General features: G+C 65.4%; 49 protein-coding genes, 9 pseudogenes and 1 riboswitch (2 of these 59 running past the window's edge). Of the genes and pseudogenes, 21 read left to right on the top strand and 37 right to left on the bottom strand.

The features are described from left to right. From ACSKB9_RS39650 to hutI, 12 genes and pseudogenes are all read right to left on the bottom strand, one after another. Nucleotides 1-124, bottom strand: a pseudogene (locus ACSKB9_RS39650) (aliphatic amidase); it reaches 913 nt to the left of the window's first position. Nucleotides 125-157: 33 nt separating this feature from the next. After that, a complete protein-coding gene (gene urtE, locus ACSKB9_RS39645; RefSeq protein WP_050386944.1) occupies nt 158-850 on the bottom strand; it encodes an urea ABC transporter ATP-binding subunit UrtE in 693 nt (230 codons plus the stop codon). Beyond that, nucleotides 843-1596, bottom strand: a pseudogene (urtD, locus tag ACSKB9_RS39640) (urea ABC transporter ATP-binding protein UrtD). Before urtD (ACSKB9_RS39640) ends, urtE (ACSKB9_RS39645) begins: the two are co-directional and overlap by 8 nt. Beyond that, nucleotides 1593-2516: an urea ABC transporter permease subunit UrtC gene (urtC, locus tag ACSKB9_RS39635; RefSeq protein WP_438079718.1), complete on the bottom strand. Its 924-nt coding sequence runs from the start codon at nt 2514-2516 to the stop codon at nt 1593-1595. The pseudogene urtD (ACSKB9_RS39640) and the gene urtC (ACSKB9_RS39635) overlap by 4 nt, the downstream one beginning before the upstream one ends. Before the next feature lie 14 nt (nt 2517-2530). Next, nucleotides 2531-2731: a hypothetical protein gene (locus ACSKB9_RS39630; RefSeq protein ID WP_438079717.1), complete on the bottom strand. Its 201-nt coding sequence runs from the start codon at nt 2729-2731 to the stop codon at nt 2531-2533. Nucleotides 2732-2747: 16 nt separating this feature from the next. Then, entirely contained in the window at nt 2748-3617 is an 870-nt protein-coding gene (gene urtB / locus ACSKB9_RS39625; RefSeq protein ID WP_057015920.1) for an urea ABC transporter permease subunit UrtB, read from the bottom strand. A gap of 129 nt (nt 3618-3746) precedes the next feature. Then, a complete protein-coding gene (locus tag ACSKB9_RS39620; RefSeq protein WP_438079716.1) occupies nt 3747-4997 on the bottom strand; it encodes a transporter substrate-binding domain-containing protein in 1251 nt (416 codons plus the stop codon). Between the two features lie 127 nt (nt 4998-5124). Then, nucleotides 5125-5766 carry an ANTAR domain-containing response regulator gene (locus tag ACSKB9_RS39615; protein WP_016845707.1) on the bottom strand — a complete coding sequence of 214 codons (642 nt, stop codon included), beginning with the start codon at nt 5764-5766 and terminating at the stop codon, nt 5125-5127. Further along, nucleotides 5763-6917, bottom strand: a complete 1155-nt coding sequence (locus ACSKB9_RS39610; protein ID WP_438079715.1) for a transporter substrate-binding domain-containing protein — start codon at nt 6915-6917, stop codon at nt 5763-5765. Before ACSKB9_RS39610 ends, ACSKB9_RS39615 begins: the two co-directional genes overlap by 4 nt. Nucleotides 6918-7280: 363 nt before the next feature. Then, entirely contained in the window at nt 7281-8948 is a 1668-nt protein-coding gene (gene hutU, locus ACSKB9_RS39605) for a urocanate hydratase (RefSeq protein WP_438079714.1), read from the bottom strand. Nucleotides 8949-8974: 26 nt separating this feature from the next. Then, nucleotides 8975-10534: a histidine ammonia-lyase gene (gene hutH / locus ACSKB9_RS39600; protein WP_438079713.1), complete on the bottom strand. Its 1560-nt coding sequence runs from the start codon at nt 10532-10534 to the stop codon at nt 8975-8977. Next, entirely contained in the window at nt 10531-11745 is a 1215-nt protein-coding gene (hutI, locus tag ACSKB9_RS39595; protein ID WP_438079712.1) for an imidazolonepropionase, read from the bottom strand. Before hutI ends, hutH begins: the two co-directional genes overlap by 4 nt. A gap of 85 nt (nt 11746-11830) precedes the next feature. Here hutI and ACSKB9_RS39590 point away from each other — a divergent pair, with 85 nt between their 5' ends. The 5 genes and pseudogenes from ACSKB9_RS39590 to ACSKB9_RS39570 all read left to right on the top strand — a co-directional run bounded on the left by ACSKB9_RS39590 (nt 11831) and on the right by ACSKB9_RS39570 (nt 16643). Then, nucleotides 11831-13189 carry a formimidoylglutamate deiminase gene (locus ACSKB9_RS39590; RefSeq protein WP_438079711.1) on the top strand — a complete coding sequence of 453 codons (1359 nt, stop codon included), beginning with the start codon at nt 11831-11833 and terminating at the stop codon, nt 13187-13189. Next, nucleotides 13186-13929, top strand: a complete 744-nt coding sequence (hutC, locus tag ACSKB9_RS39585) for a histidine utilization repressor (RefSeq protein ID WP_438079710.1) — start codon at nt 13186-13188, stop codon at nt 13927-13929. Before ACSKB9_RS39590 ends, hutC begins: the two co-directional genes overlap by 4 nt. Nucleotides 13930-14063: 134 nt before the next feature. Continuing rightward, nucleotides 14064-15008, top strand: coding sequence for an ABC transporter substrate-binding protein (locus ACSKB9_RS39580; protein WP_438079709.1), 945 nt, complete (start codon nt 14064-14066; stop codon nt 15006-15008). A gap of 78 nt (nt 15009-15086) precedes the next feature. Further along, a pseudogene (locus tag ACSKB9_RS39575) lies at nt 15087-15861 on the top strand (ABC transporter permease). Continuing rightward, nucleotides 15858-16643 (top strand): ABC transporter ATP-binding protein, encoded by a 786-nt coding sequence (locus ACSKB9_RS39570; RefSeq protein WP_438079708.1) that lies wholly within the window; start codon nt 15858-15860, stop codon nt 16641-16643. The pseudogene ACSKB9_RS39575 and the gene ACSKB9_RS39570 overlap by 4 nt, the downstream one beginning before the upstream one ends. 141 nt (nt 16644-16784) lie before the next feature. Here ACSKB9_RS39570 and ACSKB9_RS39565 read toward each other — a convergent pair whose 3' ends face one another. The 7 genes and pseudogenes from ACSKB9_RS39565 to urtA all read right to left on the bottom strand — a co-directional run bounded on the left by ACSKB9_RS39565 (nt 16785) and on the right by urtA (nt 23477). Further along, nucleotides 16785-17132 (bottom strand): FmdB family zinc ribbon protein, encoded by a 348-nt coding sequence (locus ACSKB9_RS39565; RefSeq protein ID WP_438079707.1) that lies wholly within the window; start codon nt 17130-17132, stop codon nt 16785-16787. A gap of 101 nt (nt 17133-17233) precedes the next feature. Continuing rightward, entirely contained in the window at nt 17234-18463 is a 1230-nt protein-coding gene (gene fmdA / locus ACSKB9_RS39560) for a formamidase (protein WP_438079706.1), read from the bottom strand. Nucleotides 18464-18491: 28 nt separating this feature from the next. Next, the gene (gene urtE / locus ACSKB9_RS39555) at nt 18492-19181 is read right to left on the bottom strand and encodes an urea ABC transporter ATP-binding subunit UrtE (RefSeq protein ID WP_283062388.1); all 690 of its coding nucleotides are present in this window, start codon (nt 19179-19181) and stop codon (nt 18492-18494) included. Nucleotides 19182-19193: 12 nt separating this feature from the next. Further along, nucleotides 19194-19949: an urea ABC transporter ATP-binding protein UrtD gene (urtD, locus tag ACSKB9_RS39550; RefSeq protein WP_438079705.1), complete on the bottom strand. Its 756-nt coding sequence runs from the start codon at nt 19947-19949 to the stop codon at nt 19194-19196. 12 nt (nt 19950-19961) lie between these two features. Continuing rightward, nucleotides 19962-21098, bottom strand: a complete 1137-nt coding sequence (urtC, locus tag ACSKB9_RS39545; protein WP_438079704.1) for an urea ABC transporter permease subunit UrtC — start codon at nt 21096-21098, stop codon at nt 19962-19964. 17 nt (nt 21099-21115) lie between these two features. After that, nucleotides 21116-22043, bottom strand: a pseudogene (urtB, locus tag ACSKB9_RS39540) (urea ABC transporter permease subunit UrtB). Between the two features lie 171 nt (nt 22044-22214). Continuing rightward, nucleotides 22215-23477 carry an urea ABC transporter substrate-binding protein gene (urtA, locus tag ACSKB9_RS39535; protein ID WP_092079983.1) on the bottom strand — a complete coding sequence of 421 codons (1263 nt, stop codon included), beginning with the start codon at nt 23475-23477 and terminating at the stop codon, nt 22215-22217. Between the two features lie 169 nt (nt 23478-23646). On the opposite strand from urtA, the gene ACSKB9_RS39530 reads away from it, so the two are divergent. From ACSKB9_RS39530 to ACSKB9_RS39515, 4 genes and pseudogenes are all read left to right on the top strand, one after another. After that, on the top strand, nt 23647-27015 hold the full coding sequence (locus ACSKB9_RS39530; RefSeq protein ID WP_092080147.1) for a hybrid sensor histidine kinase/response regulator: 3369 nt from the start codon (nt 23647-23649) through the stop codon (nt 27013-27015). Then, nucleotides 27005-27931 (top strand): response regulator, encoded by a 927-nt coding sequence (locus tag ACSKB9_RS39525; RefSeq protein WP_438079703.1) that lies wholly within the window; start codon nt 27005-27007, stop codon nt 27929-27931. The genes ACSKB9_RS39530 and ACSKB9_RS39525 overlap by 11 nt, the downstream gene beginning before the upstream one ends. A gap of 99 nt (nt 27932-28030) precedes the next feature. Then, a pseudogene (locus ACSKB9_RS39520) lies at nt 28031-28838 on the top strand (LysR family transcriptional regulator). A gap of 164 nt (nt 28839-29002) precedes the next feature. Continuing rightward, nucleotides 29003-29674: a peroxiredoxin-like family protein gene (locus ACSKB9_RS39515; RefSeq protein WP_431016997.1), complete on the top strand. Its 672-nt coding sequence runs from the start codon at nt 29003-29005 to the stop codon at nt 29672-29674. A gap of 54 nt (nt 29675-29728) precedes the next feature. Here ACSKB9_RS39515 and ACSKB9_RS39510 read toward each other — a convergent pair whose 3' ends face one another. Further along, a complete protein-coding gene (locus ACSKB9_RS39510; RefSeq protein WP_438079702.1) occupies nt 29729-30724 on the bottom strand; it encodes an AraC family transcriptional regulator in 996 nt (331 codons plus the stop codon). A gap of 130 nt (nt 30725-30854) precedes the next feature. Here ACSKB9_RS39510 and ACSKB9_RS39505 point away from each other — a divergent pair, with 130 nt between their 5' ends. Then, nucleotides 30855-31391 carry a carboxymuconolactone decarboxylase family protein gene (locus ACSKB9_RS39505; protein WP_438079701.1) on the top strand — a complete coding sequence of 179 codons (537 nt, stop codon included), beginning with the start codon at nt 30855-30857 and terminating at the stop codon, nt 31389-31391. 36 nt (nt 31392-31427) lie between these two features. Beyond that, entirely contained in the window at nt 31428-31934 is a 507-nt protein-coding gene (locus ACSKB9_RS39500) for a YkgB family protein (RefSeq protein WP_438079700.1), read from the top strand. A 572-nt stretch (nt 31935-32506) separates the two neighbouring features. Here ACSKB9_RS39500 and cobF read toward each other — a convergent pair. The 6 genes from cobF to cbiE are packed head-to-tail and all read right to left on the bottom strand — an operon-like array spanning nt 32507 to nt 37636. Next, nucleotides 32507-33256 carry a precorrin-6A synthase (deacetylating) gene (gene cobF / locus ACSKB9_RS39495; protein ID WP_438079699.1) on the bottom strand — a complete coding sequence of 250 codons (750 nt, stop codon included), beginning with the start codon at nt 33254-33256 and terminating at the stop codon, nt 32507-32509. Nucleotides 33257-33263: 7 nt separating this feature from the next. Then, on the bottom strand, nt 33264-33992 hold the full coding sequence (gene cobA / locus ACSKB9_RS39490) for a uroporphyrinogen-III C-methyltransferase (protein WP_438079698.1): 729 nt from the start codon (nt 33990-33992) through the stop codon (nt 33264-33266). Further along, complete coding sequence (locus ACSKB9_RS39485) at nt 33989-35299, bottom strand: cobyrinate a,c-diamide synthase (protein WP_438079697.1); 1311 nt, start codon at nt 35297-35299, stop codon at nt 33989-33991. Before ACSKB9_RS39485 ends, cobA begins: the two co-directional genes overlap by 4 nt. Then, complete coding sequence (gene cobM, locus ACSKB9_RS39480; RefSeq protein ID WP_438079696.1) at nt 35296-36093, bottom strand: precorrin-4 C(11)-methyltransferase; 798 nt, start codon at nt 36091-36093, stop codon at nt 35296-35298. The genes ACSKB9_RS39485 and cobM overlap by 4 nt, the downstream gene beginning before the upstream one ends. Continuing rightward, on the bottom strand, nt 36090-36458 hold the full coding sequence (locus ACSKB9_RS39475; RefSeq protein ID WP_438079695.1) for a cobalamin biosynthesis protein: 369 nt from the start codon (nt 36456-36458) through the stop codon (nt 36090-36092). The genes cobM and ACSKB9_RS39475 overlap by 4 nt, the downstream gene beginning before the upstream one ends. Further along, nucleotides 36455-37636, bottom strand: coding sequence for a precorrin-6y C5,15-methyltransferase (decarboxylating) subunit CbiE (gene cbiE / locus ACSKB9_RS39470; RefSeq protein ID WP_438079694.1), 1182 nt, complete (start codon nt 37634-37636; stop codon nt 36455-36457). The genes ACSKB9_RS39475 and cbiE overlap by 4 nt, the downstream gene beginning before the upstream one ends. Here cbiE and ACSKB9_RS39465 point away from each other — a divergent pair. Then, entirely contained in the window at nt 37635-38384 is a 750-nt protein-coding gene (locus ACSKB9_RS39465) for a cobalt-precorrin-6A reductase (protein ID WP_438079693.1), read from the top strand. The two genes, cbiE and ACSKB9_RS39465, sit on opposite strands and share 2 nt — an antisense overlap. Here the strand turns inward: ACSKB9_RS39465 and cobJ are convergent. From cobJ to ACSKB9_RS39430, 7 genes and pseudogenes are all read right to left on the bottom strand, one after another. Next, nucleotides 38360-39096 (bottom strand): annotated as a pseudogene (cobJ, locus tag ACSKB9_RS39460) (precorrin-3B C(17)-methyltransferase). The gene ACSKB9_RS39465 and the pseudogene cobJ overlap by 25 nt on opposite strands. Continuing rightward, a pseudogene (locus ACSKB9_RS39455) lies at nt 39093-39823 on the bottom strand (precorrin-2 C(20)-methyltransferase). The pseudogenes cobJ and ACSKB9_RS39455 overlap by 4 nt, the downstream one beginning before the upstream one ends. A gap of 2 nt (nt 39824-39825) precedes the next feature. Further along, complete coding sequence (locus ACSKB9_RS39450) at nt 39826-40455, bottom strand: precorrin-8X methylmutase (protein WP_438079692.1); 630 nt, start codon at nt 40453-40455, stop codon at nt 39826-39828. Next, nucleotides 40455-41570 carry a precorrin-3B synthase gene (cobG, locus tag ACSKB9_RS39445; RefSeq protein WP_438080600.1) on the bottom strand — a complete coding sequence of 372 codons (1116 nt, stop codon included), beginning with the start codon at nt 41568-41570 and terminating at the stop codon, nt 40455-40457. Before cobG ends, ACSKB9_RS39450 begins: the two co-directional genes overlap by 1 nt. A gap of 44 nt (nt 41571-41614) precedes the next feature. Beyond that, a pseudogene (gene cobN, locus ACSKB9_RS39440) lies at nt 41615-44864 on the bottom strand (cobaltochelatase subunit CobN). Next, the gene (cobW, locus tag ACSKB9_RS39435) at nt 44864-45898 is read right to left on the bottom strand and encodes a cobalamin biosynthesis protein CobW (RefSeq protein ID WP_438079691.1); all 1035 of its coding nucleotides are present in this window, start codon (nt 45896-45898) and stop codon (nt 44864-44866) included. Before cobW ends, cobN begins: the two are co-directional and overlap by 1 nt. Further along, nucleotides 45895-46269, bottom strand: a complete 375-nt coding sequence (locus ACSKB9_RS39430) for a DUF1636 family protein (RefSeq protein WP_438079690.1) — start codon at nt 46267-46269, stop codon at nt 45895-45897. The genes cobW and ACSKB9_RS39430 overlap by 4 nt, the downstream gene beginning before the upstream one ends. A 94-nt stretch (nt 46270-46363) precedes the next feature. After that, nucleotides 46364-46575, bottom strand: a riboswitch (cobalamin riboswitch). A gap of 36 nt (nt 46576-46611) precedes the next feature. Between ACSKB9_RS39430 and cobO the strand changes: the two genes are divergently transcribed. Beyond that, nucleotides 46612-47265 carry a cob(I)yrinic acid a,c-diamide adenosyltransferase gene (gene cobO, locus ACSKB9_RS39425; protein WP_438079689.1) on the top strand — a complete coding sequence of 218 codons (654 nt, stop codon included), beginning with the start codon at nt 46612-46614 and terminating at the stop codon, nt 47263-47265. 11 nt (nt 47266-47276) lie between these two features. Beyond that, entirely contained in the window at nt 47277-48725 is a 1449-nt protein-coding gene (locus ACSKB9_RS39420; protein ID WP_438079688.1) for a cobyric acid synthase, read from the top strand. Between the two features lie 180 nt (nt 48726-48905). Here the strand turns inward: ACSKB9_RS39420 and cobD are convergent. Then, nucleotides 48906-49872 (bottom strand): annotated as a pseudogene (gene cobD / locus ACSKB9_RS39415) (threonine-phosphate decarboxylase CobD). Nucleotides 49873-49883: 11 nt separating this feature from the next. After that, complete coding sequence (gene cbiB, locus ACSKB9_RS39410; protein WP_438080598.1) at nt 49884-50807, bottom strand: adenosylcobinamide-phosphate synthase CbiB; 924 nt, start codon at nt 50805-50807, stop codon at nt 49884-49886. Nucleotides 50808-50974: 167 nt separating this feature from the next. Between cbiB and cobU the strand changes: the two genes are divergently transcribed. The 5 genes from cobU to ACSKB9_RS39385 are packed head-to-tail and all read left to right on the top strand — an operon-like array spanning nt 50975 to nt 53431. Next, on the top strand, nt 50975-51478 hold the full coding sequence (gene cobU, locus ACSKB9_RS39405) for a bifunctional adenosylcobinamide kinase/adenosylcobinamide-phosphate guanylyltransferase (RefSeq protein ID WP_438079687.1): 504 nt from the start codon (nt 50975-50977) through the stop codon (nt 51476-51478). 32 nt (nt 51479-51510) lie between these two features. Then, nucleotides 51511-52143 (top strand): 5,6-dimethylbenzimidazole synthase, encoded by a 633-nt coding sequence (gene bluB / locus ACSKB9_RS39400; protein WP_438080596.1) that lies wholly within the window; start codon nt 51511-51513, stop codon nt 52141-52143. Beyond that, complete coding sequence (locus ACSKB9_RS39395; RefSeq protein ID WP_438079686.1) at nt 52121-52465, top strand: hypothetical protein; 345 nt, start codon at nt 52121-52123, stop codon at nt 52463-52465. Before bluB ends, ACSKB9_RS39395 begins: the two co-directional genes overlap by 23 nt. Next, nucleotides 52462-52674 carry a CbtB domain-containing protein gene (locus ACSKB9_RS39390; protein WP_057015885.1) on the top strand — a complete coding sequence of 71 codons (213 nt, stop codon included), beginning with the start codon at nt 52462-52464 and terminating at the stop codon, nt 52672-52674. The genes ACSKB9_RS39395 and ACSKB9_RS39390 overlap by 4 nt, the downstream gene beginning before the upstream one ends. A 10-nt stretch (nt 52675-52684) precedes the next feature. Then, nucleotides 52685-53431, top strand: coding sequence for a CbtA family protein (locus ACSKB9_RS39385; protein ID WP_438079685.1), 747 nt, complete (start codon nt 52685-52687; stop codon nt 53429-53431). Here the strand turns inward: ACSKB9_RS39385 and ACSKB9_RS39380 are convergent. Beyond that, nucleotides 53414-54241 carry a dienelactone hydrolase family protein gene (locus ACSKB9_RS39380; protein WP_438079684.1) on the bottom strand — a complete coding sequence of 276 codons (828 nt, stop codon included), beginning with the start codon at nt 54239-54241 and terminating at the stop codon, nt 53414-53416. The genes ACSKB9_RS39385 and ACSKB9_RS39380 overlap by 18 nt on opposite strands. Nucleotides 54242-54345: 104 nt before the next feature. On the opposite strand from ACSKB9_RS39380, the gene ACSKB9_RS39375 reads away from it, so the two are divergent. Continuing rightward, nucleotides 54346-55272: a GlxA family transcriptional regulator gene (locus ACSKB9_RS39375; RefSeq protein WP_438079683.1), complete on the top strand. Its 927-nt coding sequence runs from the start codon at nt 54346-54348 to the stop codon at nt 55270-55272. Nucleotides 55273-55304: 32 nt separating this feature from the next. Here the strand turns inward: ACSKB9_RS39375 and ACSKB9_RS39370 are convergent, their stop codons facing one another. Then, nucleotides 55305-56000: a DUF4336 domain-containing protein gene (locus ACSKB9_RS39370; protein WP_438079682.1), complete on the bottom strand. Its 696-nt coding sequence runs from the start codon at nt 55998-56000 to the stop codon at nt 55305-55307. 224 nt (nt 56001-56224) lie between these two features. Here ACSKB9_RS39370 and ACSKB9_RS39365 point away from each other — a divergent pair, with 224 nt between their 5' ends. Further along, a protein-coding gene (locus ACSKB9_RS39365; protein WP_438079681.1) for a glycosyltransferase family 87 protein crosses the window boundary here: on the top strand, nt 56225-56429 show its 5' end (the start). It continues 1157 nt past the right edge of the window; only the first 205 of its 1362 coding nucleotides appear in the window; its start codon is at nt 56225-56227; the stop codon falls past the right edge of the window.

Here is a 56429-nt window from a genome sequence, read left to right as displayed (position 1 = left end):
CCATCTTGGCGATGTTGCGCGCGTTATCCAGCACCTCCGCCTTGGTGTGCAGGCGCGGCATCTTGTAATTGACCACGGCAACGCCGACCGTGTCCTTGCTGCTCGATATGTCTCCATGCAACATGTCTCGACTCCCTTTCCTGAGCGATAAGTCCCGCTACACGGCCATGTGCAGCTGGATGAGATCATCGGTGAGCTCACCGATCGCGCCCTTGGCGACGACGCGTCCCTTTTCGAGCAGCGCGAAGCGGTGAGACGCGCGCCGCGCGAACGCGACATTCTGTTCGACCAGCACGACCGTGATGCCGCGCTCGCGATTGAGACTGACGATCACGTCCTCGATCTGCTCGACGATGTTCGGCTGGATGCCCTCGGTTGGCTCGTCCAGCAGGATGACCTTGGGCTTGGCCAGCAGCGCCCGCGCGATCGCAAGCTGCTGCTGCTGGCCGCCGGAGAGATTGCCGCCATAGCGATTGAGAAAGTCCTTGAGTACCGGAAACAGCTCGAGCACCCACTCCTCGATTCCGTTGGCCGATTTCGCCGCGAAGGTTCCGAGCGTCAGGTTCTCCCGCACGGTGAAGCGCGGCAAAATCCCGCGCCCCTGCGGCACGTAGGCAATACCGGCCTTGGCGCGCTGATAGGTCCGCAGCGGCGATATGTCGGCACCGTCGAGCGACAGCCGTCCGGTACACCGGTCCATCAGGCCGAGGATGCTGCGCATCAGCGTGGTCTTGCCGACGCCGTTGCGGCCGAGCACCGAGAGGAATTCGCCATTGCCGACCATCAGGTTGATGCCCTGCAGGGCGCGGCTGTTGCCGTAGAACGCGTCGACGTCGGTCAGCTCAAGCATGGCTGATGCCTCCCGATCCGAGATAGGCGCGGCGCACTTCCGGATGCGCCTCCACTTCCGCCGCCGTGCCCTCGGCCAGCATCTGGCCCATATGCATCACGGAGATGATGTCGCCGATCGCCTTGACGAAGCCCATGTCGTGCTCGACCACGATCAGCGTGTGCTTGCCCTTCAGCCGTGCGAACAGTTCGGCGGTCTTGCGGGTTTCCTGCGCCGTCATGCCCGCGGTAGGCTCGTCCATCAGGATCAGCTCGGCGTACCTGGGCGACCAGCATGCCGATCTCCAGCCACTGGGTCTGACCGTGCGACAGATAGGCGGCCGGCCGGTCGAGCTGCTCGGTGAGTCCGACCAGCTCGGCCAGACGCTCGACATGCTCGCGTCCTGAATTGCCGATATTCCAGCGCAAATTGCCAAGCACGGAGGTGCGACGCGCTCGCGCCACTTCAAGGTTCTCGCTGACCGTGAGCTCGCGGAACACGCTCGGCACCTGGAATTTGCGGCCGACGCCAGCGCGGGCGATTTCGTATTCCTCAAGATCCTGCAGCGCGGTGCCATCGAAGCTCACCGTGCCGGCGCTCGGCTTGACCTTGCCGCAGATGATGTCCAGCGCGGTGGTCTTGCCCGCGCCGTTCGGCCCAATCAGGCAGCGCAGCTCGCCCTTGCGCACGCTCATGTTGAGTGAATTGAGCGCCTTGAAACCGTTGAAGCTGACCGACACGTCGCGGAGATCGAGATGGGAGCTCATGTGCTGCCCTCCGTCTGGCCGACGCCTTGCGCCACCCCGCCCGCGGCCGCATGGCGGCGCAGCACGATCCAGCGCAGCACGACCTGCGCAAGGCCGGCGAGCCCCTTCGGCAAAAACAGCACCACGAGCACGAACAGCGCGCCCATCACCAGCGTCCAGGTTTCCAGGAACGCCGCTGACTCCGACAGCGCGCCCTGCATACCCGCCACCAGCACCGCGCCAAGGAACGCACCGACCAGGCTCTGCCGGCCGCCGACCGCGCACCACACCACGACCGAAAGCGAGAGCTGCACGCCGAGGAAGGTCGGCGAGGCAAACTCCATCACCACCGTGTAGAGCATGCCGGCAAGGCCCGCGATCGCCGCCGACAGCGCGAACACGAAGATCTGGTAGAGCGCGACGTCGTAGCCGAAGTAGCGCACCCTGCTTTCATGGTCGCGGATCGCCTGCACGATCAGTCCGGCCTTGGTTCTCGTGAAGGCAAAGGCGACAAGCAGGCTGAGCAGGACACAGCTGGCCACGAGATAATAGGTAGCCCGGCCATAGGCATCGAACGCGACGCCGAAGATCTCGAGCTGGGCGAGATCGGTGATGCCGTTGAAGCCGCCGGTGTAGCTCTGCTGGTCGATGATCACGAGATTGATCACCACCATGGTGGCGAGCGTGATGATCGAGACATAGACGCCGGTGACGCGGCCCCGGAACATGAACCAGCCGAGCGCCGCCGCAACCAGCGCCGGCACGATCAGGCCGGCGGCGATCGCGAAGGTCAGTGAGCGGAACGGCTCCCAGAACCACGGCAAATGCTGGACATTATTCCAGACCATGAAGTCCGGCAGTCCGCTCGCTCCGGTGTGCACCGGGACGGTCTTGAGCTTGAGCGCCATTGCCATTGCGTAGGAGCCGAGCCCGAAGCTCATCGCCTGGCCGAGATTCAGGATGCCGCCGATCCCCAGGACAGCCCGAGCGACACAGTAAGGATGCCCAGCACCAGATAACGCGCGACCTTGTTGAGCAGGAAGTCGTTGTTGAGCAGCACCGGCAGCGCGAACACCACGGCAGAGACAATGAGCAACGGTGCAAGCTGCGCGATCAGGCGCTGCAATCCGCTGGAGTTAGGAACATGCGACGGCATAGATGAGCGATCTGTCTCAGGCCCGCACGCGTGCGGTGAAAAGCCCCTCGGGGCGGAAACGGATGAGCACGACGATGGCGAGCAGCACGATCGCCTTGGCCACCGTGTCGTTCTGCAGGAAGGCAATGCCGCCGGAGAGCTCGCCGAGGATGAAGGCGCTCGCCACGGTGCCGGCGAGGCTCTGCACGCCGCCGAGCACCACCACCATGAAGGCATCGACCACATAGCCGGTGCCCATATCGGGCGACACGCTCTTCAGCGGCGACACCAGCGCGCCAGCCAGTCCCGCAAGGCCGGCGCCATAGGCGAAGGTCAGCGCATAGACCCGTTTGGCGTTGATGCCGAACGAGGCGGCGACGGAACGGTCCTGGATGATCGCGCGTAGCTTCATTCCGACCGTGGTGCGGTTCATCAGCAACCAGGTCGCCACGAACAGTGCGATCGACACCACGAACAGGAACACCCGATAGGACGATACCGAGATGCCGAACACGTCCATGCTGTCGGACAGCGCCGGCGGCAGCTGCACGTAGCGCAGTTCGCTGCCGACCATCAGCCGCACCGCCTGCTGCAGCATGATGCCGACGCCCCAGGTCGCAAGAATTGTGTCCAGCGGCCGGTTGTTGAGCAGGCTCAGGACGTAACGCTCGATGACCCAGCCGAACGCGGCGACCACGAAGAAGATCGGCACCAGGCTCGCGAGCAGGCCGAGCCCGAGATAGGTATGGAACACCCAGGCCGCGTAAGCGCCCAGCATCACGAACTCGCCATGGGCGAGATTGATGATGCCCATCGAGCCGTAGATGATCGACAGGCCCAGCGCGACCAGCAGCAGGATCGATCCGATGCTGAGGCCGGTGACGATTTGTTCGATGAATTGGTCCACGTCGGGATCCGCTTTCGAGGTTCGCGTTGTGCGCCCTGCCCCTCGCCCCCGTTCGTGCGAGAGGCAGCATTCGTTTCGGGACGCTGGCCGCCGGCGCCGCACGCCGACGGCCTTCGTCAGCCCCCGTCGTCAGCTCTTCTCGACCAAGCCCTTCTCGGTGCATGACTGTCCGGGATAGGCCGCGTAAGGCACCGGCTTCAGCCACTCCTTGGCCTCGACGAGAATCTCGAACTGTCCGTTCGACTTCGCCTGCGCGATCTTGGGCCACAGCCAGGTGTGCAGGTTCTCCGGCTCGATCCGGACCTTGCCCTGCGGTGCAATCACTTCCTGGCCCTTGACCGCGTCGCGGATGTTCGGCGGCGTGAGATCGCTGGTCGCGAGCTTCTCGACCGCCTGCTTGAACAGGTAGGTCTGGAAGTAGCAGGCCTCCGACACGAAATGCGTCACCTTGTCGGCGCCCCAACGCTTCTTGTAAGCCTCGACGAACTTCTCGTTCTCCGGCGACTTGTGCACCATGAAGTAAGGCGCCGAGGTGAAGTGACCGGCGGCCGCCTCGCCGCCCATCGCAGCGACTTCGTTCTCGGAGGTCGTCGAACTCGCCATCGGCATCTTCTCGGGATCGAGGCCGGCCGCCTTGTACTGACGATGCAGCGCGACCACGGAATCGCCGACCACGGTGGAAAAGATCACGTTCGGCTGAGTCGAGCGGATCTTGTTGATGACGGAAGAGAATTCGGAATGGCCGAGCGGCACATATTCTTCCGCCACGACCTCGCCGCCGAGTTTCTCAAGCAGCTTCTTGCAGTAGTTGTTCTCTTCCTTCGGATAGATGTAGTTGGAGCCGATCAGGTAGAACTTCTTGCCGAACTTCTTGACCAGCCAGGGCACGAACTCGTCCTGCTGCTGGTTCGGCACCGCGCCGGTGTAGATGACGTTCTTCGAGCACTCGCGGCCTTCATAGAGCGTCGGATACCAATAGAGATTGTTCTGCCGCTCGAACACCGGGAGCACCGCCTTGCGGCTTGCCGAGGTGTAGGAACCGAACACACTGACGCATTTGTCGCCGACGACGAGCTTGCGAGCCTTCTCCGAGAAGGTTGCCGGATCGGACGCGGGGTCCTCGACGATCGGCACGATCTTGCTGCCCTTGATGCCGCCTGCGGCGTTGATCTCCTCGATGGCGAGCAGCGTCGCCTTGTTGAGCGATTCCTCGATGATCGCGGTCGTTCCCGTCAGCGAGAACAGCACGCCGACCTTGATCTCGCCGCCGGCGGCGTAAGCGAGGTCGGCGTTCTTGATCCAGATGTGCGGCAGTCCGGCGCCGGCAAACGCGCCCAGCGCCGCGGTATTCCTCAGCAAAGTCCGCCGTGAAATGCTCATCCCTAGCTCCCTTCAGGACTGAAAAAACAAAAAGCCCTCCCGATGCGCGCTTACGCGAGCATTGGGAGGGCTTTGTTGCCGGTTATGTCGAAGGCGGCGCTGTCGCCGCCGGCCCCGCTATTGGGGCTTACTGTTGATGATCGTAGCCAAGCAGTTCGAACGAGTCAACAATCGCCGCGGCGACTGCACTTGCCGACACGCGACGATCCATCGCCTGTCGTCTGATGAAGCCATAGGCTTCGGTTTCCGGCATCTGCCGCGTCGCCATCAGGATCGCCTTGGCGCGCTCCACCGTGCGCATCGAGCGCAGATTGTCATCGAGCTTCTCGATCTTGCTGCGAAGCCGCCGTTCATAACCAAATTGACTGCGCGCCAGCACGAGACTGGACAGCACGGCATTCTGCGTGAACGGCCGCGGCAGCACGGCGTTCGGCGTCGCATGACACAGCGCATCGGCGTGAACGGTTTCCGTCGCCGGCAGGATCACAACCAGCGCCGAGCGCGCGTCGCCGGGAATCCATGGCAGGCGCCGCGCCAGGTCAGGGGAATATTCGCAGTACACCACGTCGGCATCGGCGGGCACGCTCTCCGGCATCGGCCAGACCTGCCGCACCCGCATCCGGAACCGCTGCAACTCGCGCAGCAACATGCCGACCTGATCGTCGACCGGCGCGACCACCACCGCCGACAGATCGGCAAGTTCCTGAACCATGGTCTTGCGTCCGCCGACGTCTCGGCTCAGCGACGGCTTACGCGACATTTCGTTCATTGGACGCTTCCTGTTTGCGTTGCACGACCATATCCGATCAGGAACGGATCCGCATGCACCGGCTCCTTCGACTGGCTGACGACATCGAACTGCCCCTGGCGGTTGGCGCGCCCGATGCGGGTCCAGAGGTCGGTATGACCCGACATCGGGTTGACGGTGACGGCACCTTGCGGTGCATCAAAGCTGGTGCCGAACACCATCGAGCGGAGAACTTCGGTGTCGAGTGAATTGACCTGCTCGAGCGCCTTCGCGAACAGATGCAGCTGGAAATAGGATGCTTCGGCGCACATGTTGGTTGAGATATCGGCGCCGAACCGCTTCTTGAAGTGCTGCACAAACGCATTATTAGCGCTGCCCTCGACGCCCTGGAAATACGATGCGGCCGTGACGTGTCCCTCGCCGACGTCGAAGCCCATGGCGGCAATTTCCGCTTCCGTCGTGGTCAGGCTGGCGATCGGCACCTGCTTTGGATCGAGCCCGACATTCGCATAGGCCTGATAAAGGAACACCGTGCCCTCGCCAACGACGGTCGAGAAGATCACGTCGGGCCTGACACGCTTGATATCCTGGATGATCGGCACAAAATCCTGCCAGCGCGCGTAAACATTGACATAGCGCTCGCCGACCACCGAGCCGCCGTTACTCTTGAGCAGCTCCCGCATCACCCGGTTGGACTCGCGCGGATAGATGTAGTCGGACCCCACGAAATAGAACCGCGTTCCGAACGTATCCATCAAATAGCGGCACAGCGCGAGGCTGTTCTGGTTCGGCGAGGCGCCGGTGTAGATGACGTTGGGCGACGCCTCGAACCCTTCGTAAAGCGTCGGATACCAGAGCAGACCGTTCAGCCGTTCGACTACCGGCAGCACCGCCTTGCGGCTCGACGAGGTGTAGCAGCCGAAGATCGTGCTGACCTGATCCTCGATCATCAGCCGCTTGGCGTAATGACCATAGGCGGCCGAGTCCGATCCGGGGTCATAGGCAACGGGAACCAGCTCGCGGCCGCAGACGCCGCCCGCTTCATTCACCTCTTCGATCGCGAGTTGCGTGCCCTGATACTGGGTCTCCTCGATGACCGACATGAAGCCGGTTCGCGAGAACAGCACTCCTATCCGCCACGGAGCGGATGTCGTTTGGGTAAGGTTCGACATGATCAGGCCCTCGACAGAATTGGAGGGACGAGAGGGATTATTGTTCTTATTGCTCTCGAACAGCATTGCCGGCTGCGGAAGATTGCATGCCATCTGCCGCGAGACAAGGACCCTGGCCGCTCATCCTGTCAGCGAAGCTGACGCGAAAGCAGGCAGACTAATGTGTCACCTGCGACGGGTCACAGGCGCAGCGCTCCACGGACCACCTATCTCCGGTAGCTGCACCGTCGATTTCCCGTATCAAGGCATGTCCGGCCGGTCACCTCGCGTACATCAACCGGAAGGTTGAGAGCTGCAACGAGATTGCTCGTTAACCTGCGCCCCGGTCGGGAGATGCCGCAACTCCCGATCGAGGAGGTCCCATCAGCGCAGGCTGGGCAGATCGAGCCCGTTGGCGCGCGCGCATTCGATCGCCGTGTCATAGCCGGCGTCGGCGTGGCGCATGACGCCCGTCGCCGGGTCGTTCCACAGCACACGCTCCAGTCGGCGCGCCGCCTCCGGCGTGCCGTCAGCAACGATCACCATGCCGGCGTGCTGCGAATAGCCGATGCCGACGCCGCCACCGTGATGCAGCGACACCCAGGTGGCACCGCTCGCGCAGTTGAGCAAGGCGTTGAGCAGCGGCCAGTCGGACACCGCGTCGGAGCCGTCGCGCATCGCCTCGGTCTCGCGGTTCGGGCTCGCCACCGAGCCGCTGTCGAGATGATCGCGGCCGATCACGATCGGCGCCTTGAGCTCGCCGCGCGCCACCATCTCGTTGAAGGCAAGGCCAAGCCGATGGCGGTCGCCAAGCCCGACCCAGCAAATTCGCGCCGGCAGTCCCTGAAACTTGATGCGCGCCTTGGCCATGTCGAGCCAGTTGTGCAGGTGGCTGTCGTTGGGCATCAGCTCCTTAACCTTGGCATCGGTCTTGAAGATGTCCTCGGGATCGCCCGACAGCGCCGCCCAGCGGAACGGCCCGACGCCGCGGCAGAACAGCGGACGGATATAGGCCGGAACGAAGCCTGGAAAATCGAACGCCTGCTTCAGGCCCACGTCCTTGGCCATCTGGCGGATGTTGTTGCCGTAATCGAGCGTCGGGATTCCCTGCGCGTGAAAATCCAGCATGGCCTGGACGTGATCGACCATCGAGGTCTTGGCTGCCGTCTCAACGGCCTTCGGGTCGCTCGCGCGTTTGGTTTCCCAATCGGCGAGTGTCCATCCCTTCGGCAAATAGCCGTTGATCGGATCATGCGCGCTGGTCTGGTCGGTGACGATGTCCGGGCGCACGCCGCGGTGCACCAGTTCGGGAAAGATCTCGGCCGCATTGCCGAGCAGGCCGACCGACACCGGCTTCTGGCTCTTGACCGCCTCAGCAATGATCGCGAGCGCGTCATCGAGCGTCGCCGCCTGGCGGTCGAGGTAGCCCGTCCGCAGCCGCATCTCGATGCGGCTCGGCTGGCATTCGACCGCGAGCATCGAGGCGCCGGCCATCGTCGCGGCCAGCGGCTGGGCACCGCCCATGCCGCCGAGGCCCGCCGTCAGGATCCATTTGCCGGCGAGACTGCCGCCATAGTGCCGGCGGCCGACCTCGACGAACGTCTCGTAGGTCCCCTGCACGATGCCCTGGCTGCCGATATAGATCCAGGAGCCTGCCGTCATCTGGCCGAACATCATCAGGCCCTGGCCGTCGAGCTCGTTGAAATGATCGAGCGTTGCCCAATGCGGCACCAGGTTGGAATTCGCGATCAGTACGCGCGGCGCGTCGGCATGGGTCCGGAAAATGCCGACCGGCTTGCCGGACTGCACCAGCAGGGTCTGGTCGCCTTCGAGCTTGCGCAAGGACGCGGCAATCCGATCAAAGCTCTCCCAGTCGCGCGCCGCACGGCCGATGCCGCCATAGACCACGAGCTCGCTCGGGCGCTCGGCGACATCAGGGTCCAGATTGTTCATCAGCATGCGCAGCGGTGCTTCCGTCAGCCAGCTCTTGGCGCTGATGTCGGTGCCGCGGGGAGCACGGATGATGCGTTCGTTATCCAGTCGGCGGTTCATGACGGATGTTCCTGCTAAGCAAGTTTCTAAGTCAGTCTTGGAAATGGATCGGTCGGAAGCACCGCGATCGCAGCGGCGGGCAGCGCGTCGGCTTCGATCAGAGCGGCCGCCCTGGCGAGATCGTCAGCCATGTAGCGGTCGGCGGCGAGCGCCGGAACCTGCTCTCGGAGCGCGGCAATGACCGCAGCGAGCGGCGCGCTCGTTGAATGCGGCGCGCGCAGCGTGATGCCCTGCGCGGCGACCAGCAGCTCGATGCCGAGGATGGCGGCTAGATTGTCGGCCATATCGGACAGCCGACGCGCAGCATGCGCGGCCATCGAGACATGATCTTCCTGATTGGCGCTGGTCGGCGTCGAATCGATCGAGCACGGCATCGCACGCTGCTTGTTCTCCGCATAAAGCGCCGCCGCCGTCACCTCGGCGATCATGAATCCGGAGTTGATGCCGGGCTCGGGCGTCAGGAACGGCGGCAGGCCGAAGTTCAAGGCGGGGTCGACAAGGGTCGCGATCCGCCGCTCGCTGGTCGCGCCGATCTCCGAGAGCGCGAGCGCAATCTGGTCGGCGGCGAACGCCACCGGCTCGGCGTGGAAATTGCCGCCTGACACGATCTCGCCGGTCTCGACCAGGACCAGCGGGTTATCCGTCACGGCATTGGCCTCGATGGTCAGCCCGCGCGCGGCCTGCGCGAGCAGGTCGAGCACGGCGCCCGCAACCTGCGGCTGGCAGCGCAGACAATAGGGATCCTGCACGCGCTCGTCGCCCTCGAGATGCGATTGCCTGATATCGCTGCCGTCAAGCAGCGCGGTCAGGGCGGCGGCCGCGGCGATCTGCCCGTCATGGCCACGCAAAGATTGAATCTCGGGACGAAACGGCACCGTCGACGCCATCGCCGCATCGACCGACAGCGCACCGGTCACCAGCGCGGCGCACGCCAGGCGATGCGCACGCAGCAGACCGGAGATGGCGTAGGCGGAGGAAAACTGCGTGCCGTTGATCAGCGCGAGCCCCTCCTTCGGGCCGAGCGTCAACGGCGCGAGGCCGGCAACCGCAAGCGCTTCGCGGCCCGGCACGACTTTGCCTTCAAGGATTGCCTGTCCCTCCCCGATCATGACCGCGGTCATGTGAGCGAGCGGCGCGAGATCGCCGGAGGCACCGACCGAGCCCTGCTGCGGCACCAGCGGATAAACGCCGCGCGCCAGCATGCCCTGCAACTGCTCGATCACCTCGCGGCGCACGCCGGATGCGCCGCGACCGAGCGAAATCACTTTCAACGCCATCATCAAACGCACGATCGGCTCGGGCGTGTTCGGACCAACTCCACAGCAGTGCGACAAGATGAGGTTGCGCTGAAGCAGCGCGGTTTGATCGGGCGCAATGCGCGTCGATGCCAGCTTCCCGAAACCGGTATTGATGCCGTAGACGGGAACGTCGATATGCGCCGCCTTCGCCACGATCTCCGCGGCCGCCTCGACGCGCGGCCAGCACGATAGATCGAGCATGATGGGCGCGCCCGCGAGCACGCGCACCAGGACGTCGAGGCCGACGGTTCCGGGCGTCACGACGACAGGCGCATCCCGATCGCTCATTGCGCCCTCCACACCCGGCTGTGCAGCGGGTTGAAGCCGATGCGGTAGACCAGTTCGGCCGGACGCTCGATGTCCCAGATCGCCAGATCGCACCACTTGCCGGCCTCCAACGTGCCGGTCTCGGCGAGCATGCCGAGCGCGCGCGCCCCTTCCCGCGTCCCCCCTGTGAGGCATTCGGCGACCGTCATCCGGAACAGCGTTGCGCCCATGTTCATCGCCAGCAGAAGCGAGGTGAGCGGCGAGCTGCCGGGATTGCAATCGGTCGCCAGCGCCATGTTCACACCGTGGCTACGGAACAGCTCGACCGGCGGCTTGTGCGTTTCACGAATGAAATAGAACGCGCCGGGCAGCAGGACCGCGACGGTGCCGGCCTTCGCCATCGCCACCGCGCCGGCTTCGTCGGTGTGCTCGAGATGATCGGCCGAGAGCGCCGAGAATTTCGCGGCCAGCGCCGCGCCGCCGAGATTGGACAGCTGATCCGCATGCAGCTTGACCGGCAGTCCGAGCGCACGCGCCGCCTCGAACACCCGTGCCGTCTGCTCTCCGGAAAACGCGATCCCCTCCATGAAGCCGTCGACGGCATCGGCGAGGCCGGCCTTGGCCACGGCCGGCAGCATCTCGTTGCAGACCAGATCGATGTAACCGTCCTTGTCGCCGTTGGCCTCCAGCGGCAGCGCATGCGCTCCGAGGAACGACGTGCGGATCGCAACCTGCCGCAGGCGGGCAAGGCTGCGTGCAGCCGCAAGCTGCCGCATCTCGGTCTCGGCATTGAGGCCATAGCCGGACTTGATCTCGACGGTGGTTGCACCCTCGCCGATCAGCGCATCGAGCCGCGGCAGTGCGCCGGCGACGAGCTCCGCCTCGGTCGCCTTGCGCGTCGCCGCAACGGTCGAGACGATGCCGCCGCCGGCGCGCGCGATCTCCTCATAGCTCGCGCCCTTCAGGCGCAGCTCGAACTCGTGCGCGCGGTTGCCGCCGAAGACGAGATGGGTGTGGCAATCGACCAGCCCGGGCGTGATCCAGCGGCCGGCGCAATCGATCCGTTCAACGGCGTCCGCATCCACAGGAAAGTCCGACTGCACGCCGGCATAGACGATGCGGCCGTCGCGCGCCGCGATCAGGCCTCGCTCGATCTCACCGAGATCAGTGCGGTCGCTGCGCATCGTGGCGAGCCGGGCGTTGTGCCAGATACGGTCGAAGCGCTCTGCCATGCGATCGTCCCCTCAAGATGGGATGCTTGACTTATATGTCTAGACATATAATCGTGTCCGGGTTCTGTCCAGCCGGCGTGGAAAAATGACACGACTGCATTTCGCATTCGCGCTGCTGCCTTCGGGCTGGGCCAATGACGTGCAGGTCGTCGCTGTCGATGGCGCGATCGCTTCGGTGACGGCGGGCGTTGCGCCTACCGCCGGCGACCAACGTCACCAACTGGCGGTTCCGGGATTGGCGAGCCTGCACAGCCACGCCTTTCAACGCGGCATGGCCGGGCTTGCCGAACTGCGCGGCGATACGACCGATACGTTCTGGACCTGGCGCGAGACGATGTATCGCTTCGCGCTGACCATGACGCCGGACGACGTCACAGCCGTCGCCACCCTGCTCTATGTCGAGATGCTCGAGCGCGGCTTTACCCGTGTCGGCGAGTTTCACTATCTGCATCATGATCGGGACGGCGCGCCCTACGCCAATCTCGCCGAGATGGCCGTACGCATCGCTGAGGCCGCCAGCGCCTCCGGCATCGGGCTCACGCTGCTGCCGAGTTTCTATGCCCACAGCACGTTCGGCGGCGCCGCACCGCATGCCGGGCAACGTCGCTTCATCTGCTCGGTCGATCAGTTCGCCGCGCTGATGGCCGCCTCGCGCGAGGCGATCCGAAAACTTCCCGGCGCCAACATCGGCGTCGCTCCGCATAGCCTGCGCGCCGTGGCGCCGGATGAGCTGGCGGCGATCATCCCGCTTGCCGGGGCGGATCCGATTCACATCCATGCCGCCGAACAGGTGCGCGAGGTGGAGGATTGCCTTGCCTGGTCGGGGCAGCGGCCGGTGGAGTGGCTGCTCGAACATGCACCTGTCGATCAGCGCTGGTGTCTCATTCACGCGACCCACATGACGGAGCAGGAAGTCACAGCGCTCGCCGGCAGCGGCGCGGTTGCCGGCCTTTGCCCCGTCACCGAAGCAAGCCTCGGCGACGGCGTCTTTTCGGCGCGCGAATTCCTCGCCGCGGGCGGCCGGTTCGGCATCGGAACCGATTCCAACGTGCTGGTCGGCGTCGCCGATGAGCTGCGCCAGCTCGAATACGGTCAGCGGCTGAAACACCGCGAGCGCAATGTGCTCTCGGAGCGTCCCGGCACATCGACCGGCCGCGCCCTGTTCGACCAGGCGCTCGCGGGCGGCGCGCAGGCTCTGGCACAGACCAAGGCCGGGCTTGCGCCCGGCGCGCGCGCCGACATCGTCAGCCTCGACACCGCGCATCCGTCCCTCGCGGGACGGTCGGGCGATGCGGTTCTCGATGGCTGGCTGTTTGCAACCGGCAGCGACGCGATCGACTGCGTCTGGGCCAGTGGCGACAAGGTGGTCGCGGGCGGCCGGCACCGGCTGCGCGACAAGGCGCGCGAGCAGTTCAATGCCAGCGTGCGGAGGCTCGTCGCATGAGCCTCGCCTCCGACCAGGCCAAGCCCGGCGCGGCGAACAAGCCGACACTCTACAAGCGGATCCGGCTCGACATCGAGACCCGGATCCTGACCGGCGAATGGCCGCCCGGGCATCGCATCCCGTTCGAGCACCAGCTGATGGCGCGCTATCGCTGCTCGCGCATGACGGTGAACAAGGCGCTGTCGGAACTGGCGCAGGCCGATTTGATCGAGCGGCGGCGCCGTGCCGGCACCTTCGTGCGCCGTCCGCAGCATCTGTCGGCGGTGCTCAAGATCGCCGACATCCGCGCCGAGATCACCGCGCTCGGCCGCAGCTACGGCTATCAGCTGATCGAATGCCGGCGGCGCACCGCAACCGCAGCCGATCGTACCCGGCTCGGCGTCAGCACGGCCGGCAAGGTCATCGCGATCGCCTGCCGGCACAGCGCCGACAACGTGCCGTTCGCCGTCGAGGACAGGCTGATCGATCTCTCCACCGTCCCGGAGGCCGCAACCGCGGACTTCGCCCGCGAGCCGCCCGGATCATGGCTGCTGCACCATGTGCCGTGGACCGAAGCCGAGCATACGATCAGCGCCATCATCGCCGACGACCGCACGGCAAAGGCGCTCGACATCGCGGTCGGCGCGCCGTGCCTCGTGATCGACCGCTACACCTGGCGCAGCGCACGCACGGTGACGGCGGTGCGGCTGCATTATCCAGGCGAGACGCACCGCCTGGTGGCTCGCTTCAAGGGAGGCTGAGGACAGCTTGCGCGGCATATTTCATGCAATGCATCATGGGCCATCGTCCGCCGACATGCTTCATGCGGCAATCCGCCGCGACTGACGTGAAGACATCAACTGGGTTCAATCCATCGTTCAAGGGGTCGACAATCATGCGTTCCTTCAAGCTATTGCCCGCAATCGCAGTCTTGCTCGCGTCCACGGGCGCGTTCGCGGATGACGTCAAGGTCGGCGTCGGCATCTCCGGATGGACCGGCTTCGCGCCGCTGACGCTCGCCAAGGAGGCCGGCATCTTCAAGAAGAACGGCCTCGACGTGACCTTGAAGAAGATTCCGCAAAAGGACCGCCATCTCGCGATTGCGTCGGGCGACATCCAGTGCGCGGCCACCACGGTCGAGACCTGGATCTCCTGGAACGCTAACGGCGTCGCGACCAAGCAGATCTTCCAGCTCGACAAGAGCTACGGCGCCGACGGTATGGCCGTGCGCAACGACGTCGCCGCGATCAAGGACCTGAAGGGCAAGACCGTCGCGGCATCGGCGCCGGGCACTTCGCCCTATTTCGCGCTGGCCTGGATGCTGAAGAAGAACGGCCTCACAGTGAAGGACGTCACCGTGGTGAATTTGGAGCCCGCCGCCGCGGCGCAGGCCTTCGTCTCCGGCCAGAACGATGCCGCGATGACCTACGAGCCCTATCTGTCGACGGTGCGCGCTGCTCCCGACAAGGGCAAGATCATCGCAACCACGCTCGACTACCCGATCGTGATGGATACCTTCGGCTGCACGCCAAAATTCCTCACCGACAATCCGAAAGCGGCCCAAGCGCTGGCCAACAGCTATTTCGAGGCGCTCGACATGATCGCCAAGGACCAGGCCAAGTCCTACGAGATCATGGGCGCTGACGTGAAGCAGACCGGCGAGCAGTTCGGCAACTCGGCAAAGTACCTGCGCTGGCAGGACAAGGCCGCCAACCAAAAATTCTTCGCCGGCGACTTCCTCACCTTCAACAAGGACGCTGCCGAGCTCCTGCTCGAGGTCGGCATCATCAAGGCCGCGCCGAAGGTCGAGGACATCTACGACGCCAGCTTCATCAAGTAACGCAGCAACCATTTCGACCGGTCCCGCATCGCGACACAGCTGGCGGGACCGGCGCATAAGCTACTCCCGGATCATTTGATGCGTCCTCTCGAGCCCACGACATCGAAGCAGCGCGTGGCCTATGGCCTCGCCTTCTTCGTGCTGTTCGTCGCCCTCTGGTCCTGGGCGACGTTCGGCGGCCACGTGTCGAAGACCTTTCTCGCCAACCCGCTCACCATGGTGCAGGAGGGCTATGAGCTGCTCGCCAAGCAGGGCTTTCTGTTCGACATCGGGATGACGATCTGGCGCGTGATCGGCGGGTTTGTGCTTGCGGCCGTCATCGCGGTGCCGCTCGGCGTTTTGATGGGAGCCTACAAGCCAATCGAGGCCTTTCTCGAGCCATTCGTGTCCTTTGCGCGCTATCTGCCGGCATCCGCCTTCATCCCGCTGCTGATCCTGTGGGCGGGCATCGGTGAGTTGCAGAAGCTGCTTGTGATCTTCATCGGCGCAGTATTTCAGATCATCCTGATGGTCGCCATCACCGTCGGTGCCACACGGCGCGACCTGGTGGAGGCCGCCTACACGCTCGGCGCCCGCGACCGCGGCATCATCCGCCGCGTGCTGCTGCCTTCCGCTGCGCCCGAGATCGCTGAAATCCTCAGGCTGGTGCTGGGCTGGGCCTGGACCTACGTCATCGTGGCCGAATTGATCGGCTCATCGTCGGGCATCGGGCACATGATCACCGATAGCCAGGCGTTGCTCGAACACCGGCCAGATCATCTTCGGCATCATCGTGATCGGGCTGATCGGCCTGATCTCCGATTTCCTGTTCAAGGCGTTCAACGCCTGGCTGTTCCCGTGGAAGCTCGCATGACCGCGCTCAAGATCGATCAGGTCTCGCGAACCTTCCCCGCCCGCGCCGGCAACGCGCCGACGAGAGCGCTCGAGCCGACCACGCTCGACGTCGGCGACAACGACTTCGTCACCATCCTCGGCCCCTCCGGATGTGGAAAGTCCACTTTGCTCCGGATCATCGCCGGGCTCGACCGGCCGACCAGCGGGCGCGTCACGCTCGACGGGCGCGAGGTCACCGGCCCCGGCGCCGATCGCGGCATGGTGTTTCAGTCCTACACATTGTTTCCGTGGCTGACGGTGCGGGAGAATATCGCCTTCGGCCTGCGTGAGCGCGGCGTGTCGCAAGCGGAGCGCCATGAGATCGCCGATGCGTTCATTCGTCGGGTCGGGCTGTCGGGCTTCGAAAATCACTGGCCCAAGCAGCTGTCGGGCGGCATGCAGCAGCGCACCGCGATTGCCCGTGCGCTGGCCAACGATCCGAAGATCCTGCTGCTCGACGAGCCGTTCGGCGCGCTGGACAACCAGACGCGCGCGCTGATGCAGGAGATGCTGCTGGGGATCTGGGAGCGCGACCAGAAAACGGTGCTGTTCGTCACCCACGACATCGAGGAAGCGATCTTCCTCGGCAGCCGCGTCATCGTCATGAGCGCGCGGCCCGGCCGCATCAAGGCGGAGATCGCGGTCGACCTGCCGCATCCCCGCTCCTACAAGATCAAGACCACGCCCGAATTCGTCGCCCTCAAGGAGCGACTGGTTGAGGAGATCCGCACCGAGGCCCTGAAGGTCGCCGAACAAGCCTGAGAGCCTGTTTCTCCGTCATGCCCGGCCTTGTGCCGGGCATCCACGTCTTTGCTTCAATCGGGCAAGAAAGACGTGGATGGCCGGGACAAACCCGGCCATGACGAAGCAGCGCCAATTTGACGAAAGCGATTGGCCACGCCGTCAGTGGCTGATCATCCAGGGCCGTGCGGTCGGAAAGCCCTTGGCGCCGCTCTTGGTCTTGGTCATCAGTCGCGCCGGCTTCTTCCTTCCGGTGGAGCAGCAGCTGCAGCCTGGCCCATGCGCGGCCTTGTACTGATCGAGCGTCTTCGGTGCGTGCCGGCTCTGCTCGTTGGTGGCGTGCGCCTTGCGCTTGTCGGAGGGCATGCAGAAGAACGCCGGCGCGGTGAGGATCACGCGCGGCGACGTCGCCTCGCATTGCGGGCAGTCCTGCGGCAGGTCGCATTCCACCATCGGCCGCATGTCGGTGAACGGGCCGCAGTCGTTGCAGAGATATTCGTAGATCGGCATTTCCTTAATCCTTGCGCAGTCGTGCGTGACATCCGGCGATGGATGCGGGGCGGCCGATACGCAGCCGTCCCGCACCCTTCGCGCAGGGATCACCTAAAGGATCACTTGTCCGGTGAGATCGGCATCTGCACGTCGCCCTTGATGTGCTTGATCGGTCCCGCCGACGACGGCATGACGTCGAAGTCGAAGATCTCCGTCGGCAGCCACAGCGTGGCGCAGGCATTCGGCACGTCGACGACGCCGGAGATGTGGCCCTGGCACGGCGCGGTGCCGAGGATCGAATAGGCCTGGGCGCCGGAGTAGCCGAACTTCTTCAGATACTCGATCGCGTTGAGGCAAGCCTGGCGATAGGCGATGTGGACATCGAGATAATGCTGCTTGCCCGCCTCGTCGACCGAGATGCCCTCGAAGATCAGATAGTCCTTGTAGTTCGGCGTGATCGGCGACGGCTTGAACACGGGGTTCTTGATGCCGTATTTCGAGACGCCGTCCTTGATGACGTCGACCTTGATGTGCAGCCAGCCGGCCATCTCGATGGCGCCGCAGAAGGTGATCTCGCCGTCGCCCTGGCTGAAATGCAGATCGCCCATCGAGAGCCCGCCGCCCGACACATAAACCGGGAAGTAGATCTTCGAGCCGCGCGACAGATCCTTGATGTCGCAATTGCCGCCATGCTCGCGCGGCGGCACGGTGCGGGCGCCCTCGAGGCCGATCTTGGCCTTGACGTCGCCCTTGGCCTGGCCCGCATGGGCGGTCGGCGCGAACGGCGGGTTGGCGAGGCCCGGCACGCGGGTCGGGTTGGTCGCGATCAGTTCGGCTTCGCGCGCGTTCCATGCGGCAAGCATCTTGGCGTCGGGCAGACAGCCGATCAGGCCGGGATGGATCAAGCCGGCGAAGTTCACGCCGGGGACGTGGCGCGACGAGGTGTAGAGGCCCTTGATGTCCCAGATCGACTTCTGCGCCAACGGGAAATGGTCGGTGAGGAAGCCGCCGCCATTCTGCTTGGAGAAGAAGCCGTTGAAGCCCCACAGGCTCTCCTTCAACGGACCAACGTCGAGCAGGTCGACGACGAGGAGATCGCCGGGCTCGGCGCCCTTGACGCCGATCGGGCCGGACAGGAAGTGCACGATCGACAGATCGATATCGCGCACGTCGTCGGCTGAATCGTTGTTCTTGATGAAGCCGCCGGTCCAGTCGACGGTCTCGATGATGAAGTCGTCGCCGGGGCTGACCCACTCGACGATCGGAACCTCCGGATGCCAGCGGTTATGGATCTTGTCGTTTTCATAGGCCGACTTGCTGAGATCGACCTTGATCAGTGTATCTGGCATCGCATTGCTCCCCTTCGTTTACTGGTGGTTACACAGACAGATATTTCGAGATCTGCGCGGCATCGACGCTGGCGCGCGGATCGTCGCGGACGATCTCGCCGTTCTCGATGACGAGCACGCGATCGGCGATATCGAGGGCGAAGCTCAGCACCTGCTCGGAGACGACGATCGACAGTCCCCGCTCATCGCGGATCCGCTTCAAGGTGCGCGCCATGTCCTTGATGATCGACGGCTGGATGCCTTCGGTCGGCTCGTCCAGCAGCAACACCTTTGGCTTGGTCGCCAGCGCCCGGGCAATCGCGAGCTGCTGCTGTTGCCCGCCCGAGAGATTGCCGCCGCGGCGCCCCTTCATCTCGAGCAGCACCGGAAACAGTTCGTAGATATCGCCCGGCACCTCGGAGCCGCCTGACACCACGAGCCCGGTCTCGATGTTCTCCTTGACGGTCATGGTGGAGAAGATCATGCGGCCCTGCGGCACGTAAGCGAGGCCCTTCGCCACCCGCTCGTAGCTCTTCATCGCGCCGAGCTCGGCGCCGTCCATGGTCACCTTGCCGCTCTTGGCCGGCAGGATGCCCATCAGCGACTTCATCAGCGTGGTCTTGCCCATGCCGTTGCGGCCCATGATCGCGACGATCTCGTTGGGCGCGACCGAGACGTTGAGGCCGTGCAGCACCTCGCTCTGGCCATAGGCGACGTGAAGATCATTGATTGCCAGCATCGTCCCGGTTCCTCAGTGGCCCAAATACACTTCGATGACTTTCGGATCGTTCTTGACGTGCTCCATCGTTCCCTCGGACAGGATCTGTCCCTGGTGCAGCACCGTGACCTTGTGCGCGATGTCCTCGACGAACTTCATGTCGTGCTCGATCACCAGCACCGAACGGTCCTTGATGATGCGGTTGAGCAGCTCGGCCGTCTTGGCGCGCTCGGACACGCTCATGCCGGCGACCGGCTCGTCGAGCATCAAGAGGTCCGGATCCTGGATCAGCAGCATGCCGATCTCGAGCCACTGCTTCTGGCCATGGCTCAACTGGTCGGCATAGGTGTTGAGCTTGTCCTTCAAGAAGATCATCTCGGCGACCTCCTCGACCCGCTGCTCGACCGTGTCGTCGCGCTGGAAGGTCAGCGAGCCGAACACGGTGCGGCCGCGCGGAAAGGAAATCTCGAGGTTCTCGAACACGGTGAGATCCTCGAACACCGACGGCGTCTGGAACTTGCGTCCCACCCCGGCCTGCACGATCTCGTTCTCGCGCAACCTGGTCAGCTCCTGGCCGCGGAACTGGATCGAGCCTGACGTCGCCCTGGTCTTGCCGCAGATCAGGTCGAGCACCGTGGTCTTGCCGGCGCCGTTCGGGCCGATGATGACGCGGATCTCGTTCTCCTCGACATAGAAGGAGAGATCGTTAACGGCCTTGAAGCCGTCAAAGGACACAGTGAGGCCGGAGACCGCGAGCAGGAAGTCCTTGGGCTGATGGCCGACGAGCATGATGATCCCTCCTCACTCGGCCGGTGCGCCGTCGGCGATCAGGCCGGCCGCCGATTTCGATTTGCGTGATGCCAGCAGGCGATCGATGCGCGGCTGGACGTGGTCCGCCCAGATGCCGGACAGCCCGTTCGGGAAAGCGAGCACGACCGCGATGAACAGCGCACCGAGGCCGAACAGCCAGAGCTGCGGAAAGGACTCGGAGAGGCTGGTCTTGGCGAAATTGACCAGCAGCGCACCCCAGACCGCGCCGAAGATCGACATCCGGCCGCCGACCGCGGTGTAGATCACCATCTCGATCGACGGAACGATGCCGACGAAGGATGGCGACATGAAGCCGACCTCGAGCGTGAACATGGCGCCGCCGATCGCAGCGAACACCGCCGCGGCGCAGAATGCGAAGATCTTGAAGTTGGCGACGCTGTAACCGGAGAAGCGCACGCGATCCTCCTGCTCCCGCATTGCCACCAGAATGCGCCCGAGTTTTGTCAGGCGGATGAACTGCGCGACGCAGATGCAGCCGAACAGCAGCACAACCTCGACGAAATACAGAATGAACTTGGCGTGATCGGTGCGGATGTCCCAGCCGTGCAGCGTGCGTAAGTCGGTAATGCCGTTGATGCCACCGGTGTAGCCTTGCTGCCCGACAATCAGAATAGTGAGGATCGCGGCGATCGCTTGCGTGATGATGGCAAAGTACACGCCGCCGACCCGACGCTTGAACATCGCGGCACCGATGATCAGCGCGAAGACCGCGGGAACCAGCAAGATCGCAAGCAGCGTGACCGGGAAGCTGTGGAACGGCTTCCAGAAGAAAGGCAGCGAGGTGAGCTGGTTCCAGTCCATGAAGTCGGGGATGCCCGGCGTCGACTGGATCTTGGTGTTCGCGACCGACGACGCCTCGAGCTTGAGGTACATCGCCATGCAGTAGCCGCCGAGGCCGAAGAACACGCCCTGCCCCAGGCTCAGGATGCCGCCATAGCCCCAGCACAGCACGAGGCCGATCCCGACGAAGGCGTAGGTCAGATATTTGGCAACGAGGTTGAGGCGGAAGATATCCAGCGACAGCGGCAGGACGAGAAACAACAGCACCGCGAGCGCAAGGAAGCCGAGCAGTTCAGAGCGATTGAGAAAGCGCGAGTTGATGATCATGACCAGCCTGCTTGTTCTTATTTGCGGACCTTGAGCGCGAAGAGCCCCTGCGGACGCACCATCAGGATCGCGACGATCGTCAGCAGCGTGATCACCTTAGCCATCGATCCCGACAGGAAGAATTCCAGCGTCGATCTGGGTCTGCGAGATCGAGAAGGCGGAGGCGATGGTGCCGAACAGCGAGGCGGCGCCGCCGAACACGACCACCAGGAAGGTGTCGACGATGTAAAGCTGGCCGGCGGTCGGCCCGGTTGAGCCAATCATGGTGAAGGCCGAGCCGGCGATCCCGGCGATGCCGCAGCCGAGGCCAAAGGTGTAACGATCGACCTTCTCGGTATTGATGCCGACGGCGCCCGCCATCACGCGGTTCTGCACCACGGCGCGTACCTGCTTGCCCCAGCTTGACCAGAACAGCACATAGGCGACCGCGATCGTGATCAGGATGGTCAGCGCCATCACGAACATGCCGTTGATCGGAATCTGGATGGAGTCGGTCACCTGCCAGGAGCCCATCATCCATTCCGGCAGTTCGACGCCGACCTCGCGCGCGCCGAAGACCGAACGATAGGCCTGTTGCAGGATCAGGCTGAGGCCCCAGGTCGCCAGCAGCGTGTCGAGCGGACGCTTGTAGAGATGGCGTATCAGCGCCCACTCGACCAGCATGCCGAGCGCGCCTGACGCAATGAACGCGAGGATCATTGCGATGAAGAAGTAACCGGGGAACAGCCAGGGCGCGACGTGCTGCACGGCGTTCGACGTCATCCAGGTGACGTACGCCCCCAGGATCATGAACTCGCCATGGGCCATGTTGATGACGCCCATCTGGCCGAAGATGATGGCAAGCCCCAGCGCCATCAGCACATAGACGGAGAACAGGATGAGCCCGGCAAATCCCTGCATCGCAAGGATGGCGCCGAGATCGCTGATCGAATAGTCGCCGAACATCTGGTCCTCCGTCATTCCAAGGGGCACGCGCCGCCGGTCAAGCGACGCTCGTTCCGTAGCGTGGACGATGACGTCCACGCCACGATGCGTTGTGGAGCTTCGTAGCCCGGGTGAGCGGGTGCGATACCCGGGACGGTCCCGCATATCGCCCCGCTCATGCGGGCTACTGGCTCACTGGTAGCCCTTGGGGAACGGATCCGGCTCGACGAGATCGGCGGTCTCGTAGATCAGCTCATACTGGCCATCGGCCTTGGCGCGTCCGACGCGGGTCTTCGACCAGAGGTGATGGTTCTCGTGGATCCGGACGTAGCCTTCGGGCGCGCCCTTGAACTCGACGCCAGGGGAAGCCGCCGCGATCTTGTCGATGTCGAAGCTCTGCGCCTTCTCCACCGTCAATTTCCACAGCCACGGGCCGAGATAGGCGGCCTGCGTGACGTCGCCGATCACGGTCTTCTCACCCCACATCTTCTTGAAGGCGGGCACGAAGGCCTTGTTGTTCGGGTTGTCGAGCGACTGGAAGTACTTCATGCAGGCATAGGCGCCGGCGATGTTCTCGCCGCCGATACCGTCGATCTCGTCCTCGGTGACCGAGATCGTGAGCAGCGTCTGCTTGGACAGGTCGATGCCGGCCGCCTTGAGCTGCTTGTAGAATGCGACGTTGGAGCCGCCGACAATGATCGCGTAGATCACGTCCGGCTTGGTCAGCTTGATCTTGTTGATGACCGAGTTGAACTGGGTCGAGCCGAGCGGGAAGTATTCCTCGCCGACCACCTTGCAGCCCTGCAGATGGTTCTCGATGTGCTTGCGCGCGATCTTGTTCGAGGTGCGCGGCCAGATGTAGTCCGAGCCGAGCAGGTAGAAGCTCTTGGCGCCCTTGGTCTTGTTGACCCAGTCGAGTCCGGCGATGATCTGCTGGGTCGCCTCTTGCCCGGTGTAGATCACGTTCTTGGACTGCTCGAGGCCTTCATAGAAGGTCGGGTAGTACAGCATGCCGTTGTACTGCTCGAACACCGGCAGCACCGCCTTGCGCGAGGCCGAGGTCCAGCAGCCCATCACGGCCGCGCATTTGTCGTTGACCAGCAGCTTCTTGGCCTTTTCCGCGAAGGTCGGCCAGTCGCTGGCGCCGTCCTCCTGGATGAACTTGATCTTGCGGCCGAGCACGCCGCCGGCGGCATTGATCTGCTCGATCGCGAGCTTCTCGGCCTCGACCGACCCGGTCTCGGAGATCGCCATGGTGCCGGTGACGGAATGCAGGATGCCGACCGTGACTTCGCTATCGGTGACTGCAAGACCCGTGGTGTTGACCGCAGAGGTTGCAGGAACGTCGGCAAATGCCGGACGGCCCAGCATCGAAACGGCCGGCAATGCCGCCATTCCCATCAAGAGCTTGCGCCGGAGCGGAGACTTCAGGCCTGGTTTTGGTTCGTCTGACATGAGCACCCCATCTGGTTCGAGAACGCTTATTGATCAGGCGAGGATTGCTCACTTTTGTGCAGCGCACTGATACGTGAGATCGCGTATACTGCACCGCAAAATAGCGACGTAGGTTTTTGGTACGGGATTTGCCCGCGATCAGCGCATCGTGGACCAGGAGTTCAAACGAGTGGCAGGGCGGCAGCGGATAGACCGCGTCAGGCGCCAGTACAATCAATGGGTCGCCAACCAGACGCTGGAAGACTACGCGCTGCGCTTCACCGCCAAGAGCGCGCGGCGCTGGTCCGCCGCCCGCGTCGCCAACACCGCGCTCGGCGCGATCTCCTTCCTCGCGCTGGAGGCGATCGGCGGCACCATCACGCTGAACTATGGCGCGATGAATGCCTCCGCCGCGATCTTGGTCGTCAGCGTCATCATCTTCCTCTGCGGGCTGCCGATCGCCTACCATGCCGCGAAAAGCGGCATCGACATCGACCTGCTGACCCGCGGCGCCGGCTTCGGCTATATCGGCTCGACCATCACCTCGCTGATCTACGCCTCCTTCACCTTCATCTTCTTCGCGATCGAGGCGGTGATCCTGGCCAGCGCGCTCGACATGTGCTTCGGCATCCCGCGGCCGATCGGCTATTTGATCAGCGCAGTCGTGATCATTCCGCTGGTTATCTACGGCATCACGCTGATCAGCCGCTTCCAGCTCTGGACCCAGCCGCTGTGGATCATCCTCCACATCATGCCGTTCGCGGCGATCGCCTGGGCCAATCCGCATTCCTTCACCGAGTGGCGCAAATTCGCCGGCGATCACGGCGATCCCGCAGGGAATCTCGACCTGCTGCTGTTCGGCACCGCCGCCTCCGTCGTGTTCGCGCTGGTGGCGCAGATCGGCGAGCAGGTCGACTTCCTGCGCTTTCTGCCGCGCGACCGCCGCACCTCGCGCAAGGCCTGGTGGATCGCGCTGCTGAGCGCCGGTCCCGGCTGGATCGTGCTCGGCGCGCTCAAGCTGCTGGCCGGCTCGTTCCTCGCCTTCTTCGCGCTCAGCCACGGCGTCTCGGCCGAGCACGCGGCCGAGCCGGCCAACATGTATCTCGAAGCGTTCCGCTACGTGCTGTCGCAGCCGGATCTGGCAATGGCGCTGACCGGGACGTTCGTGATCCTGTCGCAGGTCAAGATCAACGTCACCAACGCCTATGCCGGCTCGATCGCCTGGTCGAACTTCTTCTCCCGCCTCACCCATTCGCATCCCGGCCGCGTGGTGTGGCTGGTGTTCAACGTCGTGGTCGCGCTGCTGCTGATGGAGATCGGCGTCTACAAGGCGTTGGAGCAGACGCTCGCGCTCTACTCTAACGTCGCGATCGCCTGGGTCGGCGCGCTGGTGGCCGATCTCGTCGTCAACAAGCCGCTCGGCCTGCGGCCGCAGCACATCGAGTTCAAGCGCGCCCATCTCTGCGATATCAATCCGGTCGGCGTCGGCGCGATGACGATCGCCACCGTGGTCTCGATCAGCGCGTTCTACGGCCTGTTCGGCCCGACCGCGAAGGCGCTGTCGGCCTTCGTTGCGCTTGCGGTCGCGTTCGTCACGGCTCCCCTGATCGCCTGGGCCACCGACGGCAAGTACTACATCGCCCGCAAGCCGAAGCGCAGCTGGCAGAACATTGAATCGATCCAGTGCTGTATCTGCGAGCATGCGTTCGAGCCCGAGGACATGGCTTCCTGCCCCGCCTATGCCGGCCCGATCTGCTCGCTGTGCTGCTCGCTCGACGCACGCTGCCATGACCTCTGCAAACCGCATGGCCGGATCGGCGCACAGGTCTCGGACGCGCTGGGCAAGGTGATGCCGCAGCCGATCTACGCCCGCATCAATTCACAGCTTGGACATTATCTCGGCGTGTTCGCCGTCTCGGCCGGCCTCGTGGCGCTGGTGCTCGGCCTGATCTACCTGCAGACCACGGCAGCCGTGCATGCCAACGAATTGCTGGCCGACGTGCTCTGGAAGGTGTTCTTTGCGCTGACCCTGATCATCGGCGTCGTCGCCTGGCTGTTCGTGCTGGCGCAACAGAGCCGGCGCGCCGCGGAAGCCGAAACGCGGCGGCAGACCACGCTGCTGATCCAGGAGATCGACGCCCACAAACGCACCGATGCCGAACTGCAGCGCGCCAAGGAGGTCGCGGAATCGGCCAATCTCGCCAAGAGCCGGTACGTCGTGGGCCTCAGCCACGAGCTTCGCTCGCCGCTGAATGCGATCTCCGGCTACGCGCAATTGCTGGAGCAGGACGATAGCCTGCAGGTGCGGCCGCGCGAGCAAGTGCGCGTGGTCCGCCGCAGCGCCGATCATCTGTCGGGGCTGATCGACGGCATCCTCGATATCTCCAAGATCGAGGCCGGCCGCCTCTATTTGTCGCGCGACGAAGTGCGGCTGAACGATTTCCTCGAGCAACTGGTCGGCATGTTCCGCCTGCAAGCCGCAGCAAAAGGCATCGACTTCGTGTTCAAACGGCCTGCCGTGCTGCCCGTCGTGGTCTATGCCGACGAGAAGCGGCTGCGTCAGATCCTGATCAACCTGCTGTCGAACGCGATCAAGTTCACGCAATCCGGCCAGGTCCAGTTCGTGGTGCATTACCGCAGCCCGGTCGCAGAGTTCGAGGTGATCGATACCGGGCCGGGCATCCAGCCCGACGACCTCGAGCGGATCTTCGCGCCGTTCGAGCGCGGTGCGCTCGGCGTCACCCAGCCGCAGACCGGCACCGGGCTTGGCCTGACCATCAGCCGCCTGCTCGCGGGCGTGATGGGCGGCGACATCAAGGTCCTGAGCACGGTCGGCACCGGCAGCACCTTCCGCGTCAAGCTGCTGCTGTCGGAGGTCACCAATCCGCGGCGCGATGCGCCGGTCGATGCTCCCGTGTACGGCTATCACGGTCCGCGCAAGACCATCCTGATAACCGACGACGACCCGACCCACCGCGACCTGTTGCGCGAGATCCTGACGCCGCTCGGCTTCATCCTGCTCAGCGCGCCGGACGGGCCGGGCTGTCTTGCCCTCGCGCAGCATTGCCGGCCGGACCTGTTCCTGCTCGACATCTCGATGGCGGGCATGGACGGCTGGACGGTCGCCGAAACCCTGCGCTCCGAAGGCCATCACCAGGCACGCATCCTGATGATCTCGGCCAGCGCGCTGGAGGCCCATGGCGCGCCGCTCGCGCAGCCATTCCATGACGGGTACCTGATGAAGCCGATCGACATCCCGCGGCTGCTCGAGACCATCCGCCAGTTGCTCAAGATCGAGTGGCAGTATGAGGCCGAGCCGGCCCCGCCTCCGCAATGGAAGCCCGAGAGCGGTTCGCGGCCGCCGGTGAAATATGTCGAAGAGCTGATCAGCCTCGGCCAGCTCGGCTATGTCAGGGCGATCCAGCTCAAGCTCGACGAGATCGGCAATGAGTGTCCCGAACATGCCGATTTCGTCGGCCAGATGCGCACGCTGATCGACCGGTTCGATCTCGATCAATATATGGCGACGTTGAAGACATTGCACAGCTATGACCATTGAACAGAAGAAGCGCGACGTCGCGCTCGTCGTCGACAACTCACCCGAGACGTTGCGCCTGCTCACCGACGCGCTCGACGGCGCCGGCATGACCGTGATGGTCGCGCTTGACGGTGCCTCCGCGATGCGCATCGTCGAACAGATCACGCCCGATATCGTGCTGCTCGATGCCGTGATGCCCGGCATGGACGGTTTCGAGACTTGCAAGCGGCTGAAGCGCGATGCCGGGCTCGACGGCGTGCCGATCATCTTCATGACGGGTCTCGCCGAAACCGAGCACATCGTGCGCGGGCTGGAGGCCGGCGGCGTCGACTATGTGACGAAGCCGATCGTAGTCGAGGAGATGCTGGCGCGCATCCGGGTCCATCTCGCCAATGCGCGGATGACGCAAAGCGCCCGCGCGGCGCTCGACGTCTCCGGCCGCTATCTGCTCGCCGTGAACAGCGCCGGCGCGCTGCTGTGGGCGACGCCGCAGGCACAGCGACTGCTGTCGGATACGCTCGCCGACGCCGCCGACAATTTCGTGCTGCCGGATCCGATGCCGCAATGGCTCGAACAGGCGCAGAAAGGCAAGACCGGATCGAAGACCGTGACCATGGCGTCGTTCCCCGGCAACGAGCAGCTTCGGCTGCAATATATGGGCAAACTCGGACCCAACGAATTCCTGCTGCGGCTCGCCAAGGACACCAGCGGCGACATGCCGGCCGAGTTCTCCAGCGAGCTCGGCCTGACCACCCGCGAGGGCGAGGTGCTGTCCTGGCTCTCCAAGGGCAAGACCAACCGCGACATCGCGCAGATCCTCGGCCTCAGCCCGCGCACCGTCGACAAGCACCTCGAGCAGATCTACGCCAAGCTCGGCGTCGAGAACCGCACCGCCGCCGCCGCGATCGCGGTCAACGCGAGGCATCGCAAGTCCTAGCCTGCGGCCTCCACTGCCCCGGGGACGCGTCCTGACATGGCCAGTCGCCCCAGACCGTGACAGGATGGGCTGACACGTTCATTCCGGCGGAGAATAGGCATGGATCGTCTGGCGGCGATGGAGACATTCGTGCGGGTGGTCGAGACCGGCTCGTTCTCCGGCGCAGCGCGGCAGCTTCGCGTGGGCCAGCCAGCGGTTTCGAAATCGGTCGCGCAGCTCGAGGAATTTCTCGGGGTCAAGCTGCTGACCCGCTCGACCCATAGCCGAACTGGCGGCGCGTGGCGCCGGGGCCGGCCTCAAGGGCCGATTGCGGGTCTGTGCGGCCGTCACCTTCGCACGCATCCATCTCATTCCGATGCTGCCGAGGTTTCTCGCGCAGCATCCCGAGCTGGACCTCGAGGTCGTGCTCGATGACCGTCAGATCGACCTCGTCCAGGAGGGCATCGATGTCGCGCTGCGGATGGGTAAGATGACGGATTCGACGCTAACGGTGCGCCGTATCGCGCGATGCCAGCGCTTCGTGCTGGGCACGCCTGCCTATTTCGACCGCGCCGGCACGCCGTCGACACCGAGCGAATTGAGCCAGCACCAAGCCGTCGTCTATCTTCGCGAGGGCAGCGTGTGGTCGTTTCAACGTGACAGTACCGAACTGGCCGTCACCGTGCGGAGCCGGTTGCGGGTGACCGCAGCCGAAGGCGTCCGTGCTGCGGTGCTCGCCGATGCCGGGCTCACGATCGCATCGGAATGGATGTTCACCCCGGAGCTCAAATCGGGCGCCGTGCGCGCGGTCCTGCCGGAATGGAACCTCCCAGCCCTCGATCTCTGGGCCGTGCTTCCGACCGGACGTGCAGCGACCGCCAAGGCACGCGCATTCGTGAGCTTCTTCGAGCGCAGCTTCAATGCATGACGTCATCGGCCGCTTGAAACGGTGGATGCTTATTCCCAACAGGAATAAGCGCTAGTCCGACGGCAGCGCTACCCGGCGTGGCCACCTCCTTTAGCTTGCAGCGTGTGAGTTCAACAAACCGGACGGCGCCGCCGTCCACCGCGCAGAAACCGAGGAGAACCGTCATGTCGCTGCAAGCCAGGCTCAACGCTTTCAAGGCCGATTTCGAAGCCGGAAAGCCGCCCTACAACGTTCCGCGACCAGTCATCGATATCATGCACCGCGCCACCGCGGAGCTGATCGCATCCGGCGCCGCCCAGCGCGCCAGGAAGGCTGGCGATGTCGCCCCCGCCTTCTCGCTCCGCGATCCCGAGGGCAACATCGTCAACTCGACCGATCTGTTGAAGCGCGGCCCGCTGGTGCTCAGCTTCTACCGCGGCGTCTGGTGCCCGTATTGCAACATGGAGCTGCAGGCGCTCGAGGCGGCCAAGCCGGAATTCGACAGATACGGCGCCGCGCTGGTCGCGATCTCGCCGCAGACCGCGCCGAACAGCCGCAAGTCGGTGCGCCAGAACAAGCTCTCCTTCCCGATCCTGTCCGACGTGAACGGTCAGGTCGGCGAGGCCTTCGGACTGCGCTTCCACCTACCCGACTATCTGGTCGAGCTCTACAAGCAGCTGAAGAACGATCTGCCGACGTTCAACGACGATCCGAGCTGGACGCTGCCGATGCCGGCCCGCTACGTCATCGGACGAGACGGCGTGATCCTCTACTCCGAAGTCAACCCCGACTATACCCGGCGACCCGAGCCCGAGGACATGATCGCTGTCCTCCAGCAGGCGACCGTGAAAGCATGACAGCGCGCAGACTGGCCGGTGGCGAGTGACCATCGGCCGCTTTCCTCTCGCAGGCTAGGCATGTGCGGCTGGCGTACTCCCCTCCGGATCGGCGGGCGGGCCGGCGCCGGCCAACATATCCACCCCGGAGTGCTGCGTCTTTCGCCACTGCGCCGGCGTCACGCCCATGTGGCTCTTGAAGGCGCGCTGAAAGGCAGCCTCCGATTGATACCCGACCATCTCTGCCACGGCGCCCGTCGAAAGCGATGATCCCTTCAACTCGTTCGCCGCAAGTGTCATCCTGATATCGGTGAGCAGATCGCTGGCCGATCGCCCGAGCTTGTCCTGGAACTGCCGCGCCAGCGTGGCGCGCGACATGTTGCAAAGCCGTGCGAGCTCCGGCAGCGACCACGCACGCGCGGGCTCCTTGAACATGGCGGCCACGGCCGGCGCGAGCCTGGGATCGCCGACCAGGGCGAGAAGTCCCCGTGACGTTGCATCGGTCTCGCTGGCAAGCCGCAGCACAAGCGCGAACATTGCCGTGGACAGCGCATTCAGCATGGCGTGGCCGCCCAGATGATCGTCGGCCGTTTCGCTGCGCATCAGCGACACGAGCCCGGCGAGCTGTGCAGCCGTTCCCTTTCCCGCACGCGTGCCGGCATGCACGACAAGGCGCGGCGGAAGATAACCGCGCAACAGACGGTCGTGTGGCGGTGCAATCGCGAAGTGCCCGCACAACAGGTCAAGCCGTTCGTCCGATCCGAGGTTTTCGCTGATCGTGAAATTCTCCGCCGCCCGGTTGCGCGCCGGCAGCGGTGTCGCCCCGCTGCCATCGTGCATCACGTGTCGCGGGTTGCCGGGAAGCAGGAGGATGTCGCCGGCCTTCAGCAGCAACGGCCGTCCGCCCGCGGCGTCGTCCAGGATCGCCGAGCCGGCAAGCACCGCATGATAGGGGATCTCGCTGGTTACACCCGGGCCCTGCTCGATACGCCAGGGCACGCTGTAGCTGCAGCGCAGGTCGAGCCGCCCGCGCACCGGCATCATCTCGAACAGCCGGCTCAGCCAATCCATAGCCATTCCCCCCGAAGCAGTTCATGAGACGATGGAGCATATAAACGAGCAATATGAACATTCAATGTCTCAAATCTCGATCCTATTGTCACTCCGCAATCGTTCACCACCCCGAACAAGGAGTGCCACCATGTCTCGTCTCTCAACCCCCAATCTCGAAACCGATACCGGCCCGTCGGGCCAGATCTACGCCCAGATCAAGAAGGCGATCGGCGCCGTCCCGAACACCTACGCGGCGATTGCGGCCCACGGTCCGGCCGCGCTCAAGTCGATCCTCGCGGCCGATGCCGTGCTGACCGGCGGCAGCCTGCCCCGGCGCGACCTCGAGGTCGTCAAGCTCGTGATCAGCGCAGCCGGCGGCTGCGATTATTGTGTCGCCGCGCATTCGCATCTCGCCAGGCTCGCCGGCGTGAATGCCGATGTGCTCAAGCAGATCCGCAACGGCGCGCCGACCGGTGACGCCCGGCGCGATGCGCTCGTGCATTTCGTCCGCAAGCTCGCGCAGTCGAGCGGCACCGTCAGCGATCAGGATTTCGCCGCGATCAAGGCCGCCGGCTACAGCGACGCGCAGCTGGTCGAGATCAGCCTGGCGTTTGCGACCACAATCTTCACCAACGTCTTCAACCGCATCAACGACACCGACATCGACTTCCCGGCAGTCGCGTGAAGCGACCGGGCGATGTCACGCGAAGGGATCACGACCATGACCACGCTTGCCAACACCACACAAAGTCCGCTTGTCCGCGCGCTCGACAGGTCCGGCCTGCTGACGGAGGATCTCGACTATCACGTCGTCCGGGCCGCGATGGTGATCATGTTCCTGTTCTTCGGTTACCAGAAGTGGTTTCCGTACGAGTTCGAACGGCTGGTCCCGTTCATCAGCAACGGGCCGCTGATCTGGTGGCTGTACCCAGCGTTCGGCCACGCCGGCGCCAGCTACTTCCTCGGCGCATCGGAGTGGACGTTCGGTTCGCTGCTGCTCGCGGGCTTCTGGGACAAGCGGCTCGGCGTGCTCGGCGCCCTCGGCTCGACAGGCACCTTCATCGCGACGGTCACCATCATTCCGTTCATGCCCGATGGCTGGGACGTTGCCGCCGGTGGCTTCCCCGCGATGACCGGCAACGTGCCGTTCCTGATGAAGGACGTCGTTCTGCTCGCCGTCTCGCTCTACCTGCTGCGACAGGACGTGGTCCGTCTGATCAGGCAATAGCTGATCGCGATTGATCGCCGGTGGGCCTCGGGCGTGCCGGCGATCGCGCATGGTATTGAGCAGACGCAGCATCTCTCGAACACAACGACATGGCAGTCACTATTGCTGCACGGTCCGGCGGCCCATGCTCTTTAAGAGCCGAGCCATAACCCATTGCCGAACTTGCATAACGCGTTGAAAATCGGCCACGCGCTCCGCGCGATCGGCTGCGCTGTCGCCCGCTCGACGACGCACCGCGGCTTCCATGCACGAATGATGCGGTAGCTCCCCGGCCATGAATATAGTTCCGCCGCGCGGTCTGCGTTAAAAAGGAGCGCCGGTGTTGTTCTGGGGTGAGTTGATGAAGAAGGACGACGTCACATGCCCGCGTTGCGGGGCTGGATTCCGACGCCTTGAGCTGGCGTCCGGATCTGGAAGCAAGGGCGAGTATCGCTGCCCGGTTTGCGAGACGACCCTCGAGCAGTTCGATGGCGACAAGCTTGTCGCTTACCGCCTGACGATCCAACCCTCGATTCGCGGGTTGAAGACCTAGCGGCCCCGCTGCATGGAATGCCCCCGGAGCAAAATCTGGATCACGATCTCCGCTTCAGGACATAGCTGTCCATGATCCAGCCGTGCCGCGCACGCGCCTCTCGTCGCGCGGCGACGATGCGAGGACCCACCTCTGCCAGTTCCCCCGCCAAGACGATCTGATCGGGCATGCCGAGATAGGCGCCCCACCAGATTTGCAGTCCGGCTGGATCCAGCGTCTGGAAGGCAGCGCCGCCGTCGAGCATCACAACAATGGTGTCGACGCCGGGCGGCCAGCCGCCCTCGCGCAGCCACCGGCCGGTCGTGACGAGGAACGGCTCGCCGATCTCATTGAGCGGCAGCGCATGCGCCGCGCACAGCGCCTGGATCGACGTGATGCCCGGGATCACCTCGATCGATGGCAACGGATCGAGCCGGCGCGCAATCCGCAGGCTCGAATCGTAGAGCGAGGGATCGCCCCAGATCAGCAGGGCGACGCGTCCCTCCCCGCCGAGATGGCGCGCGATTTCCTGCGACCACGTCGCGGCGATCGCATCGTGCCAATCGTCCACGCCCTTGCGATAGTCCTCCTCACCGGCGTCACGCACCGGCAGGTCGAACTCGGCAATGCGTGTGCGGTCGTTGCTCAACGCTTCCGCGCAGATGGTGCGACGCAACTCGGCGAGATCCGACTTCGCCGTCCCCTTGCGCGGGATCAGGATCAGGTCGGCGGCATTGATCGCGGCGGTCGCAGCGAAAGTGAGCTGGCGGGGATCACCACAACCGATGCCGATCAGGGACAGCGTCAACATGGCCGCGTCACCCTCGCTCCGGCGCCAGCGTACCGAACAGAATGACGGCAGCCGCCGTGGCCGCGCCTGCCTGCGTGAGCTGTTCGGCCAGCGCTGCGATCGTGGTGCGAAGCAGCCGCTCGTCGGCGTGGCCGAGCGATTCCGCCAGCAGTGCGGGCGTGTCGGGCGCGAGGCCGTGCGCGATCAGCCTTGCGGCCAATGCCGGGAAGGTCCGCCGCCCCATATAGACGACGGTGGTCGCTTCCGGATCGGCCAGCGCCGCCCAGTTCAGGTCCGCGGGCAATTCGCCCGTCACATCGGCGCCGGTGACAAACTGGACCCGACGCGAGGTCAGCCGTCGCGTCAGCGGAATGCCGGCCTGCGCGGCGGCAACCGACGCCGAGGTCACGCCGGGAATGATCTCGTAGCCGATGCCGGCCGCGCGCAGCGCTTCGATCTCCTCCTCGAGCCGTCCAAAAATACCGGCGTCGCCGGATTTCAGCCGCACGACCCGCACGCCGGCGGTGGCATAATCGACCAGCAGCCGGCTGACATGGTGCTGCTTCGCCGACAGGCGGCCGGCGCGCTTGCCGACCGCGACGAGGTTGGCGCCGGCGCGCGCGAGATCGAGGATCGCGCCCGAGGCAAGATCGTCATAGAGCACCACATCGGCCTCGCGCAGCCGAGCCGCTCCCTTCATGGTCAGGAGTTCGGGATCGCCGGGACCGGCCGAGACGAAGGAAACGAATCCGCTCACCGGTCCTCCGCAATCAGATGGAAGAATGTACCCGTCGCACAGCCGCGCCGCGATCCGGTCTCCGCAACGATCGTACCGGTCGCATCACGCACCACCGCGAGCGGCGTGTCGGGCTGCGCGATGATCGTCGAATAGTGAAACTCGTGGCCGCGCAGCCGTGCGCCTGGGCCGTGGCCGGGCATCGGTGCGGCAAGCTCGGCGAGCCGGTAGCCCAGATGCATGCGGCGCTTGGCATAGCTCGTCTCAAGGCCGAGCAGGCCCGCCATCTCGTGGCGCACGCCGTCGGCGTCGGTCAGCGCGGCGCCCAGCACCATGTAGCCGCCGCATTCGCCATGCACCGGCCTAGTCTCGGCGAAGGCGCGGAGCTGCGCAAGAAATCGCCTGTTGGCCGCAAGTCGGCCGGCATGCAGTTCGGGATAGCCGCCGGGCAGCCAGCACACGTCGGCGTCCGCGTCGGGGCCTTCGTCCGCAAGCGGCGAGAACGTCACGATCTCTGCGCCGGCCGCGCGCCAGGCTTCCAGCATGTGCGGATAGACGAACGAGAATGCAGCATCCCGCGCCAGCGCAATGCGCTGGCCGGGCGGCGTGATGTCCAGGCCGCGCACGGCTGATTGCGGCGACCAGGCGCGCGCCGATTGCAGCACAGCGTCGAGATCGACATGCTCGGCGACGAAGCGTGCGGCTTCGTCAATCAGGCCGTCGATCTGCACTTGCTCTTCGGCCTGCACCAGTCCGAGATGACGCTTCGGCAAGGCGATCTCGGCGTGGCGGGGCAGCGACCCCAACACCGGGATGCCCGCGCCTGCCATCGCGTTGCGCACCAGGGCTTCATGCCGCGCACTCGCGACGCGATTGAGGACGACGCCCGCAAGCCGAACGCCGGCGCGGAAATCACGCAATCCCGCCGCCACCGCCGCCGCGGTCTGTGCCTGACCGGAGGGATCGATCACCAGCAACACCGGCCAACCCATCATCTCGGCGATGTCGGCGGTGGCGCCGGTTCCCGAGACGCCACGCGCGGCGACGCCGTCGAACAGTCCCATCGAGCCTTCAGCCAGCACGAGATCGGCATCCGCGCCACGGCCTGCCAAATGCGCGATGGCTTCGCGCGCCATCGCCCAGCTATCGATGTTGACCGACGCGCGTCCGGTGGCGACCGCGTGAAAGGCGGGATCGATGTAGTCAGGCCCGCTCTTGAGGCATTGCACTCTCACGCCGCGATTGCGATAGGCGCGCGCCAACGCCAGGGTCAGCGTCGTCTTGCCGACACCGGATGCCGGCGCAGAGATGACGAGCCCCGCGGTCATTGCGATGACTCCGGCGACGATTCCGGAAAACGCGGCACCGCCCCGACCGGGCGGTAGCGGCGGTCGTAGTCGGCTGCATAGAGACGGCTCTCGGCGAATTCGTCCGCCCCGAGCGTCTTGCCGACCAGAATGAGCGCAGTGCGTTCGAGCTCGGGGCCGACGGCGGTATCGAGCGTCGCCAGCGTGGCGCGCACGATGCGCTGGTCCGGCCAGCTCGCGCGCCAGACGATCGCAACCGGGCAATCGGCGCCGTAATGCGGCGTGAGCTCGGCCATGACCTTGTCGAGCAGATGGATCGAAAGATGGATCGCCAGCACCGCGCCGGTCACGGCAAAAGCTGCGAGTGTCTCGCCATCAGGCATCGCGCTCGCCCGGCCCGGCGTGCGCGTCAGCACCACCGACTGCGCAAGGCCCGGCAGCGTCAGCTCGGCCTCCAGCGCCGCCGCGGCCGCCGAGAAGGCCGGCACCCCAGGCGTGACCGAATACGGAATCTGCAACGCGCGCAGCCGGCGCAGCTGCTCGCCCATCGCCGACCAGACCGAGAGATCGCCCGAATGCAGCCGCGCGACGTCCTTGCCCTCCGCATGCGCGGCAGCGATCTCGGCGATGATTTGGTCGAGCGACAGCGGCGCGGTGTTGACGATGCGCGCATCCGGCGGACAATGCGCCAGAACACCCGATGGCACCAGCGATCCGGCATAGAGACAAACCGGGCACCAGGCGATGAGATCGCGCCCGCGCAGGGTCAGCAAATCGGCAGCGCCAGGTCCTGCGCCGATGAAATGCACCGTCATTCGCCGTCTCCTTCCGCGATCGCCGCGATGGCCATCCGATCCTGTGACGCGGCCCTGACCGAGATCAGGCGCGCACCGCGCCCTGCTGCAGCGATTGCCGCAGCCTCGGCGACCGAGCCCGTTCCGAATCTTGCCTTGATGAACTCGGATTGCGTTGCAGTCCTTATCTCAGCCAGGATCCCGGCCGGAATGCTCCGGACCGGCAGCCCGAGTTCCCGCGCCAAGTCTCTCAATGCCGCCGCGTCGGCCTTGTCACTCACCGTCGCAACGGCCGCAAGGCCTTTGGGCCCGCCGGCCGCGTCGAGCGCGTCGCGCAAGGACGCGACACTGGCATTGCGCGTGAATCCGAGACCAGCGACCTTCATCGGAGCGCGCTCCATTGCACGATCGGTCGTGCGGCCTTCCAGGCGCGATAGCGGCCCAATGGCTCGGCCTGCGCGATCTCGAGGCGCATCAACTCGCCGCCATGACGCCGGTGCAGATCGCAGAGCAGCGCCTCGGTCTCCAGGGTCACCGCATGTGCAACCAACCGCGTTCCCGGCGCAATCCGCGACCAGATCGCATCGAACATCGCGGCGTCGAGACCGCCACCGATGAACACGGCATCAGGCGCGGCGAGGTCCGATAATGCGCCGGGCGCCTCGCCTTCGATGACGGTGATCCGGTGTGTCAGGCCGAAGCTCGCCGCATTGCTGCGGATGTTGGCGGCGCGTTCGCTACGGGCTTCGACGGCGATCGCCACCCCTCCACAAAGCGCCCACTCGATCGAGATCGAGCCCGAGCCCGCGCCGACGTCCCACAGCCGCTCACCGGGCCGCGGCGCCAGCGCCGACAGCGCAAGCGCGCGGACCGGCCGCTTTGTCAGTTGCCCGTCATGCACAAAAAGCGCATCGGCAAGACCCGAGCTGCGTGCGATTCCCTCCGCTCCCTGCGCCTCCAGCGCGATCGCGACCAGGCTCTCGCCCGAATCACCCGCATACGAGTCGGCGCGATGCTGTGTGATGGATTCACGCGGTCCGCCAAGCGCCGCAAGCGTCCATATTGCCGACGCCCCCCAACCACGCTCCGTCAGCCAGCGCGCAAGGTCGGACGCCGCTTTGCCGTCGCGCAGCAGGCAGATAATCCGTGCATCGCGCGCCAGATGCGGCAACAGCCGCTCGAACGGCGCGGCATGAAGACCGAGACAGACAGTATCCTCGATACGCCAGCCCAAACGAGCCGCCGCCAGTGAGAACGTCGACGGCGCGGAGTGCGCGTCCCACTCACCGGCCTGCAGCTTCTCGACAAGGCTTCCGCCGACGCCATGCCAGAACGGGTCGCCCGAGGCGAGCACCACCGTCGGACGGCCGCGACAGCTCAGCACGATGTTCGCATCGAACGGCACCGGCCAGGCACGGCCGCGGTCGGCGATGCCGGCGAGCGCGAGGTGCCGTTCGCCGCCGAAAACCGTTTCGGCTTCACGGAGCGCCTTTCGGCTTGCATCGGAGAGGCCGGCAAGGCCATCTTCGCCGATGCCGATGATGGTCAACCAGGGATTATCCATGATGCGCGCCCTGATCCTGGGCGGAACGGCCGATGCCAATCTGCTCGCCGCTGCGATCGCAAGCGCGGGGATCGACGCGGTCTATTCCTATGGCGGCCGCACCCGTGCGCCGGCTGACCAGCCATTGCCGGTCCGCAGCGGTGGTTTCGGCGGCGTCAGCGGTCTTGCCGACTATCTGCAACGCGAAGCCATCACGCATGTGGTCGATGCGACGCATCCCTTCGCGGCCGAGATGAGCCGCAACGCCATCGCGGCGTGCGCGCAGACCGCAACGCCGCTGCTCGCGCTCGAACGCGCGCCCTGGGACAAAACCTCCGGCGATCGCTGGATCGAGGTCGCGGACGTCGTATCCGCAGCCGCGGCCTTGCCGGACAGCCGCGCCAGCGTGTTCCTCGCGATCGGCCGCCAGCATATCGCGCCGTTCGGCAACCGGCCGCAGCATGCCTATACGTTGCGTTTCGTCGACCCGCCCGAGCAAGCGCTGCCATTGCCCGATGCCGACGTCATCGTCTCGCGCGGCCCCTTCACGCTCGAGGGCGAACTCGCGATGCTGCGCGCACGTCGCATCGAGTGGATCGTCGCCCGCAACTCCGGCGGAGCCGGCGCGCGCGCCAAAATCGACGCTGCCCGCGTGCTCGGCCTTCCCGTCATCATGATCACGCGGCCACTGCTGCCCGAGAGGCCGCGGGTGGAAAGCGTGAGCGAGGCGATGCAATGGCTCGGTCATCGGACCTGCCTCGGCGCATAGACCCAGCGGCCGACCCGCCGTGTCGCCGAATTGCCGACGATCACGAGCGTCCGCATGTCGGCCATGTCTGGCCTTGCGTCGCGCAGTTCGACCGTCTCGATCCGCTGCTCGGGCGTGCTGACGGCGCGCGCGAACACCACGATCCGCTCGTCACAGCCGGCCTCGCGCAAGATCTCGAGCGCGCGCCCAAAACCTTCCGGCCGGCTGGCCGAGCGCGGATTGTACATCGCGATCGCGAAATCCGCTTCGGCCGCAAGCCGCAGGCGTTTCTCGATCAGCGGCCAGGGCTTGAGATTGTCGGAGAGATTGATCGCGCAGAAATCATGACCGAGCGGCGCGCCGGCGCTTGCCGCCGCCGCCAGCATCGCCGTCACGCCGGGCAGAACGCGAATCGGCAGGTCGTGCCATTGCGGCGCGTCCTCCAGCGCTTCGAACACAGCCGATGCCATCGCAAACACGCCGGGATCGCCTGAGGAAACCACGACGACGTGGCCTCCTTCCGACGCGAGCCGCAGCGCGTTCAGCGGCGCGCTGCAACTCCACGCGATTGTCCGAGGGATGCAGCGTGAGCCCGGCGCGCGGCGGCACGCGCGTCACATCAGGGCGCATAGCCGACGATGTCGGTCGCGGCCGCGAGCGCAGCAGCGACCTCCGGCGTGATCAGCGCCTCGGCGCCCGGTCCGAGCCCCGCGATGGTCAGCGTGCCGGTCATTGCGCGACCTCCCTGCGCCGCCCCTGCCCGTGCACCAGCACGATCGCAAAATAGGGACAATCGGCCTCGCCGACATCTGCAAGCAGTGCGACGCGCTGATCCGGCATGGTGCCGCGTTCGACCAGCCACGCATCATCGAGGCGCCCCGCGGACGCCAGCGCGCGGCGAATCTCGGAAGATCGCGACCGGTCTTCATGACGACCAGCGCGTCGGAGTTGCGCATCCGCTCGGCGAGCTCCGCCTCCGGCAGCGTCCCCATCAGAACGGTCGTCACATCGTCGGCCAGCGCAATCGGCTGCTCCACCAAATTCCAGCAGCCGACCATGCCAGGAATGCCGGCGATCACCTCGATCTCGACACGCCCCTGCAGCCGCGCATGCAGATGCATGAACGAGCCATAGAAATAGGGATCGCCCTCGCAGAGCACGACGATGTCGATCGCGCGCGCAAATCGCGCCAGGCGCTCGGCCCATTCGTCATAGAAGTCGGCAAGCAGCCGCGCATAGTCCGGACTGTCGAACGCGATCTCGGTGGTGACCGGATATTCCATCGGATATTCGTCGACGTCAGCGGCGAGCAAGCCTTCGACAATGCGGCGCGCCTGCCCCGGCTGGCCCTTTTTGCGAAAATAGGCGACGTGCTTCGCGGCACGCACAACGCGGTCGGCGCGCACGCTCATCAGGTCCGGATCGCCTGGGCCGAGGCCGCAGCAGATGATACGTCCCATCGCTATTCGCTCCAGCTCGCCAGCGCATTGACGGCGGCAACCGTGATCGCCGAACCACCGAGCCGTCCCTCGACCGTCAGCGCTGGCGCGGGGGGCTCAGCCATCAATGCCGCCTTGGATTCCGCCGCGCCGACAAAGCCGACCGGACAGCCGATGATCGCCGCCGGCCTTGGGCAATCACCATCCTCCAGCATGTTGAGCAGATGAAACAGCGCCGTCGGCGCATTGCCGATCGCGACGATGGCACCGGCCAGATGCGGCCGCCACAGCTCGAGCGCTGCCGCGGAGCGCGTGTTGCGCATCGATTGCGCAAGCGCAGGTACCTTGACATCGCCAAGCGTGCAGATGACGGCATTGCCGGCCGGCAGCCGCGCGCGCGTAATTCCCTCCGACACCATGCGCGCGTCGCAGAGGATTGGCGCGCCCTCCTGCAGGGCGGCTCGCGCGCGCGCAGCCATGCCCGATGTGAAGCGCACATGCGCTTCCAGGCCTATCATGCCGGCGGCATGGATCATGCGCACGACCACCGGCTCTTCGTCTGGCGTGAAGCGGGCAAGGTCGGCCTCGGAGCGGATGGTGGCAAAGGACTGGCGATAGATCGCTGCGCCGTCGGTCTCGTAGACGTGCGGCATCAGCGGCCTCCCGTCAGCACGGAGGGATTTGCGACGAGGTACGAACTGCTCAACCCTCGGATGACCGGCGTATCCCGCGTCGTGCCGCGGCGGATCAGATCAAAGCCGTTGTCTGTCGCAACGAGGGTAACATCCGCAGAACCGGAATGGGCACAGCCCTTGGCGCAGCCGGAGACGTGAAGCCGCGCATCAGGTGGGATATGCCGCGCGAGCGCCGATGCCAGCATACGCGTATCCGCATGCGCATCGCCGCAGCGCGGTGCGCCGCTGCAGGTGACCACGCGCAGCCTCGGATCGCCGGCATCAGTCACGAGGTCCGCCCCATGGGGCATCTCGCGCATCCCCTCCGCCAATACCATCCGCCACGGTGTCATGCGAAGAGCCTGCGTGCTCGCAGCAAGGTCGCTGAGCGTCTGGTGCGGCATCTGCCCGAAGGCGACGCCTACCATCGCGCCGATTGAATAGATGCCCGGCACAGGACTCGACGCTTGGCCCACGGGTTCGGCATCACCGCGAAGCGACTGCGGCAGGCTCGCGCCGCCGGCGAGATGAGCCGCCATCCGTCGCCGCTCACCCCCGGCTCCGCCGGAGGCGACGAACCATTCGGCCAGCGCCAGCGCGACCTGCACAGCCTCGCTCCGCATGACCGAAAGCCCGCGCGGTACGCCATCGGCCCGCACCAGCAGTCCCCGGCTGCGATCGCGCTCGATCCTGATGTCGGCGGACGCATCCGCCAGCATCCGCGGATTGCCATCATCGATTGCGAAGCCGAACTTGGTTGGAAGATCAAGCGAGGCACCGGCAAGCCCTTGCTCAAGCTCGGTCGCGAGCGAGCGCGTTTCGTCGGCGGCAGTCCAGAACGGCGTCACCAGAATGTTGCGCTGCGCCTCGATGTCCGCGCGTGCGTCCAGCAAGCCGAGCTCGGCGAGCCCGTCGATCAACGGTGGATGGCCTTCATCGCTGACGCCGCGAATCTGGAGATTGGCGCGACTGGTCAGGTCGATCAGGCCGTTGCCGTATCGGGCCGACAGCCTGGCGATTCCCGCTGCCTGCGCCGCGTCCAGCCGTCCGCCGCGTGGGCGAATGCGCACCACGAGGCCATCGCCTGACTGCATCGGCCGCAGCGCGCCTGGACACCAGCCCTTGACCGCAACCGGGCTCATGAGCACTCCTGCAGCGCAGCCGCGATCGAATTGCGCCGTGTCTGCCAGAGCGAGGCTTCATGCAATCTCGTGAAGCAGGTTTCGATCGCAGCCAACGCCGCCGGGTTCTCGCGCGCCATGAAGCCGCGAACCTCGTCATTGCCGAGCGTCGCATCGTAGTAGAGATCGAACAGATGCGGCGGCACCGCGCCGGCGAGATGGGCGAACGCCGCCATATGCTCCAACGTCGCTGTGATTTCGGCGGCACCACGGAAGCCATGGCGCATCATGCCCGCGATCCAGGCAGGGTTGGCCGCGCGCACCCGCACCACCCGTGAGATTTCCTCAGTCAACGCGCGGGCATGCGGCTGATCCGGCCGCGTTGCATCGAGGTGATAGAGCGATGGGGCTTTCGTGCCAAGGCGCCGGGCCGCCGCCGCGATGCCCGCCTCGTGCGCGGCGTAGTCGGCCGCCAGCAGCAGATCGGTCTCCGGCAGATCCTGGGTGTGAACAAAACTGTCCGCAGCCGCGAGCCGCGCCTCAATGCCGGCGCGATCGGGCCGCATCTCGCCATCGGATGCGAGAGCCCACGACGATGCCGACAGCCAGGCTTCGCCGGCCGCCTCGCGCGCCTCCGGTGTGAAGACATCGGGGACCGACGAAATACCAACACCATAATGTCCGGGGCGAGGACCGAACACGCGCGCGATGCGCTGCCGATAGGGATTCTCGTCCGCCTCATCGCTGCGTTCGCACAACGCCTCCGCCGCGGCTTCGAACAACTGGGCCAGCCCAGAAAAGACGTCGCGGAACAGCCCCGACACCCGCAGCGTGACGTCGATGCGCGGGCGGCCGAGCTCTGCAGGCGCGATAATGTCATAGCCCGACACCCGCCCCGATCCATGATCCCAGCGCGGCGCGATGCCCGCGAGGTGCAGGGCCATCGCAAAATCCTCGCCGGCGGTGCGCATCGTCGAGGAGCCCCAGAGATCGACCACGAGTCCCTTCGGCCAGTCGCCGTGATCCTGCAAATGACGGCGCAGCAGCTCTTCGGCCAGTTTCACGCCTTGGGCATGCGCCGACGGCGTCGGCACCGCGCGCGGATCGACCGCAAATAGATTGCGCCCGGTCGGCAGCACGTCGCGGCGTCCGCGATAGGGCGAGCCCGACGGCCCCGGCGCCACGCGCCGACCCGCGAGCGCATCGCGCAGCGCCGCCCTCTCCGCCTCGCCGCAAGCGCCCCGTCCGAACACATGCAAGCCGTCGCCGAACTGGCTTTCCTTGAGGTCGCAGACGAAACGATCGATCTGCGGAATGGCCTCTGCCGCCGAGACCGACGCCGCGAGACCGAGATCGTCCTCCAGCCCGGCGATGCGCGCTTCGTCGCGGATCGCAGCGATCAGGCGCTGCCGCCGCGCCGGATCGAGACCATCGGCGGTCGAATACTCATCGAGCAAGCGCTCAAGATTGCGCAAGCCTTTGGGGACCGCGGCCTGTGCCAGTGGCGGCGGCAGATGACCGATCGTCACGGCACCGATCCGGCGCTTGGCCTGCGCCGCCTCGCCGGGATCGTTGACGATGAAGGGATAGACAACAGGCAGATCGCCGATCAGCGCCTCCGGCCAGCATGCGGGCGACAGCGCAACCGACTTGCCGGGCAGCCATTCCAGCGTTCCGTGCGCGCCGATGTGGACGACGGCATCGATGGCCTGCCGCCTGAGCCACAGATAGAACGCGACATAGGCATGGCGCGGCGTGCGCGCCAGATCGTGATAGTCGGCGTCGCGCTGTCCCACCTCACCGCGCTCCGGCTGAACGGCGATGACCGATTTGCCGCAGCAGATCGCCGCGAAATGAAATGCGCCGTCACGGCAATCGGGATCATCTTCCGGCGCGCCCCATGCGCGGCTGAGATCGCCCTGCAGCAGCTCGGGAAGGCCGGAAAGCGCCGCACGATAGTCGGCGACGTTCCACGTCAAATTTCTGCGCAAAAGAATGTCGCCCAGCGACTCCACCGGCTCAAGGTCAAATCCCGCGCCCGCGAGATCAGCCAGCATCGCCCCGACCGACGCCAGCGCATCGAGTCCGACGGCATGCGCGATCTGATGCGGCCGGCCGGGATAGTTCGAGAGCACCAGCGCAAGCCACTTCTCCTGTGCCGGCTTGCTGGCAAGCCGATGCCAGGCGGCCACGCGTGCGGCAATTGCAGCGACGCGCTCGGCATCCGGTCGATGCGCAAGATGCGCGAATTGCAGCTCGGGATCGCGCTCACCGGGCGATTTGAAGCTCACGACCCCTGTGAACAGGCGGCCGTCGACCTCCGGCAGCACCACATGCATCGCGAGATCGCCGGGCGAGAGCCCGCGGAGCGACAAGGCCCAATCCTCGCGCCGCGCGGTCGACAGCGCGACCTGGAACACCGGGCATGATGCAGCGTCGAACGGCGTCGTGCCGTCGTCACCGGCCGCGGAAAACGCGGTCGCATTGACGATGGCCGCTGGAGCGCATTGCGCGAACTGGGCGCGCAGCCAGTCGGCCACGCCCGCCGCCTTCAGCGAGGTGACGAACACGCCATGAGCATCAAAGCCCCGCTCACGCAATGCATCGATCAATGCATCGACCGGCGCCGTGTCGCCGGCCGCGAGGTCAGGAACGATAAAACGTCACCAGCACGCGCGGCCGGCCGTCCGGTGCCGGCAACGCCGTGATGGCACCGCGCCGGGAATCGTAGACGCCGATCTCGGGAAGATCGATCTCGCCGACCACCGGCCCGGCATAGAGTCCGGACGCCAGCGCCAGCTGCGCGATCACGGCCTGCGCGGCAACAGGACCGCCTTTGTCGCACAGCACCTTGAGGCGGCGCAGCGTCGAGATCGGCAAGGTCGAGAATTCGTCGAGCCGCTGATCGTCGCGGCCATCGGCCGGCAGCACGACTAGGGCGATGCCACGCTCCTTCGCCAGCCGATGCACCGCGGCCAGCCCGTATGACCAATAGGGCTCGCCGCCGATCAGCCGCACCAGAATGCCGCGCGCGTGCGAGAGCGTCCGTTCGATGTAGGTATCGACCGACAGCGGATGGCGCAGCTCCGCGAGATTGGCGAGCCGCAGCGACGGCAATGCGGCGCGGCCGCGCCGCCAGCCGGCCGCGAAGGCAGCAAGATCGCTGTCGGAAAACGACAACACCACGAGATCGGCCGGATCCTGGCCGAGGTCCCTTGGCGTCGCGGTCTCTTCAAGGCCGCGGCTCTCGCGGAAGACGACGTGCATCAGACACCAAGCCGTGCCCTGATCGCGGCTTCATCGATATCGGCATGTTCGCCGATCACGACGAGCTTCGACTGCCGCGCCCGGGCGCCCCAGGGCATGTCGAACTGATGCCGCACCCGCTCGCCGACCGATTGCACCAGCAGCCGCATCGCCTTGCCTTCGACCGCGATGTAGCCCTTGGCGCGCAGCACGTTCTGCTCGCGCGCCAGCCCCTTGATCGAGGCGACCAGCGCGTCGACATCCGAAACTTCCGGAAGATCGATCACGACGGAATTGAAATCGTCGTGCTCGTGTTCCTCCTCGCCATCGTGATGCGACGGCCGCGCCGCGAGATCGCTTTCCGCCGCCGCCCCGAGCCCGAGGATCACGCGCGCGTCGATCGTGCCGTCGACGACAGGCAACATCGGCACCTCGCGCGGCATCTCGGCCGCGATCACCGCTTTCGCTGCCTTGATCCCCTCCGCCCCGGCGAGATCCGCCTTGGTCAGCAGCACGATATCGGCACAGGCGATCTGGTCCTCGAACACTTCCGACAGCGGCGTCTCGTGGTCGAGATTGCCGTCCGCCGCACGCTGCGCATCCACCGCGGCCGGATCAGGCGCAAAACGGCCGGCGGCGACGGCCTCGGCGTCGGCGAGCGCGATCACGCCGTCGACCGTGATCCGCGAACGGATCTCCGGCCAGTCGAACGCTTTCAGCAGCGGCTTCGGCAGGGCGAGCCCGGAAGTTTCGATCACGATGTGATCGGGCTTCACGTTCCGCGCCAGCAACTGCTCCATCGCCGGGATGAAATCATCGGCGACGGTGCAGCAGATGCAGCCATTGGCGAGTTCGACGATGTTCTCGGCCGGACAATTGGCGTCGGCGCACGACTTCAGGATGTCGCCGTCGACGCCTTCGCTGCCGAATTCGTTGACCAGCACCGCGAGCTTCTTGCCGTTGGCATTGCGGATCAGATGCTGGATCAACGTCGTCTTGCCGGAGCCGAGAAAGCCGGTCACGACGGTGACCGGAATTTTGGCGAGCGTGGTCATTCTGCGGCCTCCGGCACGACGGGAAGAGGTGGAATGCGGGCGAGCGATTGCTTGCGGAAGATTTCCGGACGGCTGCGCCACGGCACGATGCCGTCGGGCGCCGCCGCATATGCGGAGGCACCGGCGATCACATCCGCGGCATTGGCTTCGGACAGCCGGCCGTAGACATAGGACCACCGCCCCGGCGCGCTGAGCGCGACCGAGCAACCCTGGCTGCAGGCCGACAGGCATGCGACGGGAACCAGATCGACGTCATCGGGCACGCCCGCCTCGACAAGCGCGGCATGCAGGCGTGCACCGGGCGCGAGCTCACCTTCCGCCGGCGTCTGGCCGGCGCGGCAGGTGATGCAGACATGAAGTGTAACGCTCATCGCCCTTCCTGGATTGACAGCGGGAAGCGATGAGGCACACGAACCGATTTTGGACAGGTTCGTTCCCCGTCGCGGAACACCCCGTCCGCCGGTTTCACAACATGCTGCGTTGGCAGGTCTCCCGGCTTGCGGAGCAGGTTTTACCCTTCGATGCCCACCTTCCCGACTCCGTATGGAATCAGTGGCTTGGGCATCTCTCCGGTGACGGTCGCGGGGGCGGCTGCGCTTCGGGCCCGATTTAGCGGAGCCCTATCGCATTCCCTCTTCGCCTGTCGTAGGACAGGAACCAACGCAGGACCACCATTCGTCCAAGCCTCGCACTTGTCAAGCCGAAGGAATGTGATGACTTCTGATGGAAAGGACGCTGAAGACGGCGCCGTCGGCACCGATCTTTCGCCGGATGCGCGCCACGCGGACAAGATGGCGAAAAAGAAGGCCGCCCGCGACCGCATCATGGCGACCAAGAGCGGTGAAAAGGGCCTGATCATCGTTCATACCGGCGCCGGCAAAGGAAAATCGTCCTCCGCGTTCGGCATGATCGTGCGCTGTGTGGCTCACGGCTTTCCCTGCGCCGTGGTGCAGTTCATCAAGGGCGCCTGGGATACCGGCGAGCGCCGCCTGCTCACCGGGCATTTCGGCGATCTCTGTCAATTTCACGCCATGGGCGAAGGCTTTACCTGGGAGACGCAGGATCGCGCCCGCGACATCGCGGCAGCGCAAGCCGGCTGGGAAAAGGCCAGGCAGCTGATCGCAGACCCAAGCCTGCGCATGGTCGTGCTCGACGAGATCAACATCGCGCTACGCTACGATTACCTCGCGATATCAGATGTCGTCGACTTCCTGACCACGTCGAAGCCGCCGATGACCCATGTCGTGCTCACCGGGCGCAATGCCAAGGAGGAGCTGATCGAGATTGCCGACCTCGTCACCGAGATGACGCTGGTGAAGCATCCGTTCCGCTCCGGCATCAAGGCCCAGCCGGGCGTCGAGTTCTGACAGACATCACCATGGCGCGCGCATTGATGATCCAGGGAGCCGGCTCGGACGTGGGCAAATCGCTCATCGTCGCCGGCCTTGCGCGTGCCGCCCGACGACGCGGCCTGCGCGTACTACCGTTCAAGCCGCAGAACATGTCGAACAACGCGGCGGTGACCGTCGACGGCGGCGAGATCGGCCGCGCTCAGGCGTTGCAGGCGCTCGCCGCCGGCGTCGAGCCGCACACCGACATGAACCCGGTGCTGCTCAAGCCCGAGACCGATGTCGGCGCCCAGATCATCGTGCACGGCAACCGGATCGCGACCGCACGCGCGCGCGAATATGCCGGCATGAAACCATCATTGATGGGCGCGGTGCTGGAGAGTTTTGCGCGCCTGAAGCAGCGCGCCGATCTGGTGCTGGTCGAGGGCGCCGGCAGCCCCGCCGAGGTCAACTTACGCAAGTCCGATATCGCCAATATGGGTTTTGCGCGCAAAGCCGACGTGCCCGTGGTGCTGGTCGGCGACATCGACCGCGGCGGCGTGATCGCGCAGCTGGTCGGCATCAAGACGGTGATCGACCCTGATGATGCGGCGATGATCCAGGGCTTTGTCATCAACAAGTTCCGCGGCGATCCGACGTTGTTCGAGGACGGCTACCGCTTGATCGAAGAGCGCACCGCCTGGCGCGGCTTTGGCGTGCTGCCCTGGTTCGTCCGCGCCGGCGAACTTCCGGCCGAAGATGCGCTCGGGCTCGGCGAGGCGCGCAAGCCCGGCCAGTGCAAGATCGCGTTCCTTGCGCTGTCGCGGATCGCGAATTTCGACGACCTCGATCCGCTGAAGCTCGAGCCCGGCGTCGATCTCGTGATGGTGCGTCCAGGCGAAGCCATCCCGGGTGATGCGAAGCTCGTCATCATGCCCGGCTCGAAATCGACCCGCGGCGATCTCGCCTTCCTGCGCGCGCAGGGCTGGGACATCGATCTCCTCGCGCATCATCGCCGCGGCGGCCATGTCCTCGGCCTGTGCGGCGGCTACCAGATGCTTGGACACAGCGTCGCCGATCCCGATGGGATCGAAGGTCCTGCCGGCGAAACACGCGGGCTCGGGCTGCTCGATGTCACGACCACGATGACCGAACAGAAGACACTGACACGCGTCAGCGCGGTGCATGCCGCGACCAGCCAGCCGATCAGCGCTTACGAAATCCATATCGGCCGCACCGACGGCCCGGATCGCGCGCGGCCTTTTGCGTTGCTTGATGGTACGGCTGAGGGCGCGGTTTCCGCAGATCGGCGCGTTCACGGCAGCTATCTGCACGGGCTGTTCGCCTCGGACGAATTTCGCAAGGCTTTCCTCGCGCAACTCGACATCGCGGCGGCCGATCAGCCCTACGGCGCCAAGGTCGAGAGCGCGCTCGACGCACTTGCCGAACACATCGAGACCCATCTCGATGTCGAAGGCCTGCTCGCGCTGGCGCGTTAAAGCGAGATGATTCCTTCTCACCTCGCCCCGCGTGCGGGAGAGGTCGGAACGCATCGTTAGATGCGTTCCGGGTGAGGGGGAGTCTCCGCAACCGCAGCTGTCGCCGAATACGCGGATACGGCCCCTCACCCCAGCCCTCTCCCCGTAAGAACGGGGAGAGGGAGCGCAGCGCCGTCGCAATCAGCGCGACAGCACGGCGGAAAGGCGAGACCATTCGCTCTCACTGCCCAGTAAGCCGAGGCGCAGCCATCCCGGTTTCTGCTGGAAAACCCGCGACCAGATCTGTGCACGGGCAAGCTTCTCCTGCGCGGCCAACGCATCGCCGGTCTCGTAGAGCCGGAACAGCGGTGTGCCGCCGACCAGCGTCCATCCCTGCGATCGCGCCATTGCATCGAGCCTGACGCAGTCGTCCGCGAGCCGCGCGGCCGTCGCCGTTGCCCAGTCGCGATCGAGCAACGCGCGCCGTCCGATCGCAATCGCGGCGCCCGAAACCGGCCAAGGGCCCGCCATCGCGGCAAGCGCGGCGATGTCCGCCTCGCTGCCGACAGCGAAGCCGAGCCGCAGGCCGGCAAGTCCGTAGAACTTTCCGAAGGAGCGCAGGATCAGCAGCCCGGCGCGTCCTGCTTCCGGTGCAAGGGACAGGTCAGGAACGGCGTCCGCAAAACTCTCGTCGATGACGAGCCGGCCAACGCGCGGCAGCAGTGCCAGCAACTCGCGCCGATCATGGCGTCGTCCATCAGGATTGTTCGGGTTGACGACGACGGCAATGTCCGCACCCGCCAGCGCGGCGAGATCGGTCACCTCGGCGACGTCCCAGCCGGCCGCCGACAACACCGCGGCATATTCATTGTAGGTCGGCGCCAGAATCCGGCGCCCGCTCCTTGAGCGCCAGATGCGGCAGCAACTGAATCGCGGCCTGCGCACCGCCCATCGCCACGATCGGCGCCTTGGTGGCATAGGCCTGCCCCGCGGCGTCGTGCAGCGATTCAAGATTGGATCGCGACGGCAAGGCGCTCCATTGCCGCGGCTCGACATCGACCAAGGGATACGGCACCCGATTGATCCCGGTCGACAGGTCGATCCAGTCGTCCGCGGCGCCGCCGAAGCGCCGCTGGGCGACATCAAGATTCCCGCCGTGCTCACGCATGCGCCGCTCCTTCACGCCAGCGCCAAGACTAGCAGCGACCCGGCCAACAGAATCATGGCGTAACGATAGAGTTTCAGCCCGGTGAGGACGTCAGCGGCAGCCGGATCGCGCGCCCCCTCGTTCAGCCAGGGCTCATCGGCGATGTGACCGTGATAGATGCGAGGACCGCTGAGCCGCACGCCGAGCGCGCCGGCCATCGCAGCTTCCGGCCAGCCGGCGTTCGGCGAGCGATGCCGACGTGCATCGCGCAACATGCATGACCACGCCTGCGAACGGTTCGGCGCGAGCAGCACGAACAGAACACCCGTCAACCGCGCCGGAATGCGATTGGCGAGATCGTCGATCCGGGCGGCCGCCCAGCCAAAGGCTTCGTGTCGCTCGGTGCGATGACCGATCATGGAGTCCAGCGTGTTGATCGCCTTGTAGCCTAGGATCCCCGGCAGGCCGAACAGCGCGCCCCAGAACACCGGCGCCACGATGCCGTCGGATGCATTCTCGGCGAGGCTCTCGATGGTGGCGCGCGCGATGCCGGCGTCGTCGAGCGTTGCCGGATCTCGCCCGACGATCTGCGCGACCGCCGAACGCGCGGCCGTGATGTCGCCGGATAGAAGAGGATTTGCGACCGCGGCGACATGGTCATGCAGCGAGCGCACGGCAACCAGCGGCCATGCCAGCACGCCGACAAGGACAACGCGAACCCATCCGGGTGCGAGCACGGACTGAACGGCCCAACCGAGCGCAATCACCAGCGCGATCACCAGGATCGCAGCCGCAATGCCGGCCACGCGACGAAACGCCGGCGGGTCGGAGGCGCGGTTCCAGGCGCTGTCGACAAGATGGATCAGCCGGCCGAGCCAGGTCACGGGATGGCCGATGCGGCCAAACAGCCACGCCGGCCAGCCGATCAGGGCATCTACCGCCATCGCCACCGCCATTGCTCCCGCAAAACCCACGATAACCCTCTCCTCGCCGCGGTCCCCCTGATGCGCAAGACATCGGCCGAGTGCAAGCCCTCCGTGACGGATTTCGGCTTTGTCTTTCTCCGCGATTGGTGGTTAGAGCGTTTGTGAACGACGTGCGTACCGGTCGCACAGGAGATGATATGGCCGTCATTCTGATCACGGGGGGAGCGCGGTCCGGCAAAAGCCGGCGCGCCGAACTTCGTGCGCGCAGCTTTCCGGGACAGCCGGTCTATATCGCGACCGCCGAGGCGCTCGATGCGGAAATGGATGAGCGGATCGCCAAACATCGCGCGCGGCGCGGCAGCGACTGGATCGAGCGCGAGGTGCCGCTCGATCTGGTTGAAGTGCTGTCCGGGACCGATGGCGCTGGTGCAAGGCTGGTCGATTGCCTGACGCTCTGGCTATCCGATCTGCTGCATGCCGGGCGCGACTGGTCGCAGGAAGTGACGCGGCTGGCGGATGCGCTGTCGCGCCAGCACGGCCCGGTCGTGCTGGTCACCAACGAGGTCGGTCTCGGCATCGTGCCAGACAATGCATTGGCGCGGACGTTCCGCGACGCCGCAGGAATCATGAACCAGACTATCGCCGGCATCGCAGACGAGGTCGAGTTCGTCGTTGCGGGCCTGCCGATGAAGCTTAAATGAAGTCCGAGATCGATCCCGCCAAAGGCCCCGCGATGGTCTCATTCGACGATACGTTTCGCCGCCAACTGCACGAACTGTTCGTGTGGCGGCGCGACGTGCGGCGGTTCCGGGCCGATCCGCTGCCGGATGGCGCGATCGAGCGGCTGATCGAGATCGCCTGCCTGTCGCCTTCGGTCGGCCTGAGCCAGCCCTGGCGGTTCGTCATTGTCGACGACAAGACACGACGCCGCGCTGTCATCGACGACTTCAAGGCCTGCAACGCCGATGCGCTGCGGTCCTATTCGGGCGAGCGCGCCACAAAATACGCAGCGTTGAAATTATCGGGCCTCGAGGAAGCGCCGGGCCATCTCGCCGTGTTCGCCGAGAAGACCGACCGGATCGGCGCCGGTCTCGGCCGCGCGACGATGCCGGAGACGTCGGAATATTCCGTGGTGGCCGCGATCTGCTCGATGTGGCTTGCCGCGCGCGCCGAAGGCATCGGCATCGGCTGGGTATCGATCCTCAATCCAGAACGCATTCATGGCGTTCTGGAAATCCCGGACTCCTGGAAATTTATCGGCTATCTCTGCATCGGTTACCCCCAGACCGAGTGCGACCGCCCGGAGCTCGAACAGGCCAAATGGGAATCGCGGCGAGGTCCGGATGAATTCACCATCCGACGCTGACCGAGCCCCTGCCGGCGACGGCACCTTGAGCTGTGACGCGCACTGGCGCGCCGACATCGCCTCGCTGGTCTTTCCCGTGCCGGAGCACCGCGCTATCTGCGCGGTGCGTCGGGGCGCCTTTCGCACGCTGCTGGGCACCGATCCGACGGTGGACGCATGTCTCGCCCATTTCAGGCGGTTTGAACCAGCCTTCAAGGCAGCCGCACGCGCCAAGATCGAGCGCAAGCGCATTCCCCTTGGAACAAATTTGCATCTTACCAGTCGCGACATCACCCGAAAGCTGCTAGAAGCCGATCAAATCGAATGTGGAGAACGACCATGAGCCAGTCCCAGACCGCGCAAACCCAGGTTACTCAAGCTCAGGTCACGCATCTGCCGATCGCTACCCGACAGGTCGGACGGCTTGCACAGTCGTTGATGGCCATGACGCTCGGCCTGTTCATCGTCGGCGTGGTCGGCTTCTCGCACATCGACGTGATCCACAACGCCGCGCATGACGTGCGCCATTCCAACGCCTTCCCCTGCCACTGATCTCGTTGGCATGAGCACGTTTCGCTCGATCGTCTTCTCGTCGGTCATTGCCGGGTTCATCGTCGGCCTGATCGTCACGGCGGTCCAGCAATTCGGCACCGTTCCCCTGATCCTCAGGGCCGAGGTCTACGAGAAGGCGGCCACGCACAAGCACGAAGCCGCCGCGCCACCGCAGGTGATCCTCGTCCATGATCATGCGGATCATGATCATGGCGCGGAGGCCTGGGAGCCGCGCGACGGTTTGGAACGCAACGTCTATACCGCGGGGGCAAACATCCTGACTGCGATCGGTTTTGCGCTTCTGCTCTGCGGCTTCCTCGCGGTTCGCAGCGGCGCGACCGGCGAGCGGATCTCGTGGCATGAAGGCTTGATGTGGGGCCTCGCCGGTTTCGCCGTCTTCACCATTGCTCCGGGCCTTGGACTGCCGCCTGAATTGCCGGGGGTCCCCACCGCTCCGCTGCTTTCGCGCCAGATCTGGTGGGTGACGGCGGTGCTGGCGACCGCAGCCGGCCTCGGGCTGATCGTGTTCCGGCGCTCGATGCCGGCCGCCATCGCCGGCGTGGTCCTGATCATGCTGCCGCATCTAATCGGCGCGCCCGAGCTGGAGCACGTCGAGACCAACGTGCCTTCGTCCCTGTCGCATCAGTTCATGGTCGCCGTCACGCTGACCAGTCTGGTGTTCTGGTCCCTGCTGGGCAGCCTGACGAGCGCCGCATTCGCCTATTTCGACCAGCCAAGCTCATCCGCTCGCGGGTGACAGCCGCTGCCGGAAGAACGCCAGGATCTCATCGCGGGCCGCGATGGTCGGCTGGCCGGCCTCGTCGATCAGATGCACAGTCACGACGCTGTGCGGTGTCGTGACGAAATTCCGGAAGAACGGCGGCGCATCGCGGTTCGCCGCGCCGTCGGGAAGCACCCGCCCAATGAAGCGGTCGCCGAGTGCCTCGCGATAGGCCGCAAAGCGCTGCGCCATGCAGAACTTGTCGCCCTCAAAGCGATAGGCCAGCACGGTCAGGTCTTCGCGTTCCAACCGCTCGCGGACCGCCTTGACCTCCTCCGGCGCGATCTCGATGCCCGCCGGATCGTTCAATGGCAATGACGGCTGCGAAAGCACCGGCGCCAGCATCGACGGCTCCAGCATCATGGTGAGCGCGAAATTGCCGGTAAAGCACATCCCGATGGCCCCGACACCGGGACCGCCGCATTCACCATGGGCAAATCGCGCCAGCGCGCGCAGCCATTGCGTCACGGGACTCGACCGGTTTGCGGCCATCGCGCGAAACTCCGCGCTGACGCAGGCGCGCTGAAACACCGCGGCGCCCTCCTCTGCGCTCGCGACAGCGCCGTCACGGCCGAACAGCGACGGCATATAGACGGTGAAGCCGGCATCGCGAACCCAGCGGGCGAAGCGCGCCACATGCGGGCTGATGCCCGGCATCTCCGCCATCACGATCACCGCAGGACCTTCGCCGCCAACATGAACCGTCTTGCCGGCTCCATCGAGGGTGATCTGGCGGCGCTCGAAATCCTCGAGCGGATCGTCCTGGGTCATCGGCCGGTTCGGCATCGGCGGTCCTCCTGATCGAGATCGGCAGCGTCTCGGCGTCAGAGTTGCGATTTTCCGGCCCGGCAGCTAGTGTCAAAAATGACATTGATCGCGGATTTTATGACATGACCAGGATCGCGGTTGTCGAGATCGACGGCTGCCTCGCGTCAGCGGCCGCCATCACCCACGACGTGCTGGCCACCGCCAACCGGATCAGTACGACGAAGCGCACGCGCTTCGAGGTGACGACGCTGCGTTTTGGGCCGAGGCGGCGCGCCGCCCGATTGCGCGGCGCCGACCTCGTCATCGTTCCCGGGCTCGGCTCGGCATCGGCCGGCGAGCTGGAGCGGAAGCTGGCGACACCGGCATGCCGGCACGCCCGCGACATGCTGGTGACGGCGTTCGCGAACGGCGCGATGCTCGCCGCGTCCTGCGCCAGCAGTTTCCTGCTCGCGGAGACCGGCCTGCTCGACGGCAAGCGAGCGACCACGACATGGTGGTTCGCGCCGCTGTTCCGGCAACGCTATCCGAACGTCGAACTGATGACGGAGCGGATGGTGGTGGCCGACTGGCCGATCGCAACCGCCGGCGCGGCGATGGCGCAGATGGACCTGATGCTTGCGGTGATCGCGCGTTTCGGCAGCCCGGCGCTGGCCAAGGGCTGCGCCAATTACCTGCTGCTTGGCGAGCGGCATTCGCAGGCGCCGTTCATGGCGATCAATTATCTTGCCAGCCAGGACCCCAAGGTCGCCAGGGCCGAGAAATGGGTGCGCAGCAACATCGCGCGCGACTTCACGATCGGGGACGTTGCCGCTGCCGTCGCGCTGACGCCGCGGACATTTGCCAGACGGCTCGAGGCGATCTGCGGCGTGTCGCCCATTCAATTCGTGCAACGCATCAGGATCGAGACGGCTCGGTCGTTGCTCGAGACCACGCGCCTGTCGGTCGAAGAGATCGCGGGCAAGGTTGGATATGCCGAGCCCTCGACCCTCCGCCGGCTGATCCGGCGCGAAACACGGCATTCGCCGCGGCATTTCCGTTCAGGCGGTTGATCCGCAACGACGCCACATCCGCGATGAAATCATCACGCCGACAGCCACGCGAAGGCGCGGCGCAAGAATGCCGGCGCATCCTTTTCGACTGGCGTGCCATGGGCCATCAGCACCTTTTCGGCGGGCCACGCCAGGATCCTCTGCAAGGCCGCACGCGCCGCGCGGCGGCCCGTGAAGGCAACGCGGAACTTGCGCGGCACCGACGGCTCCGGCCCGACCATCAGGTCGAGTTTCGCGATCGTTGCCCTCCAGCCCGAGACCAGTTCGGGAGGAATCTGCTGCAGCAAGTCGGTGAACAGCACGGTGCCGCTTTCGACATGGAAGAACACCACCTCCGTGGTGATCAGGTTGCCGCGCATCACCACTTGATCGATCTGTCCGGCCCAGTCGAGGCTCGGCGCGTCCGCGAGATCGGCGTCGAAGCCGAGGTCACGGCGCCGATTGCGCAAGCCCGGCGGGGCGTGGAGCACAGCGGCCGGATAGGCCCGCTTCCACTCGGCGAGGAACAGATGATGCAGCGAGTTGGGCGCCACGATGTGCCTGACCTGGCCGAGCGCGTTGACGCCGGCCTGCAATTGCTCCGTCAACCGGACCGGCGACCAGATGAAAAGGGCACCGTCCGCCAGCCTGACGATGGCCATCCGGGTCGGATAGTGAAACCCGGCGACCGCAAGGTTCGGTCCCCCGGCAATCCAGATGTCGTGGCCGAACTGCTGCAATACCGCCATTCGCGATGAACCTTGACCGTCGGGCTCCGCATCCAACCCCGCACGCTGCCGCCGGCGTTGCGGGTTCATTTACCATGCCCGGCGTGACAGGCCGCGGACAAGGGGCAATGTCGATCATCGGTTCCGATTGCGCCGCAGCCAATTGCAACGATCGGGTTTACGCAACCTTAGACGATTTGATCCAAATGTTGCGCGTGCACGACGCGAATGGGATGAAGCGGCCGATGTCGCAGAAGTCGGACCTCGAGGGACACAGGCTGGCCTTCGCTGATGACGCCGCCCGTCACCTCGCAGCGGATGACGCAGGTCGTGGCGCCGCGATGCCGCGCCCAACCATCAACCGAACTTCGAATGCGTCCACAGGTCAGCCGCAGGCGGCAATCGCGCATTCACCGCAGTCCGGCGCGGGCGTGCTGGTCTCCGCGCTGC

Origin of the sequence: Bradyrhizobium sp. BR 1433 (assembly GCF_051547665.1) — a bacterium.
GTDB lineage: Bacteria > Pseudomonadota > Alphaproteobacteria > Rhizobiales > Xanthobacteraceae > Bradyrhizobium > Bradyrhizobium australafricanum.
The sequence above is the reverse complement of the archived record's forward strand: the minus strand, read 5'-3'. Positions and strand labels throughout refer to the sequence as shown.

Coding starts and splice junctions, on each gene's coding strand:
- urtE (WP_050386944.1), bottom strand. CDS start 850: ATGCTTGAGCTGACCGACGTCGACGCGTTCTACGGCAACAGCCGCGCC.
- urtC (WP_438079718.1), bottom strand. CDS start 2,516: ATGAGCTTCGGGCTCGGCTCCTACGCAATGGCAATGGCGCTCAAGCTC.
- ACSKB9_RS39630 (WP_438079717.1), bottom strand. CDS start 2,731: ATGCCGTCGCATGTTCCTAACTCCAGCGGATTGCAGCGCCTGATCGCG.
- ACSKB9_RS39620 (WP_438079716.1), bottom strand. CDS start 4,997: ATGAGCATTTCACGGCGGACTTTGCTGAGGAATACCGCGGCGCTGGGC.
- ACSKB9_RS39615 (WP_016845707.1), bottom strand. CDS start 5,766: ATGAACGAAATGTCGCGTAAGCCGTCGCTGAGCCGAGACGTCGGCGGA.
- ACSKB9_RS39610 (WP_438079715.1), bottom strand. CDS start 6,917: ATGTCGAACCTTACCCAAACGACATCCGCTCCGTGGCGGATAGGAGTG.
- hutU (WP_438079714.1), bottom strand. CDS start 8,948: ATGAACCGCCGACTGGATAACGAACGCATCATCCGTGCTCCCCGCGGC.
- hutH (WP_438079713.1), bottom strand. CDS start 10,534: ATGAGCGATCGGGATGCGCCTGTCGTCGTGACGCCCGGAACCGTCGGC.
- hutI (WP_438079712.1), bottom strand. CDS start 11,745: ATGGCAGAGCGCTTCGACCGTATCTGGCACAACGCCCGGCTCGCCACG.
- ACSKB9_RS39590 (WP_438079711.1), top strand. CDS start 11,831: ATGACACGACTGCATTTCGCATTCGCGCTGCTGCCTTCGGGCTGGGCC.
- hutC (WP_438079710.1), top strand. CDS start 13,186: ATGAGCCTCGCCTCCGACCAGGCCAAGCCCGGCGCGGCGAACAAGCCG.
- ACSKB9_RS39580 (WP_438079709.1), top strand. CDS start 14,064: ATGCGTTCCTTCAAGCTATTGCCCGCAATCGCAGTCTTGCTCGCGTCC.
- ACSKB9_RS39570 (WP_438079708.1), top strand. CDS start 15,858: ATGACCGCGCTCAAGATCGATCAGGTCTCGCGAACCTTCCCCGCCCGC.
- ACSKB9_RS39565 (WP_438079707.1), bottom strand. CDS start 17,132: ATGCCGATCTACGAATATCTCTGCAACGACTGCGGCCCGTTCACCGAC.
- fmdA (WP_438079706.1), bottom strand. CDS start 18,463: ATGCCAGATACACTGATCAAGGTCGATCTCAGCAAGTCGGCCTATGAA.
- urtE (WP_283062388.1), bottom strand. CDS start 19,181: ATGCTGGCAATCAATGATCTTCACGTCGCCTATGGCCAGAGCGAGGTG.
- urtD (WP_438079705.1), bottom strand. CDS start 19,949: ATGCTCGTCGGCCATCAGCCCAAGGACTTCCTGCTCGCGGTCTCCGGC.
- urtC (WP_438079704.1), bottom strand. CDS start 21,098: ATGATCATCAACTCGCGCTTTCTCAATCGCTCTGAACTGCTCGGCTTC.
- urtA (WP_092079983.1), bottom strand. CDS start 23,477: ATGTCAGACGAACCAAAACCAGGCCTGAAGTCTCCGCTCCGGCGCAAG.
- ACSKB9_RS39525 (WP_438079703.1), top strand. CDS start 27,005: ATGACCATTGAACAGAAGAAGCGCGACGTCGCGCTCGTCGTCGACAAC.
- ACSKB9_RS39515 (WP_431016997.1), top strand. CDS start 29,003: ATGTCGCTGCAAGCCAGGCTCAACGCTTTCAAGGCCGATTTCGAAGCC.
- ACSKB9_RS39510 (WP_438079702.1), bottom strand. CDS start 30,724: ATGGATTGGCTGAGCCGGCTGTTCGAGATGATGCCGGTGCGCGGGCGG.
- ACSKB9_RS39505 (WP_438079701.1), top strand. CDS start 30,855: ATGTCTCGTCTCTCAACCCCCAATCTCGAAACCGATACCGGCCCGTCG.
- ACSKB9_RS39500 (WP_438079700.1), top strand. CDS start 31,428: ATGACCACGCTTGCCAACACCACACAAAGTCCGCTTGTCCGCGCGCTC.
- cobF (WP_438079699.1), bottom strand. CDS start 33,256: ATGTTGACGCTGTCCCTGATCGGCATCGGTTGTGGTGATCCCCGCCAG.
- ACSKB9_RS39485 (WP_438079697.1), bottom strand. CDS start 35,299: ATGACCGCGGGGCTCGTCATCTCTGCGCCGGCATCCGGTGTCGGCAAG.
- cobM (WP_438079696.1), bottom strand. CDS start 36,093: ATGACGGTGCATTTCATCGGCGCAGGACCTGGCGCTGCCGATTTGCTG.
- ACSKB9_RS39475 (WP_438079695.1), bottom strand. CDS start 36,458: ATGAAGGTCGCTGGTCTCGGATTCACGCGCAATGCCAGTGTCGCGTCC.
- ACSKB9_RS39465 (WP_438079693.1), top strand. CDS start 37,635: ATGATGCGCGCCCTGATCCTGGGCGGAACGGCCGATGCCAATCTGCTC.
- cbiE (WP_438079694.1), bottom strand. CDS start 37,636: ATGGATAATCCCTGGTTGACCATCATCGGCATCGGCGAAGATGGCCTT.
- ACSKB9_RS39450 (WP_438079692.1), bottom strand. CDS start 40,455: ATGCCGCACGTCTACGAGACCGACGGCGCAGCGATCTATCGCCAGTCC.
- cobG (WP_438080600.1), bottom strand. CDS start 41,570: ATGCAGTCAGGCGATGGCCTCGTGGTGCGCATTCGCCCACGCGGCGGA.
- cobW (WP_438079691.1), bottom strand. CDS start 45,898: ATGACCACGCTCGCCAAAATTCCGGTCACCGTCGTGACCGGCTTTCTC.
- ACSKB9_RS39430 (WP_438079690.1), bottom strand. CDS start 46,269: ATGAGCGTTACACTTCATGTCTGCATCACCTGCCGCGCCGGCCAGACG.
- cobO (WP_438079689.1), top strand. CDS start 46,612: ATGACTTCTGATGGAAAGGACGCTGAAGACGGCGCCGTCGGCACCGAT.
- ACSKB9_RS39420 (WP_438079688.1), top strand. CDS start 47,277: ATGGCGCGCGCATTGATGATCCAGGGAGCCGGCTCGGACGTGGGCAAA.
- cbiB (WP_438080598.1), bottom strand. CDS start 50,807: ATGGCGGTGGCGATGGCGGTAGATGCCCTGATCGGCTGGCCGGCGTGG.
- cobU (WP_438079687.1), top strand. CDS start 50,975: ATGGCCGTCATTCTGATCACGGGGGGAGCGCGGTCCGGCAAAAGCCGG.
- bluB (WP_438080596.1), top strand. CDS start 51,511: ATGGTCTCATTCGACGATACGTTTCGCCGCCAACTGCACGAACTGTTC.
- ACSKB9_RS39395 (WP_438079686.1), top strand. CDS start 52,121: ATGAATTCACCATCCGACGCTGACCGAGCCCCTGCCGGCGACGGCACC.
- ACSKB9_RS39390 (WP_057015885.1), top strand. CDS start 52,462: ATGAGCCAGTCCCAGACCGCGCAAACCCAGGTTACTCAAGCTCAGGTC.
- ACSKB9_RS39385 (WP_438079685.1), top strand. CDS start 52,685: ATGAGCACGTTTCGCTCGATCGTCTTCTCGTCGGTCATTGCCGGGTTC.
- ACSKB9_RS39380 (WP_438079684.1), bottom strand. CDS start 54,241: ATGCCGAACCGGCCGATGACCCAGGACGATCCGCTCGAGGATTTCGAG.
- ACSKB9_RS39375 (WP_438079683.1), top strand. CDS start 54,346: ATGACCAGGATCGCGGTTGTCGAGATCGACGGCTGCCTCGCGTCAGCG.
- ACSKB9_RS39370 (WP_438079682.1), bottom strand. CDS start 56,000: ATGGCGGTATTGCAGCAGTTCGGCCACGACATCTGGATTGCCGGGGGA.